Source organism: Kribbella jiaozuonensis (assembly GCF_005233875.1).
In the GTDB taxonomy this organism is placed as follows: domain Bacteria; phylum Actinomycetota; class Actinomycetes; order Propionibacteriales; family Kribbellaceae; genus Kribbella; species Kribbella jiaozuonensis.
In genome coordinates, this window is sequence record NZ_SZPZ01000002.1 from 56,476 (window position 1) to 112,207 (window position 55,732).

The window sequence follows — 55,732 nt, forward strand, 5'->3', positions numbered from 1 at the left end:
GGCGCGTCAGGCCATCCGCTCGCGGCTGGAGTCGACCGCCACCGCGGGCACGACGCTGCCCCGCTGAGTCGGGAGGTCGCGGCGCCGGCGGATCGGTGAGGCGAGCAGGACGAGACCGGCCAGCGGCACGCCGGCTGTCGTGATCCAGAGGGCTGGTGTGAGGCCGAGGGTCTGTCCGAGTACGCCGCCGAGCAGTGCGCCGAGCGGGATCGTGCCGTAGTTGACGAAGGCCGTCGTTGCGGTGAGGCGGCCGAAGAGGTCGAGCGGGCAGTAGGACTGGAGGAACGTTGCCTTCACGACGTTTCCGCCGACGACGCCGAGACTCACGCCGAACGCGCCGACCAGGTAGAACCACGGGCTCGCGCCGCTCAACGGGATCAGCAGTGCGAGCGTCGGCAATCCGAGTTCGCACAGCAGCAGCGCCCTCGCCGTACCAAACCGTATGGTATGCCGTCCAACGAAGGCGCCGAGGACTCCGCCGCTTGATGCTGCCGCGATCAGGGTGCCGACTGTGCCTGCGGTGAGGCCCGCTTCGCGGACGAGGAAGACGACGATGATCGCCTGGTATCCCATCAGTGCGAGGTTGGAGACGGCGCCGAAGAACGTGAGGGTGCGCAGCCAGACGTCCTGCGCGACCAGCCTGATGCCGGCCCGGATCGCGCCGGGCTGTCGCGGGATCGTCGTACGGCGTTCTCGATAGCGGATCGCGGCGAGACAAGCGAGGGCGACCAGGAAGCTGGCCGCGTCGACGAGGACAGCGTCGGCGGCACCAATCAGTTGCACCAGGAGCCCGCCGCAGCCCAGCCCGGCGATCTGCGCTGCCGAGGCGCTGCCATGCAGCTTCGCATTGCCCTCGGCGTGATCGGCCGAGGCCAGAAGCGTCGGCAGATATGCGGTGTATGCCGTTTGGAACACGACCGATGCCGCGCCGGCGAGCACCGCGACGACGAGCAGCAGTTGGATGGTCAGTCGGCTGCCGGACAACGGAACCAACGCGAAGAGGCCGGCAGAGACAACGCAGGAGATCAGCATGACCGGTCGACGGCGTACCCGATCGATCCAGGCGCCGGTCGGGAGTCCGATCAGCAACCACGGCGCCCAGGCGGCCGCGGTGAGCAGACCGACCTCGAAGGTTGTTGCATCGAGCATCGAAATGGCGACGAGGGGGAGTGCTACCGAGGAGGTCGCGCTGCCGAAGCGGTTGATCGTCTCGCCGGTCCAGAACAGGCGGAAGTCCCGATTGCTCAGCAGGAGGCTCATGAGCGGCGGGGGAACGACTGCAGTTGGACGATCACCCGCTCGGCGCCGTCCGCCGGTTCGGTGCCGGTATACCGATCTATGACAGCGGCGATCTCTTCGTTGAGGTTGTGCAGCTGATCCGGCGTGAGGTGCAGGTCGCGCCAATCGGACAGGCCCGCCGCGTGCTGCCACTCACCTGGCCAGTCCTCGTCGAGGTACGTGCGGACACGGTTGTAGTACCGCTCGACCAGATCGCGGAGATAGACGTCGAGTGCGCGCCGCGTCTCGGGATCGTCGAGGAACTCGGACGGGTCCAGAACGGTCTGCCGATCGGGGAGCCGCCACCAGCGCTCGCGCTTGGTGCCGCGATCGGGATCCTCCTCGAGGTACCCGTGCTCGGCGAGCAGTCGCAGGTGCCAGCTGATCGTCCCGGTGTTCTCGCCGAGTCGCGTCGCCAGCGTGCTCGACGTGGCCGGTCCGTCGAGCTCGATCGCCTCCAGGATGCGCATCCGGAGCGGGTGGGCGAGTCCGCGCAGACTCCGGGCATCGATCCGTCGCATTGTTGCAGAGTAATCTCTGCAGAGAAGTCTCTGCAACTAGGTTTGTCGGTGGGCGTCCCTAGGTTTGGCGGTATGCACGTGGTGGCTCAGCTGGCGGTCTCGCTGGACGGGGTGGCGTCGGGGTTCGACGTCGACCTCGCCCGGTTCTATGCGCTCGCCTCGCTCTGGCAGGAGGAGGTGACGCTGATCGGCGCGGACACGATCCTTGCCCAGGAGTCCGACGTACTCGCTGCTCCCCGGCGCGGCCCGCGACCGGAGGGCCCGCTGCTGGCGGTCGTCGACAGCCGAGCCCGCGTCCACAGCTGGACCTCACTCCGCGACCTCGGCTACTGGTCCGACGTCCTTGCTTTGTACGCCGACCAAACGCCCGCACGCCCACCCGACTCGACCACCCGCGAACTCGTCACCGGCTACGACCAGGTCGACCTCGCCGAAGTCCTCGACGTGCTTGACCGCAGAGGTGTGCACACCGTCCGAGTCGATTCGTCCGGTGCGCTGTTGCGAGCCTGCCTGGAGCTCGAGCTGATCGACGAGTTGGCCCTGCTCGTCCACCCGGTCCTGGTCGGCTCCGGCGAACGCTGGTACGACACCCGCCGGCTCAACCTGCACCACGTCGGCACCGAGGTCTTCAAGGACGGCGTGCTCTGGATGCGTTACTGCGTGGCCATCTGAACGTCGCGAAACTGTCGGTGCTCGCGGCTACTGTGTGCAGTAATGAGGAAGCAGCATGAGGGGTACGACGAGCACGACGCGGAGCGCTGGGTTGCCGAGCCGGTCAAGCGACCGGGCCGGACCGCGTTCGCGCGTGATCGCGCGCGCGTGCTGCACAGTGCGGCGTTGCGGCGGCTGGCGGCCAAGACGCAGGTCGTGACGGCCGGCAGCGACGACTTCACCCGGAACCGGCTGACCCACAGCCTCGAGGTCGCCCAGATCGGCCGCGAGCTGGCGGCGACGCTCGGCTGCGATCCGGACATCGTCGACGCGGCCTGTTTGTCGCATGATCTCGGGCATCCGCCGTTCGGCCACAACGGTGAGCGCGCGCTCGACCAGGTCGCGGCGGACATCGGCGGCTTCGAGGGCAACGCGCAGACGCTGCGACTGTTGACGCGGCTGGAGTCGAAGACCTTCGACGCCGAGGGACGCAGCGTCGGGCTGAATCTGAGTCGCGCCACGCTCGACGCCGCGACGAAGTACCCGTGGCCGCGCCGCCCCGGCGAGCGCAAGTTCGGGGTGTACGACGACGATCTCGCCGTTTTCACCTGGCTGCGTCCGGGCGTGGGGGAGCGCCGCTGCCTGGAGGCGCAGGTGATGGACTTCGCCGACGACGTCGCGTACTCCGTGCACGATGTCGAGGACGCGATCGTCGCGCATCATCTCGATCTCGCCGCGGTCGATGCGGACAGAGCGCCGTACTGGCAGACGGTCCGGCAGATGTATTTGCCCGAGGCAACCGACGCGGAGCTCGACGAGGGCTGGGCCCGGCTGACCTCGCTGATCTACTGGCCCGGCTCGACCTTCGACGACAGTCGACGTGCGCTCGGCGGCCTCAAGGACCTCACGAGTCAGCTGATCGGCCGGTTCGCCACCGCCGCCGAGCAGGCCACACATGCCGTCTTCGGCCGCTCCCGCTTGATCCGCTACGAGGCTGACCTCGTCGTCCCCGACGGCATCCGCACCGAGATCGGTCTGTTGAAGGGCGTGGGCATGTTCCACGTCCTCGACTCACGCGAGCGCCAGGCCCGCCGCGCCACTCAGCGCGAGCTCCTCACCGAACTGGTCGAGGCGCTGTGGAAGACAGCGCCACGCAACCTCGACCTCCCGTTCCAGTCCGACTTCGCGGACGCGGTCGACGACAACGCCCGCCTGCGCGTCGTCGTCGACCAGGTCGCGTCCCTCACCGACCCTTCAGCTCTGGCCTGGCATGCCCACCTGGTCGAGGGGAAGATCCAGCCCTAGCTGCGAGCGGATGGGGTTGTTGGTGTCGCGGATCTGCTGCAGTTCCGCATCCGACAGGGCACGCCGGTAAACGCGGACCTCATCGAGCGTCCCCACGAAACGGTTGGCGCCGTCGACCCGCTGGCCGACATGAATGCCCTGTACGCCGAACTCCTTGCCCGCCGTCACCGAACCAGCCGGCGCCGTCGCAGAGCCGACCTCAACACCATCGACCAGCAACCGCAGCTTCCCCTTCACCCGCTGGAGTACGACGTGATGCCACTGATCGTCGTTATACGCCGACGCAGACTGCACCGTCACGTTGTAGCGATCCACCGCCAGCAAGGCGCGGATCCGATTGCTCGCCGGCTCTGCCCGCAACCAGATCTGCGGCGTGGTGCCGGAGCCGGTGCGATAGGCCCACAGGATCGCGTGCGACCCCGTCGTCGCGCCGTACTTGATCCAGGTCATCAGCGTGAAGTCGTCCGCACCGAGGTCGATCGACCGGTCGAACGGCACCTCGACGTAGTCGTCCACGCCGTCCATTGCCAGCCCGTTCCCGAACTTGCCCGCGGCAACAGTCGCCCCGCCGCGGACGTACGCCGGATTGTGGGCGGGACCAACGTCAGCGGTGCGCGGCCCGGGCGCGGGCGGGCCGGGGATGCCGGGCGGCGTACCGTTCGGCGTCGACAGGTACGCCTCGTTGAACCGGGCCCACCGGATCGTCTCGTACGGGCTCGCGACGCCCGCCTCGTACAAAAGCCCGGCCTGATCCCCGTCCAGCCGCACCATGTCGGAGTACGCCGACGGTCCCCAGTAGAAGACCTTCCCCTGCTGCCACGTGCCGAACGACCGCGCCTCGTCGTACGACGATCGCACCGTCATCACCTCGCGCGCGGCCGGATGCGCCGGCGCCGAGAACAGGATCCGGTTCTGCCGATCGCCTTCGTTGCGCGCGCTGAACCGCAGCAGCGAGCCTTGTACGTCGGGCATCACCAGCTGCGGGATCGTCTTGAACGGCGCGTCGAACGTCGCCCCGCCGTCGCTGCTGATCGCGTACGCACGGTTGCCCGGATCGGTACCGCGTTCACGTGCCAGCGCGTAGATCCGCCCGTCGGTCAGCTCGACGACGGTGATCTCGCCTACGATCACCTTGCCGTCGTCGCGGGCCATGGTCGCGCCGATGTGCCAGGTCTCGCCGGAGTCGTCGCTGTAGATGAGATGGCCGCCGTACACGTGTGGGCCGACGCCGTCGTACGTCTCGTAGGTCGCGCCGACGATCAGCCGGCCGGCGTGCGGTCCGTGCTGGAGCTGGATCCCGTGCATCGGGCCGGTCGCGTACCAGAAGTTCCAGCTCGGCAGCTTGGCGTCGGTCAGCTCGCGAGGCGCGGTCCAGGTGGCGCCGAAGTCGTCGCTGGTCTGGACGTACGGATCGCGGTCACAGCCGTTCGTGCACGGCTGCGGACCGTTGTGCGTGGTGACGAGCACGATCCGGCCGGTCTTCTGGTCGACGATCGGTACGGGGTTGCCGTGCGTACTGCCGTTGCCGTCGGAGACGACCTGCAGCGGACCCCAGGTCTTGCCGCCGTCCGAGGACCGCTTGAGCACGATGTCGATGTCGCCGTCGTCGCCGCAGTCCGCGACCCGGCCTTCGGCGAACGCGAGCACTTCACCGTCGGTCGCGTGCACCACGGCGGGGATCCGGAAGCACGAATATCCCTCGGTTTTCTGCTGGAACAGCACACTGTCGTCGACGAACGGCGCTTCGGCGGTGGCGGGTGCTGGTGAGGTTATGAAGGTGCTGATCATCAGTAGGGCGGTGAGAACGCGCATGACTCTCCAGGGAGGACATAGGACGTCTGATGTCCTCGACAAATTAGTCATCGTTGTCGCGCGCGGCAAGGGTTCGCCGAGGACTAAGGTCCTCTTATGGCTGATGCAGAGCAGATCGTCATCGTCGGTGCGAGTCTCGCGGGAGCGACCGCCGCCGAGGCCCTTCGGACGGAAGGCTGGACCGGTGGTGTGGTCCTGATCGGCAGCGAGCAGTCCCTGCCGTACGAGCGACCTCCGCTGTCGAAGGACGTGCTGCTCGCCAAGAAGGGGACCGAATCCGCGCAGCTGCACGATCAGCAGTGGTACGACGACAACAAGATCGACCTGCGCCTGGGGACCACGGTCACCGCGATCGACCCGGCCGCGCACACCGTCACGCTCGACGACGGCTCACAGGTGTCGTACGGCAAGCTGCTCATCTCGACGGGCAGCCGGGTCCGGACTCTCGACGTACCGGGTGGCGATCTGCCGGGTGTGCACTACCTGCGGACGGCCGAGGAGTCGCAGGCGCTGACCGACGCGTACGCCGCGAAGCCGCGCGTTGTCGTCGTCGGCGCGGGCTGGATCGGGCTGGAGGCGGCGTCGGCCGCGCGCGAGCGGGGGAGTGAGGTGACGGTCGTCGAGCCGCAGTCCACTGCGCTGGCGTCCGTGATGGGCGAAGAGGTCGGCGAGGTGTTCGCCGACTTCCAACGGCAGCACGGCGTGCAGTTCCGGTTCGGGATCGGGGTCGAGGGCTTCGAGGGGACCGACAAGGTGACCGGTGTCCGTCTGGCCGGCGGCGAGGTGCTCCCGGCGGACCTGGTGGTCGTCGGCGTCGGCGTGCGCCCGAACACTGAGCTCGCCGAGGAGGCCGGCATCGAGGTCGCGACGCCGGACAACGGCTCCGGCATCGTGACCGGCGCAGACCTGCGGACGTCGGCGGCCGACGTGTACGCCGCCGGTGACGTGGCCCGCTGGGAGCACCCGCAGTACGGCCGCCCGGTCCGCGTCGAGCACTGGCAGAACGCGAAGGACAGCGGCAAGGCGGCGGCGAAGGCGATGCTCGGCGAGGACGTGGCGTACGACTCGATCCCGTACTTCTTCACCGACCAGTTCGACCTCGGCATGGAGTACGCCGGCGACATCCCGCGCGGCACGTCGTACCAGGTCGTGTTCCGTGGCGACCCGAAGTCCGGCGCCTACATGGTCTTCTGGCTCGACGACGACCACCACGTCCTGGCCGGCATGCACGTCAACCTGTGGGACACCGGACTCGACGCGGTCCGCGAGCTGATCCGCTCCGGCAAGGCGGTCGACCCGGCCCGCCTCGCCGACACCTCGATCGAGCTGTCCGACGTCTAGATCGGGTAGGTGACGTAGGCGAACTGCGTGCTGTTCGGCGACCAGCTCGGGACGTTCATCGTGCCCTGGCCGCCGAACAGCGTCGTCAGTTCGCGGACGCCGTCGTTGGTCAGCAGACGCAGTCTTACGTCGCCGATGTCGGCGGGATGCCCCTCGGTGCCGGGCGGGAAGCTCACGTACGCGATCGCCGAGCCGTCCGGCGCGGGGTGCGGGAACCAGTTGACGCGCTCGTCGTCTGTCAACTGCTCGACCTCACCGCTGCCGACCGCGATCCGGAACAGCTGCGCCTGGCCTGCCCGCTCCGAGTTGAAGTAGATCCACTTGCCGCCCGGGCTGTACTCCGAGCCGTCGTCGGCGAACTCGTCGTCCGTCACCTGGACGTCGGCGCCGCCGGCGCTAGGAATCGTCCAGACGTTGGTGATCCGCTGGCCGTCCCGGTTCTCGAGCCCGATGTACGCCAACGTCTTCCCGTCCGGCGAGACGCCGTGCAGGTAGTGGTGGAAGCCCGGGCCGCGATCGTTCGTCACCCGGCGTCCGGGCCCGCCCTCGATCGGTACGGCGTACAGGTGGCCGTCGTCCGCGGACACGTAGACCGTCTGCCCGTCCGGGCTGACCACGTGGTCGTTGTTGATGTCCGGCACTCCGCCGAGCTCGATCTCCTCGAGCCCGTCGTTCACCCGGAACAGGCGGCCGTTGCCGTTGACGATCAGAACGTCGTCCGGTGTCCAGTTCGGCGCCTCGAAGAGGATGTCCGACGAGCTGAACACCAGACGGTGCTCGCCGCTGGTGACATCGACGACGTACAACTCGGACCGCTGACCAGGGCGAAGAGTTCGTGGCATACCCGCAAACCTATGTGATCGGTCCAGCTAGACTCACGGGGTGGCTGGCCGGATCAAGGAAGAGGACATCGCGCTGGTGCGCGAGCGGGCCCGGATCGACGACGTTGTGGGTTCGTATGTGACCTTGAAGAACGCCGGCGGCGGCAACCTGAAAGGGCTGTGCCCGTTCCACGACGAGAAGTCGCCGTCGTTCAACGTCACCCCCTCCCGCGGCTTCTTCTACTGCTTCGGCTGCCAAGAGGGCGGCGACGTCATCGACTTCATCCAGAAGATCGACCAGATCACGTTCTCCGAGGCGGTCGAGACGCTGGCCTCGAAGGTCGGGATCCAGCTGCGGTACGAGGACTCCGGTGCGCCGGTGCCGCGCGGTCCGGGGAACCAGCGGCCGCGGTTGGTCGAGGCGCACAAGGTCGCGGCCGAGTTCTACGTCGACCAGCTGTTCGGTGCGGCCGAGGCGGCGCCGGGTCGGCAGTTCCTGGACAAGCGCGGGTTCGACAAGGATGCCGCTGTTCACTTCGGCGTGGGGTTCTCGCCGCGGGGTGGCGACGTACTGACGAACCACCTGCGCGGGCGGGGCTTCACGAACGCCGAGCTGGTCGCGTCGGGGCTGTCCGCTGATGGGCAGCGCGGGCTGTACGACCGGTTCCGCGGCCGGCTGATGTGGCCGATCCGGGACGCGTCGTCGGACGTGATCGGGTTCGGCGCGCGGCGGCTGTTCGACGACGACCGCATCGAAGCGAAGTATCTGAACACGCCTGAGACGCCTATCTACAAGAAGTCGAAGGTCCTGTACGGCGTGGATCTTGCGCGGCGGGAGATCGCCAAGGGTCGGCAGGCTGTCGTCGTCGAGGGTTATACCGACGTTATGGCTTGTCATCTGGCCGGGGTGCAGACCGCGGTCGCGACCTGCGGTACGGCGTTCGGCGACGATCACGCGCGCGTGCTGCGGCAGTTGCTGCTGGATCACGATCAGTTCCGTGGCGAGGTGATCTTCACCTTCGACGGGGACGAGGCGGGGCAGCGGGCGGCGTTGAAGGCGTTCGCGGGGGACCAGGCGTTTGCGGCGCAGACGTACGTCGCGGTCGAGCCGGACGGTCTCGATCCGTGCGATCTGCGGCTGGAGAAGGGCGATGCGGCGGTCCGCGAGCTGATCGGACGGCGGGTGCCGCTGTATCGGTTCGTGCTGGGGAACGTGTTGTCGAAGTACGACCTGGATCGGGCGGACACGCGGGTCGATGCGCTGCGGGATGCGGCGCGGCTGGTGATCAGCATTCGCGACCGGTCGAAGGTGGACGCCTTCACGCGGGAACTCGCCGGGCATCTGGGGATGGATGAGGACCAGGTGCGCTCGGAGGTTTATCGCGCTGCCGCTCGGCAGGGGGCAGCTCCTGGGCAGTCCGGGCGGCCGGGTTCTGGACAGCCTGGTTCCGGCCAGCCTGGTTCCGGCCAGCCTGGGCGGCCGGGCTCTGACCAGACTGGGGGCGCGGCTGCCGTCCAGCATGGGCAGCCGGTTGGTGCGCCGCAGCAGCCTCGCCGCGCAGACGTGCCCTCACCGCGTGACCAGCGGTACGTGATCGAGTGGGACGCCCTGAAGGTCGCGATGCAGCACCCCAACCTGGTCGGCGTCGCCTTCGACGAACTCGACGACCACGACTTCACCCACCCCTGGCTAGCGGCGATCCGCACCGCAATGGCAAAGGCAGGCGGCCCCGCCGCTGCACCCGCCGCCGAGGCCTGGGTGGTCGCCGTACGCGATGCCATCGGCAACGATCCGGCCGCCGCAGTCGTCGGCGCACTCGCCGTCGACCCGCTACGCCTCGGCCGCGAGCCCGACGAGCAGTACGCCCAAGCGTTGCTGGCCCGCTTGCAGGAACTGACCTGCGCCCGCCGCATCCAAGACCTGAAATCCAAGCTCCAACGCACGAACCCGATCGACCGCCCAGACGAGTACAACCGAATGTTCGGCGAACTCATCGCCCTAGAGGCCTACAAAGCCGAACTCCGCAACCGAGCAATCTCCGGCGCGATCTAGTCCTCCTTCAGGTGCTCCACGAGCCGCGCCGTCTCCTCGGCGTACTTCGCCGCGAACTCCTCACTGTCCGGATCAAGACCAAGCGCCCTCGCGATCTGCGGAAACACCACCGGCGCCGCAGCCAGCCCGAACAGCGCGAGCCCCGTGTACGCCGCATCGAGGTTGGCCGCCAGTTCGCCATCAGTCTGCCGCTGCCGGAAATCGTCGAGCATGCTCTGGAACCTGGCCCGCTGCCCCTCCGGATCCAGCGCGCTGGTGTCCCGATCGACAGCCTCACGCACGAGTAAGCGCAGCAAATCAGGCTGGGCGATCGACGTACGAGCGTAGGCCGCGACCACCTCACCAAGTGATTCCGCGTCCGCGGCAATATCCGGCTCGCCCGCCCGCCACCGGTCGGCGACTGCTTTATAGAGCCCTTCTTTGCCGCCGAAGTAGTACGAGATCAGCTGCTTGTTCACGCCTGCCCTAGCAGCGATCTCGCTCACCCGCGCACCACCGAACCCGTGCGCGCCGAACTCGATCACCGCCGCATCCAGCAACTGCTGCCTGGTGCGCTCGGCGTCCCGCTGCCGCTCGTCGGGTCCCGGTGATCTCCGCACGAAATCATCCTAGCGGACAGCCATCCGCCGTGCTAACTTAATCAACCACACGGATGATAGAGTTTGATGCACGGATGATTGGAGACGACGATGAAGGTAGCGATCGTGGGCGCCGGGATCGGCGGGCTGGCTCTGGCGCAAGGTCTGCAGAAGGCAGGCGTCGACGTAAAGGTCTTCGAGCGCGACCCCTCACCCCGCCACCGCAACCAGGGCTACCGCATCCACATCAGCCCGGTAGGGGAGGAGGCCCTAGCCGCAGTCCTCCCCGACTTTGTGCGCCGTCGAGTCATCGCGACCGCGACACAACCAGGCGATCTGGTCGCCGGCTTCGACTCCCAGCTCCAGGTGCAGTTCGAGCAGGAGTTCCCGGTAGCCGGTCCGGACGCGGTGACGTCAGTGGACCGCTACGCCTTCCGCCGCGCGCTGATGACCGGCCTGGACGACGTACTCGAATTCGGCAAACAGTTCGACTCGTACGCCGAGACCTCCGGAGGCGTGCAGCTCGCCTTCACAGACGGCACGTCCACGTTCGCCGACGTCCTCGTCGGCGCCGACGGCGTCGGCTCGCGGGTCCGCGCGCAGCTCCTACCAGAACAAGACGTACTCGACATCGGCGTCCGCTGCATCTACGGAAAGGTGCCCCTGACAACAAACGTCCGCGAGGTTGCACCACCGCCCTTCCTCCGCGGCTTCTGCTTCGCCAGCAACGGCGCCGGCACCGGCCTGGCCTTCGGCCCAGTAATCTTCCGCGAGCCCCCAGCCGAGTACGGCGACTACCTGATGGCAGTTCTAACCGGCACAAACGAAGTACTAGGCGCCTCCGACGACGAACTCTTCACCATGCCCGCCGCCGACCTCTGGTCAATCGTCACCCGCTCGGTGACCAACTGGCACCCATCAATCCGCACCCTGGTCGCCGCCGCCGACCCGACCGCCGCCTTCCCCATCACCCTGCGAACCTGCATCGAAGTCCCCTCCTGGTCCTCAAACCACCTAACCCTCCTAGGCGACGCCATCCACCCCATGACCCCTGCCGCCGGAGCCGGCGCCAACACCGCCCTCTGGGACGCCGCAAGACTGGCCCGCGCGCTGACCTCCGGCGAGGACCTCGCGTCCTACCAGCAGGACATGATCCCCAATGCCCAAGCCGTGGTCACCGAGTCGCTACACAACGCCGAGCGCCTCTTCCACATCTCAATCCCCGTTTAGCTCAGTGACTCGCGCAAGGTCTCCTGCACTTCGTCGAGCCGTTCGAGCATCATCAGCGCGGTCTCGTGCCGTGCGCGAGCGTAGAGCTCGAGCGACGGCGTGACCGCTTCCTGCGGCTCGGCCAACGGAAACGTCGAGCCCAGCGTGTAGGCACATCCGACGGCGACCGTGGACACCAGATCGTCAGGGCGCGCCGCTGGGTGCTCCTCGCGATAAGCAGCCAGCAGCTCACCCAATCCGTCAACCCACCCATCGCCGAGCATCAGCGTCCGCGGGTCGCACCCGATCCGCGCGATCTCCCACGCCATGAAGCGTGGACCTGGCGGCTGGAAGTCAATGACAGCTGCAACCTCGTCCCCGCACATCATCAAGTTCGGCGCCGCCAAATCCCCGTGCACCACCTGCACCGTCAGGTCGGGCAACTCATCCAGAACGGCCTGCGCCCTCCCCAGCAACGCACGCCGTTCCCTGGCGGCCTCCAACGCCCAACTCTCGAACGGGCTGCGCACCGCCCGACTCGCGTAGTCGTCAATCACCCGATCGAACTGCCGCCGCGACCGCACAACCCCCCGCACTCCAACGCCTGCACGCACCGTCGGAGCCGCCGCCGGATGCTCCGCCAACCGCCGATGCAGCCTCCCCAACACACCCCCGACCGCCGCCCACCTCGCCCCGACCAGCCCACCCTCCGCCGTCTCCCCATCGACGAACTCCCACAACGACATCGGCACCCGCTCGTCGATCACACGACCATCAAGCGTCCGCCGCACCTCAGCCACCGGCACGCCACCCTGCATCGCAAACTCAGCGAGCCCGATAGCCGCCCGCTCCCGCCCGACCTCCCCGCGATACACCTTCGCAAACCACCGCCGCCCACCCTCGTCGACGACGCGATAGTTGCTGGTCGCCGTACCCGCGAGGATCTCCGTCACCTCAACAGCACGCACGCCGTACGACGCCCCCAACGCCTCGACGACCCTCTCCACCTCAATCAGGATCGTTCCCCGTCACACCATCAACCGCCTCACGCAACACGTCCGCATGCCCGGTGTGCTTCAAATACTCCTCAAGCAGATCAACAAGAATCCGCCGCCGATTGCACGACCACCGAGGATCCGGATCTGCAATCACCACATCAAGCCCACCATCCGCAGATAGCTCCTGCCACGCAGCCCGCGACCGCGCAGCAGCCCCATACCAAAGCCCGTAAAGCTCCTCCGGCGAATCACTAACCGCCGACTCCCAACCCCACCGATCATTCTCAACCCACCCCCGCCCATCCCACGGCGCCCCCAACCCCCGCCCCGCCGCCCGAGCCGCAAACCCATCCTCCACAAACGCCATGTGCTTCGCGAGCCCCGCCAACGTCATCGCCGACGGCGCATGCCGCCGCCGCAACTCCTCCGCCCCAAGCCCACCCGTCTTCCAACCAAACTGCCTCCGCACCCGATCCAACGCAAACTGCAACATCTCCACCTCACCCCCACGCAAACACTCACCCACCGGCAACCCTCTCCAGTCCAAAACCCCTCCTCCACAAGCCACCCCCACCCTCCCGCACCACCCGTCCACACCACCCAACCAATCCGCCCCACCCACCCACCAACCCACGGCCCCAACGCCCGCCCCCGACCCATCGCAGGCCTCAAGTCCACACCAGCTCAGCTCCAGCCCACACCAGCTCGCGCGTCCGCCGACACCGCTCCGTGCCAGCTCCCGCGCAAGCCATCACGCACCACGTCAGCGCCTACGCACGCCAGCTCTCAGGCACGCCGGCTCTCAGGCACGCCGGCTCTCAGGCACGCCGGCACCGCACCACGCGAGCTCCTGCGCAGGCCAGCCCCGGCGCACGCCGACCCGCTCCGCGCCAGCTCCCGCGCACACCAGCTCCCAGACACGCCGACATCGCAACCACGTGAGCTCCTGCACATGCCAGGCCCGGCGCACGCCGACACCGCGCCGCGCCAGCTCCCGCGCACGCCAGCACCGCACCACGTGAGCTCTCGCGCACGCCAGGCCCGGCGCACGCCGACACCGCGCCGCGCCAGCTCCCGCGCACGCCAGCACCGCACCACGCGAGCTCCAGCCGACGCCAGCACCGCGTACGCCACGCCCACGTCGCCCACCTCGCGCAGAATCAGCACTGCCCGGGGACCATGGGTTCCCCGGGCAGTGCCTTCTGTGTGTTTAGGGTTCAGCTCTCGAGTGCTGCATCCAGCGTGATGTCGACGCCGGCCAGCGCCTTGCTGATCGGGCAGTTCGCCTTAGCCGCCTGCGCCGCCTCCGCGAACCCGGCCTCATCCAGACCATCGACCTCAGCACGAACCGTCAGCTTGATGCCGGTCAGCTTGAAGCCACCATTCGCCTGATCCGGTCCGAGCGTCACGTCAGCCTTCACCTCATGCGACAGCGGCTTCCCGCCCCGCCCAGCAATCTCCGCACTCAACGACATCGCATAGCAAGCGGTGTGGGCAGCTGCGATGAGTTCCTCCGGGCTGGTGGTACCGCCCGCATCATCAGCAGCGCGCTTCGGGAACGAAACGTCGTACGTCCCAACCTTCGAGCTGCTCAGCTCCACCTGCCCCGAGCCCTGCTCCAGAGTGCCGTTCCAAGCGGTCCGCGCAGTACGAGTAGGCATCGCAATCTCCTTCAGAAGTTATCTTGTGTACAAGATACTTGTGCACAAGATATGCTGCCGTCAAGTCCCCACCGGGTGAGACCCCGACCACAGGAGCGAGCCATGACCGAGACGAGGGTCCTCGACGACCTGCTCTGCTTCGACCTGTACTCGCTCTCCCGCACGGTCACCGCCCTGTACCGCCCGGTCCTAGAGCCGCACGGCCTGACCTACCCCCAGTACCTCGTCCTGGTCACCCTCACCCGCCTAGGCCCCAGCCCCATCGGCGCCATAGCCCGAGCCACCCGCCTGGACCACGGCACCCTCACCCCGCTACTACGCCGTCTAGCCGACCGCGGCCTAATGACCCTCGACCGCTCCCCAACCGACGCCCGCTCAGTAACCGTCGCCCTAACCCCCGCCGGCGAGGCTCTCAAGCCGGTCTTCCGCGAGGCCCAATGCCACCTAGGCGAGTCCCTAGGCCTAACCGAAGCCCAAGTCCGCCGCCTCCAATCCACCCTCCACCAACTAGCCGACCACCTCGACAACGACTGACCGAAGCGTCACTGCGTGGCAATCGCGTAGGCGGCGGCCGGCAGGAGAGGGAGTCCGTTCCGTACCTCGACCAGCTTCGGGAGCCTGTAGTCCTCAGAGCGACTGACCTCCATGCCGTGCGCTCCGAACGTCGCTTCGGCGTGGCATCCGGCCGGACTCAGTCCGATCAGGTACCCGCGCTGAACTGTCAGTAGGAGCGCCTCGAGCCGGAACAGCAGGTTCAGATCGAAAGTGATGGTCATCGCAGGCGTCTCATCGACGATCAGTTCGACTTGTGGATGGTGCACCGAGGTGATCTTGTGGCTGGCCAAGCTGACGTATTCGGGCGGCCCGGCTCCGGTCAGAGTGGCCTTCGCTGCAGTTGTCAGTGCCCGATGGGTCTGCCACGCCCAAAGGATAGGGTCGCCGAGATTCTGCTCGAGCGTATGCGCGATCGCCCCGGCCACAGGACCGCTCAGCAGGTGCGCTGACATGCTCAGCCGGGGTACCTCGTTGAGCACACCGCTGGTCTCGATCAGCTTGGTGAGCTCGTGCGTGGCGTCCTCGTTCGAACCACTCAGGTGCGAGACAACAGTGATGTGTCCGCCAGTGTCGCTCATCTGTCTCGTCCTCCTGGATGTACTGTCTGCCGCGGTCAAGGCCGGGTCTCAGGCGCACTCGGTGCGCTGGCCCGGTTTCCTCGATTCGCGCTTCTACCCGAGTCAGTGGCTGTCCACCGGCATGGATGCTTGGTTGCCGAGGGCCCCTGTCGCGGTGTCGTTGCTGAAGACGTCTGGCGGTCCAGGCCGCGAAGACGCCGGCCACAAGTAGCGGACCCAGCCACCAGGGCACCTGCGCCACGTCGTCGGCCGCCAGTTCTACCGTCACCGTGGTTCCTGCCGGCACCAGTTGCCCGGCCGGTGGCACCTGTCGCACAACATGCCGCGAGAGAGTTGCCGGACGGCTCTCGCCGACCAGATCGAAGATCAGTTCAAGCTGTTCGACCCTTGTCCGGGCCTCGTCCTCGCTACGGTCGACCAGGTCCGGGACCGCCACCAGTCGCGGCTCCACCTCACGGGTGAGGTCGACTGTGACCACACTCCCGACATCGACCTCGGTTCCCGCCAACGGACGCTGGTTGAGGACGGTGCCCGCGACGGCTGTTCCGGGTCGGACGATCCGGGACTGAAGCTTGAGCCGAGCCTGCACTATGGCGCTCCGCGCAGCAGGCTCAGGCTCACCGATGACGTCCGGTACGGTCGTGCGCGCGTGCACCGGCTCGCCGGAGCTGCGCTCGATGTCGACGGTGATCGCCGTACGGACGAGCACTCGGCGGCCGTTCGTCGGCGACTGCGAAACAACCTTTCCTGCCCCAGATCCGTCCTTGACGATCCTGGGGTCGAACACCAGCCCTACTGTCTCGATCGCCGCGCGAGCTGTCGTCTCGTCGAGACCGACGACAGCAGGTACCGCGACCAGTTGGACCTTGGGCTCACGCACGATGTCCGCCGTCACCGAAGTGCCTGCGGCGACGAGTTCACGAGCGCGGGGCTGCTGGCTGACAACTCGTCCGGGCCGTGCGCCGACTTTGATGATCCGCGGATCGTAGACGAGCTTTGCCGCCTCGACGAGATCCTTCGCCTCATCTTCGGTGTGCCCGACGAGGTCCGGGACCGGGATTGGTTGGACAGGCTCCTCGATGTTGAGCACGACCGCGTCCCCGAAGACGGCGTACGCATCAGCAGCCGGGTCTTGTTTGACCACCGCCCAACCCTCAGATGCCTTGGCCGGCGACGGCTGCGCGACGAGTCCGAGCTGGGATAGAGCCTTCCTAGCTGCGGCGAGCGTTTCGCCGGTCAGGTCAGGGAGGACGACACCGAGCCAGAGGCCGACGACTGGGACTGAGCCGTCTGGATCCGGCGAGCTGAGGAGGTCCTGCTTGGCAACCAGAACCGCCTTCGGATCGACCTCGCCAGGTGCGTGGTTCATGACCAAGCAGGGCAGGCCGGCGGTGTCGAGGCGCTGGGCGGCTGACCCGACCTGCTTTCCGAGTACGTCAGGAACGTCCATGGCGCGGCCGGTCCACGGAGCGGTCTGAGCCTTCGTCCAGCACTCGGCCCTGACTTGTGCGGTGCCTGCTGCAGGCGTCAGAAACGCGAGGACACACATGGCGGCACAAGCCCCCAACCAGGTGATCAAACGCAGTCTGCGACGAGTCATGGGAGACCTCCGCGGGTCTATATCAATCGGACCGCGCGCGAAAACAACGTGATACACCGCTGGCTCGTGACGTTCGCGAGTTGGGCTCGGCGGTGTAACTTTCCGGGCCTGGCGAGTATCAAAGTAGGAAGGGGTGCACTTCTTGCCGCGCCCCGAAGGGCAATGCCCGGGGAGTGAGGGCCAGCATGTCGAGACGACTCTGGACTGCAGGGCGGATAGCAGCTGCCGCTGCGCTGGTGACCGGGCTGCTGGCCGGGACTTCGGGCGGGTCGCTGGCCGCCGACACGACCGCCGCCGCGGCATGCAAGCTCGAGTCGGGGTCGGTGACCGCCGGTGGTGATCACACGCACAGGGTGATTACTGCCGGCTCACCGGCGACGGTGCAGGAGAAGCAGCGGTACACCGCCCTCTTTCCCGAAGGTCGCCCCAGGTTGAGCAGTCTGTTCTTCAACGATCCCGTCGTACCTGGTTTCGGCGGTGCGTACGCCGGCCACGTGGTGATCGGCTCGGGCCTCTACAGCAGCACCTACTTCCTCACGACAGCCGGCGAGGTCGACCGGACCCAGTCGCACAACTTCCGGATCGGTGGCGGCTGGGCTGACGCGACCTTCCTCGAGACGAGCTACCCGCACGACACGAACCCCTTCGCGTTGGCCAACCACTACGCGCTACGTGGAAACGGCACGCTGACCCGATGGGACTCTAAAGGCGGGTTCGGCTGGACCAACCCGCAGTCCGCGGGTGGCTTCGCGGCCGTCAAGACGATGGCGCTGATCAGCCAGGCCGCGACGTACGACACCTTCCTGGCCAACACTCACGGCGGCGCCCTGTACACGATCCGGCTTCCCCTGACGTCGCCGATGAAGCCGGTCGTGAAGAGAGTCAGGGCCTCCACCTGGCAGGCCTTCGACGCCCTGATCGCAGAGAAATGCGGCCAGTACGGCACGCTGTTGCTCGGCATCGACAAGGACACCCAGTCCGGCTACCTGTACGCCGTCGGCCACGCAAACGGCACCGCCACGGTCATCAAGGGCCTCGGCAAGGTACCTGCCACCTTTGCTGACCCGCTCTACTTCCGCTATGCCGGCGAGCCCGGCACCGCTCCACTGCTGTTCGGAGAGTGACGGTACGTCGTTATCAGCCGTCGCATGAGCTGTCTTATTTGTCAGGGTGGGGGTAGAGCAGATGGTGGACACGGACTTTGTGACGGCACCGGACGGAAGAACCATTGCGTACGCGGAGTGGGGTGTGCGTGACGGGCGGCCGTTGTTCCTGATGCACGGCTGCCCCGGTAGTCGCTACGTGCGGCACATCGGCGATCTCTACGAGCGGCATCAGGTCCGCGCGATCGCCTATGACGTGCCCGGCTACGGGCGATCGACGCGTCGTCCGGGCCATCGGGTCGTAGACGCCGCCGAGGACGTCGCGCTGATCGCGGACCAGCTCGGGATCGACGAGTTCGCCGTACTCGGAATCTCGGCGGGCGGTCCGCGGGCTCTCGCCGTGGCTGCCCGGTTGCCTGAGCGAGTCACGCGATGTGTAACCGAACTCAGCCCCGCCGAGTACGCCGCATCCGACCTGGACTTCTTCGCCGGTATGTCCGAGGCCGAGGTCGGCGAATGGGAGCGGCCCGCAGCCCACGACGCCGCCTGGCTCGCCGAACATGACTTTCGCGATCTGGTTGCCTGGCTCGACGCGGCTGACCCGTTGCCCGAGGTGTCCGGGGAACTGCACGACATGCTCCTGCAGGCGTTTCGGGAGGGCATCGTCAACGGGCCGGGTGGCTTCGTCGACGACCTGATCTCGCTATCCGCCCCCTGGGGCTTCACACTCGACGAGGTAAAAGCTCCGACCAAGGTCATGGCCGGAACCGAAGACGAAGGCATTCCCCGCCAGCACACCGAATGGCTCGTCGCGGGCATCCCTGACGCCGAGGCGGTCTGGTCCCCAGGCGGCCACATCGCGGACCACTCGGCGGCCGAAGAGCGCTTGATCAGTTGGCTCGCAGGTACCCGTTCTTGATCGCCTCACATCGGCCAGGGTTGGTGAAGCGCGTGGCAGTCATTCCGCAGGCCAGAGGCTCGAAAGCGCTCTGACCTGCGGTGATGCGGGGTAGGGCGGACGGGACTCGAACCCGTGACCCAGGGATTATGAGAGCCACGCCACTTGCCACACCGCTCCACTTCAGGCTCCCGGAGTTCGGGATCGAGCACCTCTAGCTGACTGAATCCACTCTGTTTGACGCGATTTCATGTCACGAGTCATGTCACGCGATCGCAGATCGGGCTGGACTCGGCCGTCCGCGCTTGTGATCCGCCAACAGATCCGCGACACTCGTCCGCCACCTGATGTGCGACGCGTGGTCTAGGAGATTGAGGTAGCGGTCCGTGGCCGGCTGCCGTTTCGGGCTCTTATGGATCAAGGGCGCGCCTTCGGCGCGCGGCAGCAGGACGCTTCCACGTCCACGCGATCCCAACTGCCACGAGTCGCGTGAAGCCGTCCCCCGCTTGTTGGCCCCGTCCCCTGGCCGCTCGATTGTCCGGCCATCACGACCCATGTCAAGAGCGCTACGCGCCCCTACGGATCGGCAAGCCGACTCTCGACATGCGCCGAGCTGGCCTGGGTTTGGCCGCTATCAGGGGGACGGGGCAGGTGTAGCACCAGGGGCATCGTCCGCATCAGCAGGTGTCTCAGCCTTCAAGGCCGCCAGCTCAGCCGGAAGTTCGAACAAATCCCGGAGCAGCGCCGCAGTGAACAGGAGCACCCGCTGCGCTGCATCGGTGTCTACTCGAACATCCGTGTGGTGAGCACCCAGATTCCCGACAACCCGGACGTGATGCAGTACATCGCCAAAGGACGTTGTGACGTGCCCGTCCGCGATCAGTTTCTTGATGCTGTTGACCAACGTCTTTTCGGCGGCACCGTAGTGCGCAGCGGCGGCCTCTAACGTCCTCCGGAGTTGTACCGCAGCGGCATCTGGGACACCCGCCCGCAGGACCTTGATGGCGTCGCTGTAGTACTGGGCGACGTCGGGCGGCAAGTGCTTGATTGCCTGGCCGAGATTGTCCCCTGCTGGCACGATCTGGAGCTCTTGATGGATGTGCTGGTCCGGCCCGTTGTGCTCTACAAGCATCGCCCCACCGCATGCCGGACAGGTCAACGGTGTCCAGTACCGAGCGCGTCCATCCCTGCCCGCGTACGAAGACAGCGGAGCCGCAATGCCCATCTGCGTATGCGTAAGCCCGCACCACGGGCAGTCGCGAAACGTCATGCTCTGGTCGAAACCCACAGTTCCCCCTCGTAGCGGTTCACTCACTAATCGAGCATCTGCGTCGGGCGTTACGGATGTTCACCCAGCCCGGCCGTCACTGCTTGCGCTTCCTCGGGGCGTCTGTCGCTCCCAAACAGATCGTCAGCCCCTAGTCTTCCGGGGTGAGGATCTGCGCAATTGTCGGCCTGGTGCTGACGTTGATCGGAACCGTTTTAGCGGTAGTCGCTCTGGTGCAGGACTGGAACGAACACGGTGGCGGCAAGCCGCTGATCCCGGTGGCTGCCCGCTTGTGGCGATGGCTGCGGCGCACGCCGCGAGTCCACAGCGTCTCGGCCGACACGACTGCCTCATGGAACGTCGCTGCGGCCACCGGCGAGGTTTATGTCAGCCCGCCGAGCGATGCAGGGGTCGATGTGCAGATGCGGTTCGTCCGTGAGCGCCTGATCGCGCTTGAGGCCCGGATCGCCAAAGAGCGCCGCGAAGTCGATCGGAGGATCAATGACGTCGAGACAGCAGGACGGGAGGCCGACGCCAGGTCGCAGACTGCACTCGCGGAGGTCAACGACAAGATCCGCGAGGTCGCCACGGGCAGCGTTCGGCTGGAGCTGTGGGGACTCGGGCTTGTCGGCGTCGGCTCGATCGTGTCGACGCTGCCCGCCGTGTTCGGCTGGCAGTGACGCAAGCGTGTCGCACCCGGCCCGCACCGTTGTGCGGGCTCTACCTTCTGTCCATGAGTGAGGGTCAGTGGAAGCACCAGGAGCACGACTTCATAGGTCCGGACGGCGAGTGGATCGCCGTCACGGTCGATGAGGACGGCTCGGTGGAGGTCTGGTACTACGACCACCGTTCGGTCGTCGTGCACCACGCTGTCGAGGACTGGACCGACGAGGGGCGGAAGAAGTGGATGACCAGAACCAGAATCGCGCCTGGTGAGCCGCAACCCAGCATCCCAGCCATAGAGTGACCGGTCATCGTCACCGTGCCTCGTTCGAGGGAGGCTCGTGGTCGGGGTCCTCGGCGCTCTCCCACCCCTCCAGTTCGGCCAGGGTGCAGAAGGCATGGCCGTAGCTGTCCTCCCAGCGGACCCTGTTGGTCAGGTCCCGCCCGTCGAGGGTGCAGACAATGGTTCGGCCGTCCATGTCTCCAGGGTCGGTCATCCTCACCAGACGGACCCAGCGTGGCGCTCGTCGTCTTTCGGGCTCGCTCGGTAAAGTCCCTTCTCCTGGCGGGTGAGAGGCGGGGATAGTGAGCGCGGACTGGGGGCAAGGGGTACCGCGTTTGCAAGTGCGGTGGTGGGAGCCGTGGCGCTTGGCTGGAATATGGTTGCCTGGCGCCGGCAGGGTCCAGTGTTGCGAGTTCGCGCGACATGCAATGGGCGGGGCAACGACATGCAGATCGCGGGCAGCGTGCGCAACACCGGGCGCTTCGACGCTCAGATCCAGCGTGCTGAGTTCCGCTGGAACACCTCCGGCGCGGGCGGATCGTCGAGCGTAGGGGCGATGGTGTCCTGTGATCTACCAGCCGACCACCCCGACCGCCTGGCCCTTGCGTCGCCTTTGGCCGCACAGGCGGGTCACGGGGGCTGACAGTCTGTAAGCGACCTTGTAGAGTGCTTCGCTCGAGGCATGCATGGGGAAATGACAGGGGGAACGCGTTGGCAAATATCGTTCAGTTTGAGGTCAACGGCCTTGGCGGTCGCAAGAAATCCATAAAGCGGAGCCTTCGTGAAACGACTGTCTTTTGGGGCGTAAACGGCTCTGGCAAGACGTCGCTACTCAAGATCTTGCATAGTGCATTACTCGACGACGCGACGCCGCTAATCCGAGTCCCATTCACGTCAGCCAGGGTCGTCATCGACGCCGGTGGTGACGTCTTCATGCGGGAGATTACGAAGCGGGAACTTAGATCACCAAGTGTAGTACGCCGGTTAGAGAGAGCCCGCGAGCTGGCTATGGCAAGAGGTCAGGTCTACTACGGCGACCTGGGTGAAGATATCAACGCAGCCCTCCCCTGGAACACAACTGGAAACGGCGAACCGGAGGAGCAGGAAGGCCCGATCCAACACGGATACCTGCCGATCTCAAGGGTGAGTGAAACGCGTCGGCGCGGCCCAAGGGGAAGTCGGCCCACGATGGAACTGGTCGACGAGGCCTCTTTTGACAAGCTGTTTGCAGGGGAGATTCAGCGCTTATGGTCTGACTATAATGCGCGGGCATTGGCCCAAATTTCAATAACCCAGGAACTTGGCCTGGCAAACGTATTCAATTCCGTCTTGGCCGAAGGGAGAGGGAAGCGCCATTTGCCCGAGGAGATGGACTTCAGTGAGGCGTTTCCCTTGATCAAGGCATTCTTCTCCGGCCAGCGGATGGGGAGAATGGTCAATATTCCGGAGTCGACCCTGCACAAGAATTATGCCGACAGTCAGTTGGTGCGGCAGGTGGTCACCGATATTGCAACCGTCCAACAGGGCATCGAGAAGGCACAAGAGCCGCAGAGAAAGATCGAACAACTCCTGTCCGATCTTTACAGCGGCGGCAAGGAGGTCACTCTCCAAGGGCGTGCGGTTTCCGTCTCTGCTAACGGCGAGGCCATCCCGCTCGAATCTCTCTCAAGCGGTGAGAAGCAGATGTTGCAGCTGCTTCTGGAGACTCTCGCCGCAGGGAATGCTCCGGTGATCATTGACGAGCCGGAGCTATCACTGCATGTGGATTGGCAACGCAGGCTTGTCGATTGCATGAGGATCGTAAATCCTGATGCCCAATTGATCATGGCAACGCATTCGCCTGAGGTGATGGCTTTTCTTCCAGATAGCATGATTTCTGAACTCTAAGTTTCCTGGTGGGGGGATTCTTTGCATGCCACGTCTGACTTATGGTCGCGCTGGGTTCTTGCGACGCATTAGGATGTCACACGACAACTCGCTCTTCGTCGTTGTCGAAGGTAAGGTCACGGACCGGTACTTCATTGAGAAGCTCTGTTCTGCAGAACAGACAGTCGGGCGAGCCGGTTACGAGATTTACATGGTCGAGCAAATCTCTGATGAAAATGGCCAGGTCTCCGGGGGAAAGGATGCGGTTCTCGCTCTCTTCGACTACTGCAAGGCCGAAGGCAAGTTGGCCCAGAAGAACAGTGGCGGAAGTCGATCGGTCGCTTTCGTGGTTGACCGCGACAGCGACAACATTACGGGCGGGAAGCGACGGTCTCCGCACGTTCTGTACACGTATTATGCTGACAGCGAGGCTCACGCTTTCGCGGATGGCGATCTCGTTAAGGCGTTGCAACCGGCTGCATCCTTAGATAAGGCAACAGCGGTCGAGGTCGTCAACAGTCTGGGAAATTGGTCTGAGAAACTCGCTGACGACTGGCGACCATGGATTGAACAGTGCTACCTGGCTAAGGCCTTGCGGTCAAGAACTTGGGTTGGTCTCGGGGCTGCTCACAGTCTTGTGCATAGTGGAGCCATGCGCAGGGAACTAGATTCACAGAAACTCGCCGCGGCGAAGGCGGCCGTTCGAGATACCTCGCTCTACAGTGGAGTGAAATACGACAGGATCGAAAAAATGGTTCTCGATAAGATCGACCGCGTTTATGCCGCTGGCCGAGGACGCGAACTGCTTAAAGGCAAATGGCTCGCCGCGCAGCTCACCGAATTAATTGAAAGCAGTTTCAATGATCCTAGGCAGAGAGTTGCTTGGGACAACGAGCACCTACGCAATATGATCGCCAAGTTTCTGATGAGCTTTCTGGATGTGGATGCACAGGGATCTATGTACATCAGGAAGAAGTTGGTCGGTCTCGCGGCCTGACAGTTCCTTGACCTCTTCCGATCAGCTTGAGTTAATCGCGCTGTCTCGGAGTCGGACGGCAGAGCGCTTCCCCTCGGGGACGCACCTAGGTCGATGGGATCCGGTCCGGCGCGGCTTGCGTCACGTCCTGGACTCCGGCGTGTTGTCAGGTTGACGTTTGGCGAGATCACGAGTCATTGCCTGACATGAGCTTGAGTTCGGTGAGTACCCAGTCCCACCGGAAGTCTCTTGCGACCTGGTCTCCGGTACCGGATTCGAGTGGCTTAAGTGATGTGGCTGAGCCGTTGTGCGGGTCGCGGATGCCGACTCCCGCATACCGGAGCACTGCGAGGGATGCGAGCCAGGCGGGGTGGCCGGCCAGGTCAGATTTGGCGAAGGGGGTCGCGACGGTTGGGGTGCGCGATCCGAGCGCGGCGCAGAGGACTGTCAGCGGGTAGGTGTTGGCGTTGCCGTTGGCCCATGCGTTGAGGGTGTTGAACGTCGTCGGCACGACCGCTACAGCGTCGGCCTTTGGCGCGCGCCTGGGTTCGCCCGGCCTCCGGTTACCAGTCAGGACGGGCGCGTCCGCCAGGTCTTGGCCTTCAAGCCACGGCAGCGCTGCGTCGGTGGGGATGACGTAGGGAGTCCAGCCGTGTTCGCGGGCCGTGCGTACACCGTCGCCAACGCGGGAGGCGAGGGGGGCGCCACAGGTGACGATGTAGAGAGTTCGACTGGTCACGCGAGGACTCCTGCGCGGGTTGCGATGGCGGTCAGGGCTGGGGTGGGTTTGCGGGCGCGCTTGAGTAGTTCGCGGACCAGCTCCCGGGCAATGGTGTGATAGCGGATCGACTCGGGGGCGACTCGTTCGGCCTGCTGTAGGTGGAGGATCGCTTCCATGTCGTTCTTGGCTTGAGCCTGTGCCCAAGCGAGGTCGAGATGCAGGCGCGAGCGGCGGCCTTGAAGACCAGCCGGCATGGCTTCGGTGTCGATTTCGGTTGCCACACGCAGTACACCAGACGGATCGCCGAACTCGGCCGCGACCGAGGCTCGATGGATCAGGACGTTCGTCGGGCCGAAGGCGGTCCACGAGTGGTTGCCGTCGTTTGCCAGGAGATCGGCGAGCTGCGTTGCCGTATTGAGTCGCTCGGTGGAGGTGGCGCGATCGGACCGGCGAGCGGCGATGACGGACGAGATGAGCCACAACGACCCGGCAAGCGATACGGCGTCCGGAGTGTCCGAGCCAGTGAGAGACATCAGACCTTCTGCCGACCGGACAGCGACGCGCTCAGCGTCATCGTTTTGCTGGCTGCGGAGAAGCGCGATGACCACCTGATAGGCGGCCATGCCTTGCGCAGCCTTCGACTCGGCGGCAAGGGCCGCGTGGGTGGCGCGGTCCGCGGCCAGCCAACCAAGGTGATGTTCGCCGACCTTGGTCAGGAGCTTGGAGGCCGCCGTGTAAACGGAGCATCGGGCGAGGTGTGTCTCCCGACCGTCGCGGCCTTGGTAGCCGTCGTACGCGTCTGCGGCCTGGATGAGGTCCGGCAGCATCGCGGTCGCCTTCTGGTACTGCGCTGCCTGATAGGCCTGGTTGACCTGCACAGCGCCGTTGCGGAGCTGCGGAAGAGGCCACGGTGACGTCGGCTCACCAAGCAGATGGTGGTAGCTCGCGAGTTGGCTGCGTACGGCGTCGACTGCCGTGACTTGCTCGGATGCGTCTGGCGCGAGGACCCAATCACGCCCGATCAGGTCAGCTACGTCGATACGCAAGACGGTCGCTAGGTCGTTGAGGGTGGACAGGCGATCGACGCCGCGAATGCCGCGCTCTACCTGTGAGAGCCAGGATCGCGACATTCCGATGAGGCCGGCGAGGGCGTCTTGCGACATTCCGCGCCGCTTGCGGTACGCCCCGATGCGCTCACCTACGTGCATCTGCACTCCTCCTCGTTGGTGTGGTCCCGTTCCTGTAGTGAACCGCCAGCTGGAGCGGACAATGCGCACAAAAGTGCGCAACCCGCGGAGTGCACATCAATCGATCGTTTCGCCGCCACGCTGCATGCATGAGCGAAGCCAAGTACACAGGAGAAGCCGCGAGTCGAGCGGAAGAACCTCAAGTCGAGGCACCATCGTCGGAGCGCAGGCGTGCTTCGACCACATCGAGTCTGCGCCGCAGTTCCTCCACGACCTCCCGTAGTGCAGATAGGTCATCGGTCGGAGGTACTCCATCCCGAGACGCGACGAACACGCCGCGGCCCCGCTGGGTGTACACGAGTCCCTCGAGACGCAGTTGTTCGATGGCCTTCTGCAGAGTCATCAGAGCAACTCCCCACTCGTTGGCGAGTTCGCGGCCGGACGGCAGCTTGGTGCCGGCCGCCAGTTCCCCGGCCTGGATTGCTCGGCGTAGTCCGTCAGCTACCTGGACATACGGCGGGCGTGGGTCGTTGGTCTCTACCTGCATACGTCAACCGTAGTCGGCCTAGGTAGCTAGGTCAGTCAGTCGGGCGCAAGTCTTGTTCATCCAAGTGACCTAGGTTAACCTAGGTCAACCTAGTTAACTCTTGATAAGGAGAGAGCGAGTGAGTGAAGACGCAACGGCCGCGGAGGCCGTACGGAAGTTCCTTAGCGTTGCCGCCGCCGCGAAGGTGCTCGGACTGTCTGAGATGACGCTCTATCGAGTGATCCAGGCGAACTCATTCCCGGCTGTCAAGGTCGGCCGAAGGCTGTTCATTCCGAGTCAGGCCCTCGATGACATGGCTGCCGCCGCGATCTCCAGCGGGGGAGTCGTGGACGCGGCCGAGTGGCGGCCGGCGCAGGTCGCCGGATGAGCCGCCAGTTGTCCTCACATCCCCAGACATCCAAGACCGGCCCTGCCGCAGGCGCCAACCAGAGCAGGGCCGGTTCTCCCGTCACTCAGCAGAGATTTCAGGAGGTGTCCAGCATGACTGATGCTGGTTCGCCGGGCACGGAATGGGTGCCTCGGTTTGGTGATCCGGAGGTGTCGCGCGATCGGGCGGACCTCATTCGCGGGCTGTTCGAGTTGGCGGGTTTTGTTGCCAACTACCCCGAGTTGCCGTTGCCGCAGGTCAACGCGGTGATGATCCCGGGCGGTTCGACAGATGCCGACGGCGTGTGGACGGTCGCTGCGGTGGCCGAGGCGCTCGGCGTCGCGACGGGGTTCGGCGGCGATGGTGCTTTCGTAGCGCAGTCCCGGTTTGGTCCGGTGTCGGTCCGGTGTGTCGCGCGGCTTGCCGCGCCGCCCGGCGGGGACCGTCGTGAGGCCGTGGCGGGGGAGGGTCGATGAACGAGTCGACTGCTGTGGATCTGGCGTGGCGGATGCACGACTCGGCTGCCGGCGCGATTGATCGAGCGGACACTAAGGCCGGGTTCGCGGCGACGGTGGAGACGGCTGCTGCGGCTGTGGTGTTGTCGCTGGTGTCGCAGGCGCACGGCTCCCCGCTGGTGGTTCGTGTGTTGTTCGGACTGTCGCTGATCGCCCTCGCGGTGGCGTTGGCCGCGGCGATGCTCGTGGTGACGCCGCGCCTTCACTACGCGGGTTACGAGTTGTCGCCGGGGGAGTTTCTGTATTTCGGCGCGGTGCGTCTTCGGTCGGTGAAGGAGTTGCGTTGCCACATCGATCCGACGGTGTACGGCGGCTTGGTCGCTGAGCCGTGGGAGGCGATCAGCCACCAGGCCAAGCGGCTGGCGGAGATCGCTTGGGCGAAGCACCGGCTGGCGCGGGTGTCGTTCCTGGCCGCTGCCGTCGGTGTGGCGATCTCTGCGGTCGCGGTGCTGGTGGGAGGTGCGCTGCGATGAACAGGCGTCCGACCGCCCGTGAGGGTGTGGTGTTGCCGAGGTTCGGTGCCGCGTCGGTCGCGGCGACTGTGCTGGGGCTGGTGTTGGTGTTTTGGGCGCCGAACGCGCTGGCGGTGCGGGCTGGTACGTGGACGGCGACGGTCGGCGGTGTGGGTGTCGTGACCGCTGCGCTGCTGTTCTGGCGGGTCGGTCCCGGCTTGCTGCTCGCGTTCCCGTTGTGGGTTGGGCTCGCTGGCGTCATTGCTTCTCGCACAGGAGCGCCAGGACACGCGGGTGCATGGTTGATCACCGGCGGCGTGCTCGCTGCACTTTCTGTCGTGCTTGTCTGGGTGAACCGCGCCGTCGGCAGCGGTGTCACCTTCGCTGCCTGGCTGCTCTACACAGGATCCCTGCTGCGGATCGTTCCGGCCCGCGCGAGTGCACACGCGTACTGGTGGCTCCTGATCGCCGCCGGCGTGCTGGCGCTGGTCGCAACAGTCGCGCGAGTGGTGCTGTCCCGCTCGAGTTCACGGGGCCTGCTGCGCAAGCTGCACCGCGCCGGTCGGGAGACTGACGGGCTGGCCTCGCAGGCCGACGTGTGGCGTGGCGCATCCGCCCGGGTAGTCCGATCGAAGGCGGCGCAGGTGCGTCCGAGCCTGGACGAGGTGTCTCGGTGGAAGCGGCGTCGGGTGCCGTTGTCTGAGCTGGGCGTGAAGGTGGCCCGGGTTGGCGCGGTCGGGATCTGGTCGTCGGCCGAGGATCACACGATCACCTTCGGTGGCCCGCGCAAAGGCAAGACGCAGCAGATCATGAACTACGCGGTCGAGGCACCGGGCGCACTGATCACGACGTCGACCAAGCTCGACCTGCTCGTCCACACCTATCCGCGCCGCGCGAAGCGTGGGCCGGTGTGGGTATTCGACCCGTCGGGCATCGTCCAGCCTGGCTCGCAGCTCGCCGGCCAGTTGGACGGCGACGAGTCGGTGACGTTTGTGCGGTTCAACCCGCTTGTTGGGTGCGAGCTGGCAGCGACGGCGATGGATCGCGCCGCGGATCTGATCGACGGTATCGGCCGGTCGAAGCATGACGGCCAGGGCGAGCGGTGGGACGGGTTCGCCAAGCAGACCCTGCAGTCGTTGCTGCACGCCGCGGCGATCGGCGGATATTCGATGTACGACGTGCAGCAGTGGGTCGCGCACCCGTCGGACCAGGCGAAGCGTGACGTGCTGTTCGAGCTGCGGATGGCCGGGCCCGAGGCCGCGGGCATGATGCAGGAGGCTACGCAGTTCTTCGAGAACAACCCCAACACCCAGAGCAGCATCAGTACGACGATCATGCCTGCGTTGAGCTGGCTGTCGGTTCCGTCCGCTGCCGCGTCGGCCGCGCCGGGCGGGCAGCAGTTCGACGTGCAGCAGCTGCTCGACGAGACCGGCACCGTGTACCTGCTCGGCGCGGAGGACGCGAAGACCTCACCATTGGTGACCGCGCTGACGGCGGATCTCGCGCGGCGCGCGAAGAGCATCGCGGCCGGTATGCCGGGGGAGCGGCTCGACCCGTTCCTGACGATGGTGCTCGACGAAGCCGCGCTGATCTGCCTGATCCCGTTGGACCGGTGGAGCGGTGACTTCGGGTCGCGCGGGATCTGCATGCACATCGCCGCGCAGTCCCGCGCGCAGATGCGGGAACGGTTCGGCGACGCCGCCACCGGTGCCCTGTTGACCAACACGAACACGAAGGTCGTGTTCGGCGGCACCGGTGACGACGACGACCTGCGCTACTGGTCGACGCTGGCCGGCGAGCGCGAAGAGCCCGCGATCACCCGGGACCGGGCCACCGGGTCGCGGTCGGAGACCACCCGACGCACTGCGGTGCTGAACCCGGGGCAGACCGGCGAGCTGCGCGCCGGCCAGATGCTTGTCATCAGCAACAACATGCCGCCCGCGATCGTCAAGGCCCGGATGTACTACCGGCGCTGGGACGTGCGCACCGAACGGTACGCCCACACAGCGCACCGGGTACGCGCCCAGCTCAACGCCGCCGGTGGCCGGGTCAAGGACCTGCACGCGGCCCGCGCATTCGCTCGTCAAGTGGATCGCTTCGGCGAGTGGATGCTCGACCGATTCGGATGGATGCTCGCACCCCTCACCGGAGACGACCAGATCGCCGCCGGCGGAACAGTCGTCAGCGCGAACACCCCGGTGAGCTCAACCCACCCGGGTCACGCCCGGGTGCGACTGGCCGCGGCTTTGACGTGGCTTGACGCTGCCGACCCGCTGCGAGAACTCGTCGCCCGGGTGCGACTCAACAGCTCAACCCGCAAGGCCCGCGCCGCACTCGCCGCGCGGACCGAGCGGCCAGTCGACCAGGAGGTGAAGTGATGGCTACGCGTCAGCTCACTGTTGCTCCGATCCCGCACGACTTCCCGTTCCCGATCTGCTCCCTGTGTCAGTTCCCGATCCCGGCCCACGACCTGGCCGGGCTCGAGTTCCAGCCTCGCCACGCCAGCACATGCCTGCCGGACGAACGACAGGACGCGACGCAGAGTGCCTGCTGTCCGTCCTCGGGAAGGCGGGTGCGGCATGAGCACGCCGTTTGAGGCCGCGCGCAACGAGGTGCGGGTGCGGTGGGACTGCCAGGAGGTCTCCGAGCGGCTGCGGATCGACGCGGCCGGGGCCTACGACGAGAACGGCACACTGACCGGCTGGATCGCCGTCGATCCCATCGCGCTGCAGGACGCCATCGACGCCTACATCCACTGCCACTGCGAGGAGGGAGAGGCGTGAAGCACACCGATCACGACGATCCCGAGCAGACCGCGCAGAAAGCCGTCGCGGCGCTCGCTCGGGAGCTCGAGAAGCTGAGCCGCGAGGTGCAGGCATTGAAAGGCGGAATGCGGCAGACCGCCTCTAAGGGCACCGTGACCGAGCTCGCGAAGGTCGTGGAGAACCTCAGCGAGACGGTCATGAAGGTCGCCGCCGGCGGCGGTAAGAAGGCCAGCGAGCAGGATCCGGTGCGGTCCTGGCTGCGGCTGCCCGAGGACGAGACCGCCGCACAAGAGGTGCTGTCCGAACTGGTGCCGTGGATGCAGACCGTGTACCTGCGCTACGGCGACGCCCGCGAGACGTTGCCGCCGTGCTGGCCGTGGCACCCCGAGATCGTCGAGGAACTGCTCTGGTTGATGGACGCCTGGTTCGCCGCCTTCTACGGCCCGGACGCGTCGCTTCGGCTGGTAGGCGACTGGCACGACCGGCAACGTCCCGGCGTGATGCGCCGCGTCGCCATCTACTCCACGGCCTGCGACCTGCCGACCCACCTCGACGAGGCCGGACAACCGGCAACCGCCTTGCCGCTCATCGACCAGCTCGACCCCTTCGTCACCTGGTGGGCAGGGGACCGCGACAACAACGGCCCCGCGCCCACCCGCGACCAGATCCACGCCGCCAGGCGCGGCGGACACGGCGCTGGGCAGGCCGGCGGGCTGACCGCCGTACCCCAGGACGGGAGCTACTGATGAACACCCTCACCAACATCCTCAACGACCTCGCCGCCGGCGACCCGTTGACGACGAAGGACGGCGTCGTGCTGCTCGTCACCGGTCTGCTCGCCGTCGCGGCTGTCGCCAGTGTCGGGTGGATGCTGCACCGCGCTGCCAGGTCGGTTGCTCGAAGCAACTTGTCCCGTGACTGGACCGGGCGGAAGGTGCTGATCGTCGTCGCGGTCGTGGTGGCTTTCGCGGTCGCCGGGATCGGCGGCACCCAATCGTTCCGGGCGGTCTCGGACAAGTTCGGCAGCGCGCTCGTGCCGTTGGTCGCCGACGGGATGGTCATCGCCTGCACCGCGCTGCGGCTAGCCGCTCTGACCCGCGGCTGGCGCATCCCGGGCGCCTTGTTCACGACCTATCTGTTCATCGGCGGCACGGTCGTACTGAACATCGACGCCGCGAACGGCGCGGTCGACGTTGCGATCGCGCACGCCCTCGCGCCACTGGCCTACGCCGTACTCGTCGAGATGCTCGCGCACATGCTGCGCCTCCACCTGAAATTGTCGCAGCCCGCGCGCCCGAAGCTGTCCGCGCTGACCTGGATCACCTCACCGGTGATCACGACCCGCGTGTGGCTTCACCTGGCCCGCACCGGCAACGACGACCCGATCCAGGCACGGGCACTCGTGCAGCAGGTCGTGCGCATGTCGTCCCGCCTCAACACCGTCTGCCCCAGCCGCCGCACCCTGCCGCTGGACTCCGCACGCGCTGCCCGGACGGCCGCGTTGCAGACGATCCGCGACGGCCTCCTGACCGCAGGACAGCTCGCCGCACTGCTACCGACCACCGAGCGGATCAGCGCGGGGGAGCTGCTCGCGCTCGTCGACTCCGCCGCACTCGGTCTCCCGGTCGCCGACAACGGTGCTGCCGGGCATGAGTCGCCGGCCGAGGTTCCGGCCTGGCTCGTTCTCTACCTGCTCGCAGTTGCTCGCCGTGACCAGATCCGTCCGGCCAAGACGGCGCACAGCGACATGGGGCTGGCCGACACTGGCGAGATCGACGAGGAGCCCGACGAGGAGCCCGACGAGGCGTCCACGGTGCTGCCTCTGATCGTCGGCTACGTCTTCGGCGCACTGCACCACCAGAACACGCAGCGCACCGACCGGAGCGCCGAGGTCGGACAGTTCGGCAGTGCAGGTGCTCCACCACTGCCGAACGGAGCACCTGCGCTGCACCACGGAATCCGCACCGGTGCAGCCGCATCAGAGCGCTCCCATTCTGCGAGCAGTGCAGCCGCGCCGGTGCACCACCCTGCGCCTGCACCGGCGGCCGCCCGCAACGGCGGTGCATCGGTGATCAGTGCATCGTTCGCCGAGCCTGCCCAGAGCAGTCCCGCGAACGGTGCGGGGAGTGGCGAGACCAGCCGGGCAAAGCAGTCCGACAAGCGTGACCTGGCAGAGCTGTTCGAGGTCTCGGCCCGCGAGCACGGCGGCGCGCCGTTGAGTCAGCGCGAGATCACCCGAGTTCTGGACTGCGGTTTCTCCAAGGCCCGTCGGCTCGCCGAGCTCGCCGGATGGGTCGAGCCCAAACACGACGACACATCCGACGTAGCCAACCCCGCGGCCTACGACCAGGCCGAGACGGCAACAACCGATGCCAACAGCAACAACCCAGACACCCAGCAGGCGAACGAAGCTGACGAACTCGAAATGAGCAACCACTGATGAAGGACACCGATCAGCGCGACTCGATCCAGGGATCAGCCATCGCGAAAAGCACCATCCGGCAGCGCCCCGAGGGCAGCCACAGGATGAAGAACCTGGATACACACCATTGCATCACGATCAAGTGGAGCCCTCACTCCGTCTGTCGAGTCGGGCTGGAGGCCGCCGTCGCGGCCTCTGGCATGGCCGCCTGCGCGGTCCTGGCCGCTGCCCAGGACGGCGCCCAGGCCGCCGTTTGTGGGCCGTGGACGGCAGGTGACCGCTGATGATGAGCGTTCACGCCGGACACAGCGCGGAGTATCTGACCGGCGCGGTGGCGGCCGGGCGGGAGAACTACTACACCGGCGCGACGGCCGCCGGCGAGCCGCCGGGCCGCTGGTACGGCCGGGGTGCTGCCGCGCTCGGTCTGCACGGCGAGGTCGACGCCCAGGACATGAACGCGCTGTACGAGCGGTACCTCGATCCGCGCGACGAGCGGTTCAAGGACCCGGCGTTGTGGGACGAGGCCGAAACGCTCGGCCACGCCGGGCGGGCGTACAAGACCGAGGCCGAGTGGTATGCCGCTGCTCTGGCCGCCGAGCCTGGAGCGGATGCGGAGCGGCGCGAGCTGCTCCACATCGAGGCGGGCAAGAAGGCGCAGAAGAACGTGTCGTTCCACGACGCGACGTTTTCGGTGCAGAAGTCGGTGACGGTGCTCCACACCGCCTTCGAGGCCCAGGAAGTCCGGGCCGCCGGCGCACTGGAGCGCGCCCGCAGCGCACTGGCCCAGGCGCACCAGAGCGGCTCGGGAGCGCTCCGGCTGCACCGTTTGGAGCAGGCGGTGCAGGCCTCAGCTACCGAGGCCGCGACCTGGCGGCAGCACCGCGAAGCGGTCGAGGCCGCGATCTGGGCGGGCAACAACGCCGCCCTGGACTACCTGTCCGACAAGGCCGGATACGTCCGGGTCGGGCATCACGGCGGCGCCGCCGGGAGGTGGGCCGACGCACACGACCTGACGGTCGCGTCGTTCTTCCAGCACGACTCCCGCGACCACGATCCGCAGCTGCACATCCACAACGCGATCCTGAACCGGGTTCAGGGAACGGACGGGAAGTGGCGCACGCTCGACGGCCAGGGCCTGTACAAGTACAAGGCCGCGGCCGGCGCGGTCGGCGAGCAGGTCATGGAGCAGCACCTCACGAAGTCGCTCGGTGTGCAGTTCAAGCTCCGCCCGGACGGAGAGGCCCGCGAGATCGTCGGGATCGACCAGTCCGTGATGGACCTGTTCAGCTCGCGACGGGTCGCGATCACGAAGAAGACCGCGACGATCGTCGCCGAGTTCCGGCAGCGGTTCGGCCGCGAGCCCAACGCGCTGGAACTCGAGCGGATCCAGGAACGCGCCACCAAGGCGACCCGCCGCGCGAAGTCCCACGACGGCGAGACTGCGGCGGAGCGGCTCGACCGGTGGGACCGCGAGCTGCGCGCCGAGGTCGCCGGCGGACTCGCGACGGTCGCCGACACCGTGCTGTCGAACCGACAGCACCAGATGACCCCGGCACCGCTGGACGAGGACGCCGTCCTGGAGACCGCGCTGGCCACGGTGCAGGAGAAACAGGCCGAGTGGCGCGAAGGCGACCTGACCCGCGCGATCAGCCTCGCCCTGCCCGACGCGCTCGGCGGACTCGACGCCGCGCAGGTCACCGAACTGCTCGAACGGCTCACCCGCAAGGGCCTGGACCGAGCCGTGAACCTCGGCACCGCCAAGCCTGGCAGCCAGGAGCTGCCCGCCGAGTTGCGCCTGGCCAACGGCCGGTCGTCGTACGAGGCGCCCGGCCGTTCGACCTACGCGACCCCGGGGCATCTGAACGCCGAACGCAAGCTCGCCCGCGCTACCTACCCGGCCGGGGCTCCGGCTACCACGTCGCAGCAGGCCGGAGCGTTCGTGAAGCAGCTGGCCAAGACCGGGCTTGAGCTCGGCGACGACCAGGCCGCGGCCGTCCGCGGCATCCTCATGTCCGGGGCGATGACCGAGGTACTGGTCGGCCCGGCGGGCACGGGGAAGTCCCGCGTCGTCGGCGCCCTGGCCAAGGCGTGGACCGACCCGACGCTGTGGCCTTCACTGGGGCACGGCGAACGGCGCCGGGTGATCGGCCTGGCCTCGTCGCAGATCGCGACCGAGGTCCTGGCCGCCGACGGCGTACCCGCGGTCAACGTCGCCCGCTGGCTCCGCGCCCAGCGGCAGCTGGTCACCACCCACTTCGTCGACGGCGACTGGCTGGTGCGAGAAGGCGATCTCGTCGTGCTGGACGAGTCGGGCATGACCAGCACCCAGGATCTTGCCCAGATCCAGGAACTGTGCGACCAGTTCAAGGCCAAGCTGGTCCTCGTCGGCGATCAGCGCCAGCTCGCCGCGGTCGGCGCCGGCGGCGGCATGGACCTGATCGCGTCCCGGGCGCTGACCCACGAGCTGACCGAGACCCGCCGGTTCGCCGAGCCATGGGAAGGCCCGGCGTCGCTGCGGCTTCGGGCCGGGGACGAAACGGTGCTGGCCGTGTACCACCGCCGCGGACGGATCATCGACGGCGGCAACGTCGAGCGCGCCGAGACCCTCGCCGGGGACGCGTGGCTGTCCGACCGGCTCAACGGGAAGCACTCGCTGTTGCTGGTCGATACCAACGACCAGGCCGCCCGCGTCGCAGCTCAGCTGCGGTCCCGGCTGGTCGGGCTCGGCCTGGTCGACGACACCAGCACCGTCAAGCTCGGCCTGCAAGGCACCCGCGCCGGTGCCGGTGACATCATCCAGGCCCGCCGCAACGACTGGACCATCGCCGGGCACCTCGGCAACAAACGCGCGGCCATCAACCGCGCCCAGTACCGGATCCGGGAGGTGCTGGCCGACGGCAGCCTGCGGGTCGAGGCGCTCGGCCACGGCGGCACCGACCCCGCGACGCCTGGCGAAACGATGGTCCTGCCCGCGCAGTACGTCGCCGAGCATGTCGCGCTCGGCTACGCCTCCACCGTCCATGCCGCCCAGGGCCTCACGGTCGACGGCTGCTACGGCGTCGTCACCTCGGCGACGTCGCTGAACTCGCTCTACGTCCAGGCCAGCCGCGGACGGTCCACCAACATGCTGTACGTCGTCACCCGGGCCGCACCGAACGGCGCCGAGACCGGCGACACCGCACGGTCGCTGCACCGCTCGCCGCGCGCAGTGCTCTCGGCGATCCTGGACGCCGCCGACGAACGCCGACAACGGTCAGCGACCGAGGCCCGCGACGAGTCCGCGACCGACGCCGCCCGGCACCGCACACCCGCCGAACTGCTCACCGACGCCATCAGCCTGGCCACCACCAGCCGCGCCGCGCGGTGGCTCGACACCGCCGCCGCCAACGGACTGCTCACGATCAAGCAGCGCAGCAAACTCGCCGCAGAAGCCGGCGCAGCAACCCTGACCGCCCTGCTGCGCCGGGTCGAACTCGCCGGCCACGACCCCGAGGCCGTGCTGACCGAGGCAATCGCTCGCCGCGATCTCGGCAACGCCCGCGAACTGTCCAACGTGATCCACGACCGGATCACCAAAACAACCCGGCTCGACCCCGAGGGCGCCACCTACAGCGAACGCCTCCCTGCAGTCGACGAGCCGGAATGGGCCGACTACCTCCAGCGCCTCGCCTTGGACGCCGACAACTCCGCGAGAGACCTCGCGTTCGACCTCGCCGAGCAACAACCCGCTTGGCTTGTCGAACAGATCGGCCGCTGCCCAACCGAGGATACGGACGCCCGCGAGACCTGGATCACGCGCGCCGCCACGATCGGCGGCTACCGCGACCTGACCGGTCACGACTCCGACACCGACGCCATCGGTGCCGCGCCCCCTGCCGGACAGACCGAGGCGCATGCCGCATGGCGTGCCGCGTGGGACGCACTCGGCCGCCCCGACGACCAACGCGCAGAAGCCGAGATGACCGTCGGCCAGCTCCGCGTCCGGGTCGCCGCCTACCAACGCGAACAGAACTGGGCACCGCCCTACGTCGGCGAAGAACTCGCCGCCACCCGACAGGCCGCGGACAAGGCCCGCCAGCAAGCAGCCCTGCGCGACGCCGAAGCCGACGCGACCACCGAACGCGAGGCCCGCGAGCGGCTGCGCGCCGAGGCAGACGACGCACGAGCGCTGGCCAAGGCTCATGACGCGATCGTTGCCGACCTCGTCGAGGTCGACGAAGCCCGTGCGCGATGGCTCGCCCACACGGCAGCCACCAAGCAGGCCGCGAGCCGGGCAAAGGACGAGCTGAAAACCCGCGGCATCGAACTGGCCGACGAGGCCGCGTCGACCGAGGGAACCACGGCAGCCGAATGGCTCGCCGCGGAGCGCGAGCACGACGACTGGACCGTGGTCGACGAGCGCGACCTGGCCGAGGTCGCGGACGCAAGAGAACGCGACCTCGCCATCGCCCAGCCCGCGGACGAGTTCGTCGAGGCCGAGCTGGTCCACGACCAGCTCCCGACACCCGACGAGCACGGCGCGACCACAGCGGCGGACGCGATCCCGGACGCCGACGTCGTCGAAACCGCGACGGCGGACGAGGCCGCAGCCCCGGACGAGACGGGCGAGGGTTCGTTTGCTGCTGGCAACGAATCCTGGCAGCGGCTCGACGCCGACCAGGTCAGCGCCGAGCCGCGAACCGACTTGCGGGAGGCCACAGCCGGCGAGGAGCGCGTCCTCGAAGCCGACGACCTGCGCGTACCGACCGCCGAGGAGACAGCCGAGGCAGTACGGCGAGCGCAACGCGCGCTGATCGAAGTCCGGCAACGCGACAGCGCAGACGCCCAACGCGAGGCCGACGAGGACGCCTTGCGGGACGAGGAGCTCGCCCGCTGGCACGACCACGACCAGCACCACCTAGAGCAGTACGAGCAACAGCCCGAAACCATCGGGCTCGACTGAATCCTCGCCGAGGAGCGGAGGTGCTCTCCCGCCCGGCGGGCAGGAGAGCACCCCGGCCTCCGGCCGGGACGAAAGACCTTCTGTGGCTGGGTTTGGCGGGCGGCTAGCGGACCAGGTCCCCTCCAACCAAGTCGGTTCCGGCAGTTCTCACCTGGAGGACAAAGAGCGTCCACCAGCTGACAACGACCGGAACCGACTTGGTCGGAGCCTCTGACCCGGCCCGCTAGGCGGCAGTAGCCGGCAGGCCCCAAAGGACGGGGCTGCCGCTACACAAGCCCACCAGCGGGCAACGGACCAGTCGCAAGGAGACAACCGTGCAGAACCCGACCAACACCCAACCGCTCACCGAGCAAGAGGCCGAAGGCAACAACATTGCCTGGCCCCAGCACCGCGACGTCACCCCCGCACCGCAGCCGATCCGCAACGGCCAGCTCCTGAGCGTGTGCTCGTGCGGCCAGACGTTCATCGGCATCGACGCCGACCACGCCGACTGGCAGCTCAACGACCACATCGACGACACCGAGAAGCCCGAGAAGGCCACGCAGGCCCAGAAGGCCGCCAACTAACCCACCGGCTCGGGGAGCGTCGTGGTGAAGGACCACGCACCCACGGCGCTCCCCGCACCACCTCTGAAAGGAGCTGAACGATGACGTTGACCTTGACCGATCTGTTCTGCGGTGCCGGTGGCTCGAGCACGGGCGCCGTTCAGGCCCCGGGCGTCACGGTACGGATCGCCGCGAACCACTGGCAGCTGGCCGTCGACGTACACAACCTGAACCACCCCTACGCCGACCACTCCACCGCCGATCTGCACAAGGAGAACCCGGGCTACTTCCCGCGCACGGACCTGCTGTGGGCGTCGCCGGAGTGCACGAAGTGGACCCAAGCCAACAGCAACCCGCTGCCCGCGATCGAGGAAGGACTGTTCGAGGACCCGCTGTCCAGCGAGGCCGCGCAACGGTCGCGGCTGCTGATGTTCGACGTGTTGAAGTTCGCCGAGTACCACCGCTACCAGGTGATGATCATTGAGAACGTCGTGGACATTGCGCTGCGACCGAAGTACCGGGTGGCGTGGCAGCTGTGGCGGCAAGACCTGATGAAGCTGGGTTACCAGTTCCGCGTGATCTCGCTGAACTCGATGCACGCGCAGGCGTACGGGATGCCCGCACCGCAGTCCAGGGACCGGATCTACATCGCCTGCTGGCGGAAGGGCTCGCCGGCGCCGGACTTCGAGCAGATCCTCAGACCGCGCGCGTACTGCACCAAGTGTGACGAGGTCGTGGAATCGCGGCAGGCGTGGAAGCCGGGCCGGACGGTCGGCCGCTACCGCGACCAGTACGTGTACGTGCACGCCGCCTGCGGAACGATCGTCGAACCGGCCTACCTGCCCGCCGCAGCTGCGATCGACTGGACGATCCCCGGTCAGCTCATCGGCGACCGGCTCCAGCCCAAGACACGAGCCAGGATCGCGGCCGGGATCGCGCGGTACTGGGGGCAGGCGTTCCACCTCGAAGCAGCCGGGAACCAGTACGACGCCGCCGACCCGAACCACCCGCGCCACGGCGACCCGGACGCCTACTACCGCGCCTGGGCGATGAACGACGTACTCCGGACACTGCACACCACCGCTTCCAAAGCGCTCGCGGTGCCGGTCGAGGGGCGCGAGGGCAAGCAGGCGCAGACCGTGGACCTGCCGTTCAGGACGCAGACGACCCGCGCCGAGACGGCACTCGTGACGCCGTTCGTTGCCGAGCTGCGCGGCGGCGGTTCAGATGCACGATCGATCCTGGAACCGGCCGCGACGTTCTGTGCAAGCGGCAACCATCACGCACTGGTCACCCCGGCCGGCGGATCGTGGAACGACGACGCCCGACCGGTCACCGCCCCACTGCGCACCCTCATGACCCGTGATGCCTACGCGCTGGTGTCGCCCTACTACGGCAACTCCCACACTGCCCGGCCCGCTACGGATCCGCTCGGTGCTCTGACCACTGTCGACCGGTACGCGCTGGTGCACCGCAACAACACCGGCGGCGCGGAAATGACCACCTCCGTCAACGACTACCTGCGCACCTTCACAACCGCCGGGCACCAATCGCTCATCCAGACCGGCCCCCGCGGCGGTCGACCCAAGAGCACCCCGGAAGACCTCAAAGCCGCCGAGCAGATGGTCCCCGAATGCCTGTTCCGCATGTTCACGCCCGGCGAGGTAGCCGCCGGAATGGCATTCCCCACCGACTACTCCTTCTCCGTTATCAACCCCAAGACCGGCAGGCCGCCCGCGAACAGGGACCTGGTGAAGATGTGCGGCAACGCCGTCACCCCGCCCGCCGCGCGTGACCTGATCACCGCCGTCGTCACGTGCCTCGGGCACGAACCCGCTGCCTGACGAGGCCAGGGGAGGGGCGGCGATCGCGCCGCTCCTCCCGGCCCCTTACCAGCTAGGAGAACAACAATGAGCACCACAGCACGTGCGGTGAACAGCCCGGAACGCGTGAGTGCTGGAAGAGGTGGTCGATTGGCTCGGTCAGCGCTCTGGCACGCTGCCCGCGGTCTGGTCGTGTTTCCGCTCCGACCGGGATCGAAGAGGCCGGCGGTCGACGACTGGCCACACGCAGCCACCACCGACCCCGGCCAGATCGCTCAGTGGTGGAGCGATGCTCCGTACAACATCGGTGTCGCCACCGGCCCCTCGAACCTGCTGGTGATCGACCTGGACCGACCCAGGCATCTAGGCGAGAGCCCACCTGAACCCTGGAACACCCGTGGTGTCACTTGTGGCCGCGACGTCCTCGAGCACCTGGCCAGCATCGCCGGTCAGCGGCTTCCCCGTACCTGGACTGTCACCACTGGCTCCGGTGGACAGCACCTGTACTTCCGGCAGCCCGGTGAGATCGTCCTCGGCAATACCGCTGGGAAGCTTGGATGGAAGATCGATACCCGCGGCAATGGTGGCTATGTGGTCGCAGCGGGGTCGGTGACCCGAGGCCAGCGGTATCGAGCCGACCTCATCCGACGTCCCCAGATCCTGCCGGCATGGATCATCGCAGGCCTCACCGCACATGCTCTGCCGGCACCGTGCCCGGGACCGTCTTCAGGTGTGCGTGTACTCGGTCCGGCCTACGGGTTGAAGGCTCTGGAGGGGCAACTCGACAAGCTCCTCACGTCGACGCCCGGGTATCGCAACGACCAGCTGAACGCGTCCGCATACGCCTTGGGACGCGTCGCGGCGTCCGGCGCGCTCGATGCGCAAATGGTGAGTGATGAACTGCTGTCCGCCGCGCTGCGGGTCGGGCTCGGCCGGCGCGAAGCCGAACGCACAATCGAATCCGGGCTCACCGCCGGTCTCAGCAACCCACGCCGCATTGTCTCCTGACCGCGCCGCCGACAAGCACTACGGAGAACGCGACACCAGCTGAACACGCGACGGCGAACGTCGCACCGACAAGAAGCCCAGTCACACCACGCCGAGGTTCTGTAACGATTCGCCGACCTGGGGCCCGGTCGCGCCGAGCCCCCGCGCGCGGCCGGACTCTCTGGTTCCTCCGGGACGCGCTGACGCCCCCGCCACCCGGGTGGCCTGACCAGCAGAAGCTCAAATTCAGCAGTGGTCGCGACGTTCCCCTCCTCGCGCTCGTGTCGCGGGCGTCCGGCACTCAACTGGTGCGAACCACCGCCCGCGGTACTTCCCCAGCGGTCACAATCGACCAGCACGGCTCCGCGCGCCAGGCTCCGATAATCGGTCGGCAGGGGTGGAGATCCGATGTGCTGGTAACGTCGAGTGCAGTGCGGGCGGTCATTGCGACTGCGTGACTCGGTGAAGGCTGTACCCCCGTGTCACCAAGCCCCCACGCCTCGGGCGGGCCCTCGCCGGCGAGCTGAGGGGCCCGGCCCGATGGCCCGGTCCAGCGGCCCCGTCCTGAACTCCGTGAGGCATGGATCTCCAGCACGAGCCGACGGTCACGCTACCAACTGAATGGCAGGGCTTGTTCACCGAACGTGTCAGCCTGATCAGCTGAGTGTCGTTCGGCTGGAGTTGGGTGTGTTTAGGCGTCGGTTTGGGAAGATCTTGGGTATGGATCGCGACGGCCAGGCCATGGCTTCCGGGTTCACAAGCCCGGAGGAGCCCGAGGTGTCCGCGATCGATCTGGCTGGAGGTGACGCCGCCGAGCGGTTCGCCCGGCTGGCGATCGAACTCCATGATTCCGATGGTGTCGAGGAGACCGTCCAGGCGGTGGTGGACTTCGCGCTGCAGGCGCTGGACTGTTCGCATGCCGGCGTCGCCTTGAGTGTCGCGCGGGGCGATCTGGAGATCCCGGCCGTCACCGATCCGGTCGTCGCCGAGATCTACCAGCATCAGGTCGACGGCGGAAAAGGCCCGCTGGCCGAGTCGATGCGTGACCACTCGATTGTGCTGGTCCGCGACACGACCACCGACGATCGCTGGCCGCAATGGGCCGCCAAAGTCGTCGGGCTCGGCGTGCGCAGCGTCCTCGACGTACCGCTCACCACCGCAGCGGGAACGGTTGGCGTGCTGGGCCTGTACTCGGTCCACCCGGACGCGTTCGGACCCGACGAGGAGGCAGTCGCGCAGATCCTCGCCCGGCACGCCTCCGTCGCCGTCGCCAGCGCCCGGCACGAGGTCAACCTCGCGAACGCTGTCGACGCCCGCAAACTGGTTGGGCAGGCGATGGGCATCCTCATGGAGCGCTACGACGTCGACGGCGATCGCGCCTTCGCGATCCTGCGCCGCTACTCCCAAGACACCAACACCAAGCTCCGCGACGTCGCGGCCCAGCTGATCGAGACCCGCAAGCTGCCCCGCTGAGCCTGTCGGTGTAACGCCGACGCCTAGAGCGCGATGTGGCTAGTGAGGCGCCGGTGTGACTTTGGTGGGCGCCGGCGGTGTCAGGGGACCCGGATCGCGCGCGAGGTCAGGGTCTCCAGGATCCGGGAGTTCAGACCAGCAGCCCCGGAACCGACCACCGCCCGCACGGAGCGGTCACGCGCGCTGATTGGCGCAACGCGCGTGACCTGAGCAGCCAGCTCTCCCGCGCGGGCTTCCGGCCACCTGAGTGCCCGGTTCTCAGCATCGAGTCCTGTATTCAGCCGGCATTCAGCGTCCCAGCGGAGAGACGATCGAACGGCGATACGCTCTGCCCGCCTGCTGCCCCTGTCGTCGGTCCGCAACTGAGCAACTGCGCACACGCCAGGTTGTCTGCTGTGCTGAAGGCGTGCTCATGGACCGCTCGCAGAGCGCCATGGTCAACAGTTGCAAGCGCGGCTCGCGGCGGCTCACCCCCGCCAAATGACGGTTGTTGCCTGGGTACAGGGCGTTCAAGAACTGCGACGGAAGGAGCAGATGATGCCGGAGGCAACATCGAACCGCAACGGTGGCAAGGATTGGACCGGCGAGCAGGTGCAGCAGTTGCGGGAGCTTGCCGAGGGCAACACACCAGTGGGGGTGATGAGCGCGAAACTCGGGAGGACCGAGGATGCGATCCGGTCCAAGGCACAGTCGGAGGGCATCACACTGGCGCCGCCGAACCGGTCGCCGTACGGTGACATGAGCTGAGCACGGGCGCATGCTGGTGACGTGGCCGGCGGGTGGCGGTGCGGGAAGTGCGACGGGGCCGAGGTCCCAGAGCACCATCGGTGCTGCCCGTTGCGCAGCGCGTCGCTGCCCGTGACGAGCCCGCGGATGGTCGTGTGGCCACGTTGGACGGAGTGGCGCGGTTGGAGCAGCGATGAGTCCCGCGCGTCGGCCAACTGACACCGACCAGGTACGGATCCCGGCCGACCTGGCTGGGCCGGTCGAGGTCGCGCTGGCGAAATCGGTCGACCAGATCCCCGGCCCGCGGGCGATGCCGGGCGGTTCACGATATGAAGTGAAGTGGGACGGCTACCGTGTCGCGATCGTCCGCCGCGGGCAGGCAGCGCGGCTGTGGACACGCAACCGCAGCGACATCACCGACCGGTTCCCTGACATCGCTGCCGCCGCGATCCTCCAGGTCCCCGATGGCGTGGTGCTCGACGGTGAGCTGGTGATCCTCGGCGCCGATGGTCGCCTCAGCTTCGATGCGCTTCAGCAGCGCCTCGTCACCAGCCCCGCGAAGGCCCGGGCCAAGGCGGCCGAGCTTCCGGCCTCCTACGCCGCGTTCGACGTGCTCGCCACCGGCGGTGTCGACCTGCGTACGCAGCGCTGGACCGTCCGCCGGCAACGTCTCGAGCAGCTGTCCAAGGGCTGGGTCCCGCCCTTGCAGCTCACACCTGTCACCGATGACGTCGACGAGGCCACCGAGTGGTTCGAGGTGCTGCCCGCTGCGATGGGAGTCGAGGGACTCGTCGTCAAAGGCGCGGCCTCGCGCTACACGCCAGGCCGCCGCGACGCCTGGGTCAAGCTCAATTCTGCTGGGGTGCACCGTGTTCGGTCTGAGCTCGCTCGGGTGTTGATCGAGGTCAGCGCGCTGAGCGGTGTTCCTGGACGGTGCGCGACGGGTGTCGCGGACGGGGGTGAGCAGCGAGGTCCTGGGCAATCAGCTCCACCGGTAGCGAGTCTGGGACGACTCGCTACCGGTGCTGAAGGCGAATGCCTTGTCGGGCTGAACCCTGTAGAGCTGAGCACTCCCGGTCCGAACGGCGTTGCCCAGTTGATGCCAGGTTCCGTCCTCGCGGGTTAGCTGCCAGCCGTAGGCCTGTTCGAACGCGGTCGCCACGGCTTCCCTGGTGGCCTGGTCGGTGACGAGGCTCGCAGTGCCTTCGATGACGTAGTCGTTGCCGGTCAGGGTGGCGGTTCCGGCGGTGAGCGCGCAGTGCGGGTTGGCGCTGACATTCTTGGCTTTCTGCTCGTTCTCGCCGGTGGTGAACCACATTGCGTCGAGCGCCCAGATTGCCAGCAACGGGGTCACATGGGGCCGGCCGTCCCGGCGTACCGTGCACAACTGAAATTTCTGGATCCGCTGCAGTGCCCACTCCGTCACCTCCCACGGTGTCGGGCCGGCGCCTGGCGTGGAGAAGGGACCGACGCTGGTCTGCGGCGCGGCCGAGTCGTGGGCCGTCGGAGTAGTCATGGTTTCCTCCTGATGATCGTCGCGGATTCCGCCCCGGCACAGCCGTGGGCGCAGCTCAGTGGGTCTCGGCGAGATGGTCGGCCAGCATCGTGCTGACCGACAGCGTCGGCCTCCGCGCCCGTACCGACCAGCGGATCGATATGACGCTGAATCTGATCCTGGATCTCATCCATGGCTCTCCACGTCACTTCCCGACCGCGCCTCGCCGCAGAAACTGGTGTCGCACACCTACTGAATGACCATCTCAACGTGACAGTGCACGACACCGAACTCAACCCTCTAGAAGGTCAAGCACCGAGAAACCCGCGAGATCATCGTCGGCGGAGTTCTCGGACCGATCAGCCGCCCCGACGTCGTGATCGCCGGCCTCTACAACGGCCAGGGAGAACTGGTCGTCATCGGCCGCACTGTGCCGCTCAAACCCGACCAGTCCGCCCAGCTCGCCGCCGTACTCCAGCCCGCCGCCGACGACCACCCATGGCCCGACGAGATCACCTCATACCGCTGGGGAGGCCCCGACTCCAAGAAGCCACTGACCAAGGTTCAACCCACCGTCGTGGCCGAAGTCGCCGCCGACGCCTCCACGCAGGCCGGCCAAGCCCGCCACGGTATGCGCTACCTCCGACACCGCCCCGACCTCCGGCCCGACGACCTTCCGACACTGCCACAAGACGGCGAAGACAGCTGACCCGATCACCACCACGGCTGCGTGATTCTGTTGCACAGACGGCCAGTAGTCGCCACCTCGAGCCACGATGAATCAAGGTCGCTAGACGCAACTCCGCGAGAGTCGGTGGGAGAAGTCGCTGGTCTTGCCCCTTAGACAGCAGGAACCTCTCAGCGCGGGGACATGCTGGGCCGGATCACACGGTTTTGTTGCCCCACCTCTACGGGGTCGGGTTTCATGGAGCGAAGGCCCCGGCCGGAGGAGGGGTGGGGGGCCCGGCCGGGACCTTCAGTTTTGCGCGGGCGGCTTACACGGGGTCGGCCACGACGCCGACATTCCGGAACTCCGCCTGCAGTGCGTTGACCCGCGCCGCCGGCTCGCCGGTGAGAGCCAAAAGCTGGATCCTTATCGCCGGCATTGATATCCCAGCGCGGACACGCCCGATTCGCGGCACCTCGATGACCACGGTCCGAGTGAGCCTCGAGCGTTTCGTCGACATGGATCTGGTACCGCGGCAAGGCCGCGACCCGGTCGGTCCCGGCAATGAACTCCGGGCATTCCACAACCTCGGTTCCGATCCCGGTATGGACCTCATGAGGGAGAACCGAAGACGCTCAGCGCCCTGCTGAGGCGAGAAATCACCGGCAACACCACGGTAACCCCGCGTGGCCGGGCAGGGAACCACCACCCCGCGACTACTCGCCGACCTTGGCCGGCGGGAGGCCGAACCCACAGTCCATCCCGGTCTGCGCGCAGGTCTTCTGCGACCGCGCGGCATGGCCTAGCAACCTAAGTCCGCGGGCCCTCAAGCAGGCGGGATCCCCAGGGCTCGGAGAGCCTCGGCCGGCGCGCCCAGGAGCAGTTCGCGCAGATCGATCTCGAGCGCAGCGCAAAGGGCCACCGCATCAGCCAGCGTCACCCGACGCGTACCGGCTTCAACCGTGGACACCGTCTGCCGGGACCAGCCCATCTCGTCCGCCAGATCCTCTTGACGGAGCCGCCGCCGGGCGCGAGCGGCGCGCACGTTCGCGGCCACCAAGGCGTCCAGCTCTTCTGGCTCCATGCCCGGCATGTTGCCAAGTAACGCGGACCGGCGTCATGTCGCGAATCCGGGCCCGTGTCACGCTGTAAATGCGCACAGACCGAGAGTAGAGAATTACGCTAGAATTCCTTGCATGACGCCAGAGAATCGGTCGGAAGGTGAGCGAGATTACAGCTGGGCCTGCATGGCCACCTACCGGCACAACTCATGGGCGGTCTCGTACTGCACGAAGCCAAAGGACCCGCAACACAAGCACCATGTCGCCCACGACGCGGGGCGCCACTACCTGTTCGGCTGGACGGAAGAGTCGAACTCCGCTGCGACGACGCAGGAGGCCGGCCGCCGCATGTAGGGGGACACTTAGCCGATAGCGGCCTATCGAACATATGCTCTAATACTGTCATGACGAGCAAGGGGATCGGAGACGTGCGGCGGGTGCTCGGTCAGCCCCAGAGCTGGATTGACCAGCACTTCGCGCGGCCAGCGCCTGACCTGCCCGATTCCGGCGGTGACCCGCTGGTCGACTTCCTCAGTTACCAGATCCGGCGGTGGGAGAGCGAGGTCGCGACCGAGTCTCGCGAATACAGCCAAGGTCCCGGTGGTGCCGCGTTCCTCCGTTGGGCGCTCAACATCCGCCGGCAGTGCAACGCGCTCAGGCTCGTCCTCGCGCAGTACGCCGAAGCTCGGGCCGCCGATGCTCCCGAAACGCTCGTGCTGCGGGAGCAGCTCGACCACCTCGCAACTGCCTTCAACAGCCATCCTGACTGGCGTGCGACCTGGGATTGATCAAGCGACCCGCAGCGGAACCAAGGGGAGAGTTAGGCCCTAGCCAGCGAGTCGGCCCGGTACCTCGAGCGGCGGCTGGCCCGAACGCCGCCACGTCCAGCCGAACGTTGCATGCACGCCCGCGACATAACCGGGTGGATCGATCGACTCCCGCCGGAGGGCATGCAGCCGCTCTGCTTCTAGGGCTTCTGCCTCGATCGACTCCTCGATCGCCAGCTCACGCTTGCGCGAGATCGGCGACCGTGCCAGCTCGCCGCGCCGACCGTTAATGGGCTGTGCGTATCGGACGCCGGCGTTCGCGATCCAGCGGCAAGCCGAAACAACGCCCGCGAGGTAGCCGTCTTCACGACCTTGCGCCGCGAGAGCGTCGGCGCGCTCCTCGGCGGCCAGCCACACCAGCGCGAAATCGTGACGCCGCACGCCGCGTAGATGCTCGCGCCGGATCTCGTCGAAGTCGCTGCCCGTCAGCTCCATACCAGATACGGTCCCATGCCCCACCGACACTCGCCAGATGTTCGCCGCGGGAGCGGCGGCAGATACCACATCATTTGCGCGTGAACGACACACCGACGCCGCCACCCACGCAGCGCGGCTCGGCAGACCCCCCATTCGCGGCGGGACCTTCGGGCGGCCTTCCAGCGTGCTTGCCCCGGAACCGATCATGTGCGGTGGCATGACGGGTGCTGCGCTGGTGGCCACGTCCCGAAGGTCTGCAATCAAGAGTGCCCTATCGGCGGGAGACCTGTCGGCGGTTATCCACAGGCCTCGGATGGAATCGGTGGTGCTCAGTAACGAGGCTGGTGGCTGGCTTGAGGCGCCGACGCGAGAAGGCGCTCCAGCGCCCGTAGACGGGCAGAATCGAGCGGTTGAGAGTCCTTCAGCCCTTGCTGCGGCGCCGCAGACCAGGATTGCGCTCGCTGGTACTCGCGGCCAGTGAAGACCTCCGCCAGGGCAGGACCGTAGCCGAGGTCAAGCGCGATCCGATCGACATACATCTCCGAAGCACGTGCGGCGGCCGGCACGACAAACGGCGCGGCCAACGGCGACAGCAGGAACACGATCACGTAGGAGAAGCCCCACCAAGCCCAAATGCCGATGATGCCGAGGGCGTAGATCACGAAGAACACCTTCAGCAGGAACCCGACAACCGGCTGTCTCCAAGTCGCACGGAGCGCCTTTCCCATCAGCCGGGCAGGGATCGACAGGCAGCACACGATGAGCGAAACCGGCCGGGGGAGCGCCAGGCGATGCGCGAGTTCGTGCGCCAGCACTGCTTCGAGGTTGCGTGCCGGAAGGACCAGGGCGGCCCAGCTCGTCACGGCGATCGTCGAACCCGCGACGGGTGGTGCAGTAGCTTCCGGGCCTTCATGAATCCATATCCGGTACAGGGTTCGGGTCTACATCGGCCGCTGCGCAAACTGCGAACCAGGCGGGTCCGAGACGCTGACTTTCCAGGCCGTTCGGGGGACGCAGTCGCCACACCCTCCATGCGAGGAACGCCTCGCCGGTCGGGTGCAACGATGCCAGCGCGAACGCCCCCCACGCGACCATGGCGATCACGTAGACGGTCGTGCTTGGAGTACCGATGAGCTGGATCGACAGCCACGACCACCACAGCCACGGCAAAGCCATGATCAGCTCGGTCAGGCCGGACAGCTCCCACCGCCGGCCTTCTCTGGCTGGTGGTCGTCGGAGCTGATTCGGCAGGATCGACGCGGCCCGACGAGACGGCGGCGCGGGTGACGTGCCGCGCTCCCTGTCGGGGCCTCCCGACTGCGGAGACAGGCGTGCCTGTGGCCGGACCTCGAGCTGTGCCTGCGGATGCGGCACCGGGGAGTGTGGAGCAGAAACCCCGGTGACGGGTGGTGGAGTCGGCCGAGCTGGCTGGTGTGGGCGATTTACCGGTTTGTTGCTATGAGCCCCATTCATCTTTCGCAGCGTAGTCAGGTCTCTGTGGGTCGAACAGTCGTTTGCACGTTGTTGCAGCGGAGCACGAGCCAAGTACCAGGAGGCGCGGGTGCGAGCGCAGTAGCTCCTTGGGCTATCGCAATCGGCGGACCATTGAGACCGGAGCTGACCTTGCAACTCGCGTTATGTCCGGGCGGATCTCGACTGGTAACTGCTCGCCATACTGACTGCGCTGGCACCTACTGCACGGCCCCGACGACCCAGCGCGGTCCGGCAGTCCTCCGTGACTCTTATCGCAAGGCTCCGTCGGGAGAGGATCCTGCTGCAAGATAGCCTGCGAACTGGCTGCGGATCTCTTGGGGGACGGATGCGATTCAAACGACGGACGATGATGCAATTGGCCGATATGATTTGCGGGAACGTGGGTCCATTCCCGTACCGCAGCAGCTCGTACATCACCGAGTTCTTCAGTGACATCGAGACCGACTACACACACGACGGGACGACTCGCCAGCGCTGGGTGGCCGAGACGCTCGAGAAGATTCTTGAGGAACCGCACGCAGGCACCGGGAAGGTTCCGCCGACGTTCGCCAGGGTGATTCAACGACTCATGGACCCGACGGATGCCACCGATGAAGACGACCAACGCCCTGCCGCGTTGGCGATGCTCAACGCCTCGCTGGCCAGGGAGGGTTTCGAGGCGTACTACGCCCCAGACAGGCAGTGTTACCTGCGGCATGTCGCAACGAATACCATCACAGCTCCTGAACACAACCCGCACAGGCCGTTCTCAGCAACCGAACTCGAACGTCGCCAGCAGCTGCGTACCTACTTGGACGGTGCGTCAGAGGATGACCTGATCGAGGACGTTCTGCTGCCACTGTTTCGGCAGATGGGGTTTCACCGAGTTACTGCCACCGGGCACAAGGACAAGGCGCTGGAGTATGGCAAGGACGTCTGGATGAAGTTCACCCTCCCGACGCAGCACGTCCTTTACTTCGGCCTCCAGGCGAAGAAGGGCAAGCTCGACGCGGCCGGCGTGAGCCGCGCGGGGAACGCGAACGTCGCGGAGATCCACAACCAAGCACTGATGATGCTGGGACACGAGATTTTCGACCCAGAGATTGGGAAGCGCGTGCTGGTCGACCATGCGTTCATCGTGGCCGGCGGAGAGATCACCAAACAGGCTCGGGCATGGATCGGAAACGCACTAGATGCCTCACAGCGGCGGTCGATCATTTTCATGGACCGCAACGACATCCTCGACCTCTATGTCGTGAACAACCTGCCCCTGCCCACAGCCGCACTGTCGGGCTGGGGAGTTCAGGTCGCGTGGCCAGACGAGCCACCATTCTGAGAGTTCGCGACTTTCCAGAAGCTACAGTCGCGGCTGTGCTTGTGCGCGTGGTAACGCACGTGACAAAAACGTAGGCCCGTCGGCGGCCGGCGTGCCAGAATTTCGCCCATGCTCGTCACTCTGACCCCCGGAGTCAACCGGGATCACGTCCTCGAAATGCTCCGCAAAGCATCAGTCGAGATCACCAACAACTACGGCAATCAGGACGGCTACGTCCGATGGGTGATGAACACCGCCCGGACGCTGCGCGGCCAGATCGCCCAGACCGACATAGACCAACTCCTGCTCACCCCGGCCTTCTACCGCCTAATCGACCCGGTACTGATGGGCACGCCACAAGGCCTCTGGTTGCTTGAAGCCGAGATGTCCGAGCGGCAGGCCATGCTCACAGCCGCATTCGAGGCGCTCCAAGAGCAGATCGCCGCGTGGACCGCCGCGGCCGGCAAGGCTCTGGCGGTGGTGGATAGCAGCGTCTTCTTGCACCACCCGGCATGGACTCAGGACGACGACCCGACCGCGGTCATCGCGAGCATCCCCTGGCCCGAGGAACTCGGTATCGCCTTCGACGACGTCTTGCTTGTGCTCCCCGAGGTGGTCATCCGCGAACTCGACCGGCTCAAGGAGTCGGGCAACCAGAACACGCGCTATCGAGCCTCGGTGACTCTGGCCGTCATTGACAAGCTGCTGGACGACCCAGACAGCACGGTGCCGATCCGGTCCAAGGACGCCGACTGGCATGCGGTGGCTTCGCTCGGGGGGACACCTCGAGGCCGGGTCGACTTACGGGTCTTCTACGACGATCCGGCGCACCGACCCCTTGCGGATGAGGATGCGGAGATCATCGACCGGGCGCTCGCGGTACAGACCTTGGCCGGCACTCCAGTCCGGCTAGTGACCATGGATACCGGGATGGGACTCAACGCGCGGCGAGCCAAGCTGCTAGTGAGGAAGCCCGCCAGGGAGATCGAGACACCACGGAGTGACGGCCAGTCGGCACGAGCTCGCAGGCGTGCTCGGGCCGAGGCCTCTGAGACAGCAATGCCGAAGTAGATGCGCAGCCGATCTGCCAGCCTTGGCGCGATCGTTGCCTGCCATTCGCAAGTGCGCCACGACTGATCAGCCTTGTGAAGTTTCGGGGAGCAATGACGGCCCGCTGTTCCGTGGAAACGGCGCGCCGTTCCGGATCGTCGGTCGTTGGCCCCGACCTCCACCGCCCGGCGGTGGATCCGGTGCGTTACGAAACTCTGCTCGGAGGTCCTGCCGTGGCCTGACCTGCGCAAACTCGTGTTTGGCGTGGAATCACAGACGTGTTATTCTGGTCGAGTTCGGGCGGCAGTCTGCCCGCAGTGCCCTCAGTCGATCTGACTGGGGGCTTTTTTGTTGCCCTCAACCGTACCCCCGATCGCGACCCTGCTCGGGGGTACTCGGTCATGCCCGGAGGCCTAGCCGTGTCCACGTCCGTCACGCTGTTGTTGCTCTCACTGATGCCGTTCGCTCTTCTCGTGGTTGTTTTTGGCACGATTGTCGTCGTGGCCCTGTGTCAGGCGAAGCCGGAAGACGTCCCTGCGGTCTTCCGTGAGTCAGGAGCCGTCTTCAAGCGCTTGGCCGATCGTCTGCCCCGGACCGAAGTGTTGCGTGGACCGCTCCGCGGCGATGTCATCGGCATGCAGAATGATGGCGTGGACGATGACCACGGCGGTCCGGACGGACACCCTGGGGACGTAGCGGCGAAGGAGTCCTGATGCCGATGCGACGAGTGGCTTTCAAGGACCCGACGGCCCAGCGGGCTGTGCCCGAAGAGCTCCTGGAGGGGCTGCTGGAGGCACTTTTTGCGCTCTCAGCGGGGGAGACTCACATCCTGGTTCTTCGATTTGGGCTACTCGATGGCATGCCGTGGACCCTCGCTGAGATTGCCGAACCCTATGGGGTGACGGAAGAACGCGTTCGGCAGATCGAGGGCAAGGCGATGAGCAAGCTCCGCCATCCAGCACACTCACAAAAGCTTCGAGATGCGTTGCTCGACGATGGGTTCCGGCTGCCCGAACCCCTGCGCCGACGCGTTCTCGAACGCTTTTACCAGAAGGCCGGCCAGGGCATCCCTGGAGACGGTCGATTGCCTCTGATCTTTTGTGATCGCCACGGGTGGAGGGAAGCGCCGCGAGCGACCGCCAGGATCTGCGAGGCCTGCATATGCCCGCTGCCGCGCAGTTGGACAGGCCGTCCGCCGCAGTATTGCTCTGGCGGTTGCCGCCAGGCTGCTTATCGACGACGCCTGAAGACATCGAAGAATCCGAGGGGTGGACGCTAGATGAGTCGGTTCGCACCAAGCGCCCGTCAAGCCTACGAGCCTTCCAGGCGGAGTTCTGTGACAGTGGCAATAGGGGCCTTGTCGTTCGCGAGCACCGTCGCACGCTTTCCCCTTGATGCTGCGACGAGGCCTCCTGCCACGAGCAGTGCGACCGCACGGTGAGCCGTGCTCGGGGAGACACCGTAGCGGCTGGCCAACATCTTTTCTGGCGGCAACGGGTCACCGTGCCCCAGGATGCCGGCGTCAATCGCGCCGCGTAGGTCGGCTGCGATCCGTTCGTATAGCTTGAGGTCTTCATCCATGACGTCCGGCACGGCAGGCTTGGAGGCATCGGATTCACGTGCCGTCGGCCTGGCGGGCAGACGCACGGGCGTTGCTCCTGCCGCGCGCTGATCGGCCTCCGACCACCAGGCTGTGTAGACGCGGAGCGTCGTGGTGCCACCCCCCGAGTGACCCAAGCGTCCAGCGGCGGAACGCACGTTGTAGCCCGCCATGATCAGCTCGGTTGCGTTGTAGTGGCGGTGGTTCTTGAGCTCGGTTTCGATTCCGAGTCGCTTTGCCATCCTCGCGTAGCGTTTGCTGACGGAGTCCGGATGAAGCGGCCGGCTTCCGTCCGGCGCTGAAGAGAAGATGTACCCGTCCGGGTCGAATGGGAGTCCGAGCTCGGCGGCGCGCTGGCGGCAGCGTGATTCGTGTTCGTCGAGGACGGCGTCGGGCTCGGGGTCCATGACGATCCGTCGGTGTTGATGTGTCTTGGTGTCCTTCTCCTCGAGTTGGCCGGCGTCGTTCACGAAGATCGAGCGTCGGACGTTGAGGACCGACGTGGCGCCGTCTTCCCGGCGCGTGCGATCGCTCCAGCGCAGCGCGCACATCTCCCCGCGGCGATTGCCGGTCGTGGTCTTCGTGGATAGGAAGGCGCCCCAGTCCTCGTCCTCTTTCCAGGCTTCTGTGAGCAGGCGACCGACTTCGTCGACAGTCGGCGGGTGTGGATCTGGCGTGGGCAATCCGGGCTTGCTCGCATGCTCGGCGGGATTCACCGCGATCCATCCCCACACCACTGCCCGATCGAGGGCACCGCTGAGGATCCAGTGGATCTGGCGAATGGTTGAGTCGCCGAGGCCTTTGCACACGTGCGGTTTGCACATGCGGCGGCAGCGGCGGCATCCCTGAGGGTTGTTGCGAGGGCAGCGGTTGCCCTCGTGCTCGTCGCACTGATGAGCACCCGCCGTACGGTGGTCGATGAACTCTTTGCCGTCGCAGTGAAGGCGGCAGCGGCGGAGTTCGGCGTAGAACGAATCGAGGATCTCGACGCCGGTGCCGATCTGGCCGAGTTTCGCCAGCGGTGTTGTGTCGAGGAGTGGCTTGATGTGGTTCTTGTACTTCGAGCGGTACCCCCGCAAGGTCAGCACGTCGACGTCGACAATCTCGAAGTACTTGGCGATGAGCTGGCCGACGTTGGCGCGGGTCTTTGGGTTCCGCCCTTCGTCGACCTGGTTGAGGAAACGGGTCTTGAGCTTCTCCGCCTCCTGAGCTTGCCGCGGGCCGGGTGGCACGGTTTCTTGCAGGTAGAAGGGCCTCTTCGTAACGGGATCCTGACCGGCGTACACCCGCACTCGCAGCGCCCCCGAGGGGAGCGCAGTGATATTGCCGCGCTGACGCTCCCGCGGCTTCCCCGATGCGGCCATGCTGCGACGTTAACACGAGTTCATGTCACGGGACATGTCACGAATGGTTCTGGATCAGTCGCAGGTCACGGCCAAATGTGGCCGTGACCTGCGGTTTTGCGGAGTAGGGCGGACGGGACTCGAACCCGTGACCCAGGGATTATGAGTCCCCTGCTCTAACCAGCTGAGCTACCGCCCCGTGTGCGGGTGATCGTATCGGGTTGGTGGGGGTGGGGTGTGAAACCAGGGTGGGGTCAGGGGTTCGACGGAGTGCTGGTGACCAGCTAGCGGGCATGATGGAGGCAGTCCGGATGAGAGGAACTCCCATGGGCTGGTTCATTTTTCTGGTGATCGTGGTAGGCGCGATCGCGGCGTACAAGTATCGCGTGCCGCTGCTGGCGAAGATTCTCGGGCAGCCGCAGGATCGGATTCAGCGGGCGATCGATCGGAAGAAGGGCAAGTAGGCGAGCGCCGACGGCCCCGGAGACGTGGAGAGGCCCCGACCGCTGGGTGCGGTCAGGGCCTCGTTTGCTCACGCGGTGACGGTCAGCCGACGCGTACGGCGGCGACCGAGGCGGAGGCGGTGATCTCGCCGCCGCCGGCGGCGCTGCCGTCGTCGTTGTAGCCGAAGGCGAAGACCTCGACGGTGGTTGCCTTGGCGACTGTCACGATCTTGACGGTTGCGCCGGTCAGCTCGCGGTCCTTCGCGGGCGAGATCTCGGCGCCGAGGATGGTGCCGTAGTCGGTGCCGAACGCCGTGTCGGAGGCGCCGACTCGGAGCGCGAGTTGCGGGCGCGTGCCCGGTGCGCCCGCGGTGGTGCGGGCGAAGAAAGCGGTCGAGTTCAGCAGCCAGGTGCCCGGCTGCAGGCTGAACTCGCCCACCTTGGTCTTGTTGGTCTTGAACGACCCGCCGATCTTCGCGATCGCCACCGGATCGAAGTCCTTCGCGACACCCGACTTGCCATAGACGTCGGTGTCCTTCAGGAACGCGTTCC

55 protein-coding genes, 1 tRNA gene and 3 pseudogenes (2 of these 59 running past the window's edge) are annotated in these 55,732 nt (G+C 66.7%); 36 read left to right on the plus strand and 23 right to left on the minus strand.

What is annotated here, in order from left to right:
* Positions 1-67, plus strand: partial view of a TetR/AcrR family transcriptional regulator gene (locus FDA38_RS11920; RefSeq protein ID WP_137253887.1) — the end only. It extends 563 nt beyond the left edge of the window; 67 of the gene's 630 nt are visible here — the last part of the coding sequence; its start codon lies beyond the left edge, outside the window; its stop codon occupies positions 65-67.
* Here FDA38_RS11920 and FDA38_RS11925 read toward each other — a convergent pair.
* Both FDA38_RS11925 and FDA38_RS11930 read right to left on the minus strand, forming a co-directional pair.
* On the minus strand, positions 7-1,260 hold the full coding sequence (locus FDA38_RS11925) for an MFS transporter (RefSeq protein WP_137253888.1): 1,254 nt from the start codon (positions 1,258-1,260) through the stop codon (positions 7-9). The two genes, FDA38_RS11920 and FDA38_RS11925, sit on opposite strands and share 61 nt — an antisense overlap.
* On the minus strand, positions 1,257-1,799 hold the full coding sequence (locus FDA38_RS11930) for a winged helix-turn-helix domain-containing protein (protein WP_137253889.1): 543 nt from the start codon (positions 1,797-1,799) through the stop codon (positions 1,257-1,259). The genes FDA38_RS11925 and FDA38_RS11930 overlap by 4 nt, the downstream gene beginning before the upstream one ends.
* Positions 1,800-1,871: 72 nt before the next feature.
* Between FDA38_RS11930 and FDA38_RS11935 the strand changes: the two genes are divergently transcribed.
* Together FDA38_RS11935 and FDA38_RS11940 are read left to right on the plus strand one after the other, a co-directional pair.
* On the plus strand, positions 1,872-2,471 hold the full coding sequence (locus FDA38_RS11935; RefSeq protein WP_137253890.1) for a dihydrofolate reductase family protein: 600 nt from the start codon (positions 1,872-1,874) through the stop codon (positions 2,469-2,471).
* A gap of 42 nt (positions 2,472-2,513) precedes the next feature.
* Positions 2,514-3,755 carry a deoxyguanosinetriphosphate triphosphohydrolase gene (locus FDA38_RS11940; protein ID WP_137253891.1) on the plus strand — a complete coding sequence of 414 codons (1,242 nt, stop codon included), beginning with the start codon at positions 2,514-2,516 and terminating at the stop codon, positions 3,753-3,755.
* Here the strand turns inward: FDA38_RS11940 and FDA38_RS11945 are convergent.
* Positions 3,705-5,567 carry a sialidase family protein gene (locus FDA38_RS11945; RefSeq protein ID WP_137253892.1) on the minus strand — a complete coding sequence of 621 codons (1,863 nt, stop codon included), beginning with the start codon at positions 5,565-5,567 and terminating at the stop codon, positions 3,705-3,707. The two genes, FDA38_RS11940 and FDA38_RS11945, sit on opposite strands and share 51 nt — an antisense overlap.
* A 96-nt stretch (positions 5,568-5,663) precedes the next feature.
* On the opposite strand from FDA38_RS11945, the gene FDA38_RS11950 reads away from it, so the two are divergent.
* On the plus strand, positions 5,664-6,908 hold the full coding sequence (locus FDA38_RS11950) for an NAD(P)/FAD-dependent oxidoreductase (protein WP_137253893.1): 1,245 nt from the start codon (positions 5,664-5,666) through the stop codon (positions 6,906-6,908).
* Here the strand turns inward: FDA38_RS11950 and FDA38_RS11955 are convergent.
* On the minus strand, positions 6,905-7,750 hold the full coding sequence (locus FDA38_RS11955; protein ID WP_137253894.1) for a TolB family protein: 846 nt from the start codon (positions 7,748-7,750) through the stop codon (positions 6,905-6,907). The genes FDA38_RS11950 and FDA38_RS11955 overlap by 4 nt on opposite strands.
* A 40-nt stretch (positions 7,751-7,790) precedes the next feature.
* On the opposite strand from FDA38_RS11955, the gene dnaG reads away from it, so the two are divergent.
* Positions 7,791-9,782, plus strand: a complete 1,992-nt coding sequence (gene dnaG / locus FDA38_RS11960; RefSeq protein WP_137253895.1) for a DNA primase — start codon at positions 7,791-7,793, stop codon at positions 9,780-9,782.
* On the opposite strand, the gene FDA38_RS11965 is transcribed toward dnaG, so the two are convergent.
* Positions 9,779-10,381 (minus strand): TetR/AcrR family transcriptional regulator, encoded by a 603-nt coding sequence (locus tag FDA38_RS11965; RefSeq protein WP_137253896.1) that lies wholly within the window; start codon positions 10,379-10,381, stop codon positions 9,779-9,781. The two genes, dnaG and FDA38_RS11965, sit on opposite strands and share 4 nt — an antisense overlap.
* A gap of 90 nt (positions 10,382-10,471) precedes the next feature.
* On the opposite strand from FDA38_RS11965, the gene FDA38_RS11970 reads away from it, so the two are divergent.
* Positions 10,472-11,590, plus strand: coding sequence for an FAD-dependent oxidoreductase (locus tag FDA38_RS11970; RefSeq protein WP_137253897.1), 1,119 nt, complete (start codon positions 10,472-10,474; stop codon positions 11,588-11,590).
* Here the strand turns inward: FDA38_RS11970 and FDA38_RS11975 are convergent.
* From FDA38_RS11975 to FDA38_RS11990, 3 genes are all read right to left on the minus strand, one after another.
* Positions 11,587-12,576 carry a phosphotransferase enzyme family protein gene (locus FDA38_RS11975; protein WP_137253898.1) on the minus strand — a complete coding sequence of 330 codons (990 nt, stop codon included), beginning with the start codon at positions 12,574-12,576 and terminating at the stop codon, positions 11,587-11,589. The two genes, FDA38_RS11970 and FDA38_RS11975, sit on opposite strands and share 4 nt — an antisense overlap.
* A 1-nt stretch (position 12,577) precedes the next feature.
* Positions 12,578-13,060, minus strand: a complete 483-nt coding sequence (locus tag FDA38_RS43650; RefSeq protein WP_137253899.1) for a mycothiol transferase — start codon at positions 13,058-13,060, stop codon at positions 12,578-12,580.
* A 724-nt stretch (positions 13,061-13,784) separates the two neighbouring features.
* The gene (locus FDA38_RS11990; protein ID WP_137253901.1) at positions 13,785-14,228 is read right to left on the minus strand and encodes an OsmC family peroxiredoxin; all 444 of its coding nucleotides are present in this window, start codon (positions 14,226-14,228) and stop codon (positions 13,785-13,787) included.
* 102 nt (positions 14,229-14,330) lie between these two features.
* Between FDA38_RS11990 and FDA38_RS11995 the strand changes: the two genes are divergently transcribed.
* Complete coding sequence (locus FDA38_RS11995) at positions 14,331-14,762, plus strand: MarR family winged helix-turn-helix transcriptional regulator (protein ID WP_170989658.1); 432 nt, start codon at positions 14,331-14,333, stop codon at positions 14,760-14,762.
* Between the two features lie 8 nt (positions 14,763-14,770).
* On the opposite strand, the gene FDA38_RS43015 is transcribed toward FDA38_RS11995, so the two are convergent.
* Together FDA38_RS43015 and FDA38_RS43655 are read right to left on the minus strand one after the other, a co-directional pair.
* Positions 14,771-15,361 (minus strand): hypothetical protein, encoded by a 591-nt coding sequence (locus FDA38_RS43015; protein ID WP_233714635.1) that lies wholly within the window; start codon positions 15,359-15,361, stop codon positions 14,771-14,773.
* Between the two features lie 313 nt (positions 15,362-15,674).
* A pseudogene (locus tag FDA38_RS43655) lies at positions 15,675-17,264 on the minus strand (PASTA domain-containing protein); the annotation flags it as partial.
* On the opposite strand from FDA38_RS43655, the gene FDA38_RS12010 reads away from it, so the two are divergent.
* Together FDA38_RS12010 and FDA38_RS12015 are read left to right on the plus strand one after the other, a co-directional pair.
* Positions 17,147-18,085, plus strand: a complete 939-nt coding sequence (locus FDA38_RS12010; protein ID WP_233714637.1) for a hypothetical protein — start codon at positions 17,147-17,149, stop codon at positions 18,083-18,085. The pseudogene FDA38_RS43655 and the gene FDA38_RS12010 overlap by 118 nt on opposite strands.
* Positions 18,086-18,146: 61 nt before the next feature.
* Positions 18,147-18,983: an alpha/beta fold hydrolase gene (locus tag FDA38_RS12015; protein ID WP_137253905.1), complete on the plus strand. Its 837-nt coding sequence runs from the start codon at positions 18,147-18,149 to the stop codon at positions 18,981-18,983.
* Positions 18,984-19,596: 613 nt separating this feature from the next.
* Here the strand turns inward: FDA38_RS12015 and FDA38_RS12020 are convergent.
* Positions 19,597-20,094 carry a DUF4145 domain-containing protein gene (locus FDA38_RS12020; RefSeq protein WP_170989660.1) on the minus strand — a complete coding sequence of 166 codons (498 nt, stop codon included), beginning with the start codon at positions 20,092-20,094 and terminating at the stop codon, positions 19,597-19,599.
* Positions 20,095-20,393: 299 nt separating this feature from the next.
* Here FDA38_RS12020 and FDA38_RS12025 point away from each other — a divergent pair, with 299 nt between their 5' ends.
* Positions 20,394-20,909: a hypothetical protein gene (locus FDA38_RS12025; protein ID WP_137253907.1), complete on the plus strand. Its 516-nt coding sequence runs from the start codon at positions 20,394-20,396 to the stop codon at positions 20,907-20,909.
* A gap of 53 nt (positions 20,910-20,962) precedes the next feature.
* The gene (locus FDA38_RS12030; RefSeq protein ID WP_137253908.1) at positions 20,963-21,196 is read left to right on the plus strand and encodes a hypothetical protein; all 234 of its coding nucleotides are present in this window, start codon (positions 20,963-20,965) and stop codon (positions 21,194-21,196) included.
* A gap of 10 nt (positions 21,197-21,206) precedes the next feature.
* On the opposite strand, the gene FDA38_RS42175 is transcribed toward FDA38_RS12030, so the two are convergent.
* A complete protein-coding gene (locus tag FDA38_RS42175) occupies positions 21,207-21,371 on the minus strand; it encodes a hypothetical protein (RefSeq protein ID WP_170989661.1) in 165 nt (54 codons plus the stop codon).
* Between the two features lie 515 nt (positions 21,372-21,886).
* Here FDA38_RS42175 and FDA38_RS12035 point away from each other — a divergent pair.
* Together FDA38_RS12035 and FDA38_RS12040 are read left to right on the plus strand one after the other, a co-directional pair.
* The gene (locus FDA38_RS12035; protein ID WP_137253909.1) at positions 21,887-23,062 is read left to right on the plus strand and encodes an AAA family ATPase; all 1,176 of its coding nucleotides are present in this window, start codon (positions 21,887-21,889) and stop codon (positions 23,060-23,062) included.
* A 25-nt stretch (positions 23,063-23,087) separates the two neighbouring features.
* Entirely contained in the window at positions 23,088-24,038 is a 951-nt protein-coding gene (locus tag FDA38_RS12040) for a hypothetical protein (protein WP_137253910.1), read from the plus strand.
* 166 nt (positions 24,039-24,204) lie between these two features.
* Here the strand turns inward: FDA38_RS12040 and FDA38_RS42180 are convergent, their stop codons facing one another.
* The 3 genes from FDA38_RS42180 to FDA38_RS12055 form a co-directional block, all read right to left on the minus strand.
* A complete protein-coding gene (locus FDA38_RS42180; protein WP_170989662.1) occupies positions 24,205-24,756 on the minus strand; it encodes a flavoprotein in 552 nt (183 codons plus the stop codon).
* Positions 24,753-25,946 carry a helix-turn-helix domain-containing protein gene (locus tag FDA38_RS12050; protein ID WP_137253912.1) on the minus strand — a complete coding sequence of 398 codons (1,194 nt, stop codon included), beginning with the start codon at positions 25,944-25,946 and terminating at the stop codon, positions 24,753-24,755. The genes FDA38_RS42180 and FDA38_RS12050 overlap by 4 nt, the downstream gene beginning before the upstream one ends.
* Positions 25,947-26,124: 178 nt before the next feature.
* On the minus strand, positions 26,125-26,472 hold the full coding sequence (locus tag FDA38_RS12055) for a GntR family transcriptional regulator (protein WP_137253913.1): 348 nt from the start codon (positions 26,470-26,472) through the stop codon (positions 26,125-26,127).
* Between the two features lie 118 nt (positions 26,473-26,590).
* On the opposite strand from FDA38_RS12055, the gene FDA38_RS12060 reads away from it, so the two are divergent.
* From FDA38_RS12060 to FDA38_RS12130, 15 genes are all read left to right on the plus strand, one after another.
* Complete coding sequence (locus FDA38_RS12060; protein ID WP_137253914.1) at positions 26,591-26,839, plus strand: helix-turn-helix domain-containing protein; 249 nt, start codon at positions 26,591-26,593, stop codon at positions 26,837-26,839.
* 113 nt (positions 26,840-26,952) lie between these two features.
* Positions 26,953-27,315, plus strand: coding sequence for a hypothetical protein (locus FDA38_RS12065; protein WP_137253915.1), 363 nt, complete (start codon positions 26,953-26,955; stop codon positions 27,313-27,315).
* On the plus strand, positions 27,312-27,827 hold the full coding sequence (locus FDA38_RS12070; protein ID WP_137253916.1) for a Pycsar system effector family protein: 516 nt from the start codon (positions 27,312-27,314) through the stop codon (positions 27,825-27,827). Before FDA38_RS12065 ends, FDA38_RS12070 begins: the two co-directional genes overlap by 4 nt.
* Positions 27,824-30,184, plus strand: a complete 2,361-nt coding sequence (locus tag FDA38_RS12075; protein ID WP_137253917.1) for a TraM recognition domain-containing protein — start codon at positions 27,824-27,826, stop codon at positions 30,182-30,184. The genes FDA38_RS12070 and FDA38_RS12075 overlap by 4 nt, the downstream gene beginning before the upstream one ends.
* Positions 30,185-30,385: 201 nt before the next feature.
* Entirely contained in the window at positions 30,386-30,589 is a 204-nt protein-coding gene (locus tag FDA38_RS12080) for a hypothetical protein (protein ID WP_137253918.1), read from the plus strand.
* Positions 30,586-31,317, plus strand: coding sequence for a hypothetical protein (locus FDA38_RS12085; protein ID WP_137253919.1), 732 nt, complete (start codon positions 30,586-30,588; stop codon positions 31,315-31,317). The genes FDA38_RS12080 and FDA38_RS12085 overlap by 4 nt, the downstream gene beginning before the upstream one ends.
* Positions 31,317-33,011, plus strand: coding sequence for a DUF2637 domain-containing protein (locus FDA38_RS12090; RefSeq protein WP_137253920.1), 1,695 nt, complete (start codon positions 31,317-31,319; stop codon positions 33,009-33,011). Before FDA38_RS12085 ends, FDA38_RS12090 begins: the two co-directional genes overlap by 1 nt.
* Positions 33,011-33,277 carry a hypothetical protein gene (locus FDA38_RS12095; RefSeq protein WP_137253921.1) on the plus strand — a complete coding sequence of 89 codons (267 nt, stop codon included), beginning with the start codon at positions 33,011-33,013 and terminating at the stop codon, positions 33,275-33,277. The genes FDA38_RS12090 and FDA38_RS12095 overlap by 1 nt, the downstream gene beginning before the upstream one ends.
* Positions 33,277-37,935, plus strand: coding sequence for a MobF family relaxase (gene mobF / locus FDA38_RS12100; protein WP_137253922.1), 4,659 nt, complete (start codon positions 33,277-33,279; stop codon positions 37,933-37,935). Before FDA38_RS12095 ends, mobF begins: the two co-directional genes overlap by 1 nt.
* A 314-nt stretch (positions 37,936-38,249) precedes the next feature.
* Positions 38,250-38,501, plus strand: coding sequence for a hypothetical protein (locus FDA38_RS12105; RefSeq protein WP_137253923.1), 252 nt, complete (start codon positions 38,250-38,252; stop codon positions 38,499-38,501).
* Between the two features lie 80 nt (positions 38,502-38,581).
* Positions 38,582-40,324: a DNA cytosine methyltransferase gene (locus FDA38_RS12110; RefSeq protein ID WP_137253924.1), complete on the plus strand. Its 1,743-nt coding sequence runs from the start codon at positions 38,582-38,584 to the stop codon at positions 40,322-40,324.
* Positions 40,325-40,390: 66 nt separating this feature from the next.
* Positions 40,391-41,311, plus strand: a complete 921-nt coding sequence (locus FDA38_RS12115; protein WP_137253925.1) for a bifunctional DNA primase/polymerase — start codon at positions 40,391-40,393, stop codon at positions 41,309-41,311.
* Positions 41,312-42,067: 756 nt separating this feature from the next.
* The gene (locus FDA38_RS12120) at positions 42,068-42,763 is read left to right on the plus strand and encodes a GAF and ANTAR domain-containing protein (protein ID WP_233714638.1); all 696 of its coding nucleotides are present in this window, start codon (positions 42,068-42,070) and stop codon (positions 42,761-42,763) included.
* 537 nt (positions 42,764-43,300) lie between these two features.
* Positions 43,301-43,510 (plus strand): hypothetical protein, encoded by a 210-nt coding sequence (locus tag FDA38_RS12125; protein WP_137253927.1) that lies wholly within the window; start codon positions 43,301-43,303, stop codon positions 43,508-43,510.
* Between the two features lie 172 nt (positions 43,511-43,682).
* On the plus strand, positions 43,683-44,615 hold the full coding sequence (locus tag FDA38_RS12130; protein ID WP_233714639.1) for an ATP-dependent DNA ligase: 933 nt from the start codon (positions 43,683-43,685) through the stop codon (positions 44,613-44,615).
* A gap of 48 nt (positions 44,616-44,663) precedes the next feature.
* Here the strand turns inward: FDA38_RS12130 and FDA38_RS43025 are convergent.
* Positions 44,664-45,005, minus strand: a pseudogene (locus FDA38_RS43025) (pyridoxamine 5'-phosphate oxidase family protein); the annotation flags it as partial.
* A gap of 355 nt (positions 45,006-45,360) precedes the next feature.
* Between FDA38_RS43025 and FDA38_RS12140 the strand changes: the two are divergent.
* Positions 45,361-45,693 (plus strand): hypothetical protein, encoded by a 333-nt coding sequence (locus tag FDA38_RS12140; RefSeq protein WP_137253929.1) that lies wholly within the window; start codon positions 45,361-45,363, stop codon positions 45,691-45,693.
* A gap of 784 nt (positions 45,694-46,477) precedes the next feature.
* On the opposite strand, the gene FDA38_RS12145 is transcribed toward FDA38_RS12140, so the two are convergent.
* A complete protein-coding gene (locus tag FDA38_RS12145) occupies positions 46,478-46,735 on the minus strand; it encodes a helix-turn-helix transcriptional regulator (RefSeq protein WP_137253930.1) in 258 nt (85 codons plus the stop codon).
* A 112-nt stretch (positions 46,736-46,847) separates the two neighbouring features.
* On the opposite strand from FDA38_RS12145, the gene FDA38_RS12150 reads away from it, so the two are divergent.
* Both FDA38_RS12150 and FDA38_RS12155 read left to right on the plus strand, forming a co-directional pair.
* On the plus strand, positions 46,848-47,066 hold the full coding sequence (locus FDA38_RS12150; RefSeq protein WP_137253931.1) for a hypothetical protein: 219 nt from the start codon (positions 46,848-46,850) through the stop codon (positions 47,064-47,066).
* 50 nt (positions 47,067-47,116) lie between these two features.
* Positions 47,117-47,500 carry a hypothetical protein gene (locus FDA38_RS12155; protein WP_137253932.1) on the plus strand — a complete coding sequence of 128 codons (384 nt, stop codon included), beginning with the start codon at positions 47,117-47,119 and terminating at the stop codon, positions 47,498-47,500.
* A gap of 39 nt (positions 47,501-47,539) precedes the next feature.
* On the opposite strand, the gene FDA38_RS12160 is transcribed toward FDA38_RS12155, so the two are convergent.
* Both FDA38_RS12160 and FDA38_RS12165 read right to left on the minus strand, forming a co-directional pair.
* Entirely contained in the window at positions 47,540-47,974 is a 435-nt protein-coding gene (locus FDA38_RS12160) for a hypothetical protein (protein ID WP_137253933.1), read from the minus strand.
* Between the two features lie 311 nt (positions 47,975-48,285).
* Complete coding sequence (locus FDA38_RS12165; RefSeq protein WP_137253934.1) at positions 48,286-48,888, minus strand: M48 family metalloprotease; 603 nt, start codon at positions 48,886-48,888, stop codon at positions 48,286-48,288.
* A gap of 908 nt (positions 48,889-49,796) precedes the next feature.
* Between FDA38_RS12165 and FDA38_RS12170 the strand changes: the two genes are divergently transcribed.
* The 4 genes and pseudogenes from FDA38_RS12170 to FDA38_RS43400 all read left to right on the plus strand — a co-directional run.
* Positions 49,797-50,765, plus strand: coding sequence for a restriction endonuclease (locus FDA38_RS12170; RefSeq protein WP_233714640.1), 969 nt, complete (start codon positions 49,797-49,799; stop codon positions 50,763-50,765).
* Between the two features lie 108 nt (positions 50,766-50,873).
* Positions 50,874-51,815: a PIN domain-containing protein gene (locus FDA38_RS12175; RefSeq protein ID WP_137253936.1), complete on the plus strand. Its 942-nt coding sequence runs from the start codon at positions 50,874-50,876 to the stop codon at positions 51,813-51,815.
* A 398-nt stretch (positions 51,816-52,213) separates the two neighbouring features.
* Positions 52,214-52,507 (plus strand): hypothetical protein, encoded by a 294-nt coding sequence (locus FDA38_RS12180; protein WP_137253937.1) that lies wholly within the window; start codon positions 52,214-52,216, stop codon positions 52,505-52,507.
* Between the two features lie 5 nt (positions 52,508-52,512).
* Positions 52,513-52,782: pseudogene (locus tag FDA38_RS43400) on the plus strand (sigma factor-like helix-turn-helix DNA-binding protein); the annotation flags it as partial.
* On the opposite strand, the gene FDA38_RS43035 reads toward FDA38_RS43400, so the two are convergent.
* The 3 genes from FDA38_RS43035 to FDA38_RS12195 form a co-directional block, all read right to left on the minus strand.
* Positions 52,759-52,905 carry a hypothetical protein gene (locus FDA38_RS43035; protein WP_233714676.1) on the minus strand — a complete coding sequence of 49 codons (147 nt, stop codon included), beginning with the start codon at positions 52,903-52,905 and terminating at the stop codon, positions 52,759-52,761. The pseudogene FDA38_RS43400 and the gene FDA38_RS43035 sit on opposite strands and share 24 nt — an antisense overlap.
* 200 nt (positions 52,906-53,105) lie before the next feature.
* A complete protein-coding gene (locus tag FDA38_RS12190; protein ID WP_137253939.1) occupies positions 53,106-54,758 on the minus strand; it encodes a GntR family transcriptional regulator in 1,653 nt (550 codons plus the stop codon).
* A gap of 104 nt (positions 54,759-54,862) precedes the next feature.
* Positions 54,863-54,936, minus strand: a tRNA-Ile gene (locus tag FDA38_RS12195).
* 112 nt (positions 54,937-55,048) lie between these two features.
* Between FDA38_RS12195 and FDA38_RS42185 the strand changes: the two genes are divergently transcribed.
* Positions 55,049-55,201 (plus strand): hypothetical protein, encoded by a 153-nt coding sequence (locus FDA38_RS42185; RefSeq protein ID WP_170989529.1) that lies wholly within the window; start codon positions 55,049-55,051, stop codon positions 55,199-55,201.
* Between the two features lie 82 nt (positions 55,202-55,283).
* Here FDA38_RS42185 and FDA38_RS12200 read toward each other — a convergent pair whose 3' ends face one another.
* On the minus strand, positions 55,284-55,732 hold the 3' portion of the coding sequence (locus tag FDA38_RS12200; protein ID WP_137253940.1) for a hypothetical protein. The gene runs 214 nt beyond the window's last position; 449 of the gene's 663 nt are visible here — the last part of the coding sequence; its start codon lies off the right edge, out of view; it ends in the stop codon at positions 55,284-55,286.

Coding starts and splice junctions, on each gene's coding strand:
- FDA38_RS11925 (WP_137253888.1), bottom strand. CDS start 1,260: ATGAGCCTCCTGCTGAGCAATCGGGACTTCCGCCTGTTCTGGACCGGC.
- FDA38_RS11930 (WP_137253889.1), bottom strand. CDS start 1,799: ATGCGACGGATCGATGCCCGGAGTCTGCGCGGACTCGCCCACCCGCTC.
- FDA38_RS11935 (WP_137253890.1), top strand. CDS start 1,872: ATGCACGTGGTGGCTCAGCTGGCGGTCTCGCTGGACGGGGTGGCGTCG.
- FDA38_RS11940 (WP_137253891.1), top strand. CDS start 2,514: ATGAGGAAGCAGCATGAGGGGTACGACGAGCACGACGCGGAGCGCTGG.
- FDA38_RS11945 (WP_137253892.1), bottom strand. CDS start 5,567: ATGCGCGTTCTCACCGCCCTACTGATGATCAGCACCTTCATAACCTCA.
- FDA38_RS11950 (WP_137253893.1), top strand. CDS start 5,664: ATGGCTGATGCAGAGCAGATCGTCATCGTCGGTGCGAGTCTCGCGGGA.
- FDA38_RS11955 (WP_137253894.1), bottom strand. CDS start 7,750: ATGCCACGAACTCTTCGCCCTGGTCAGCGGTCCGAGTTGTACGTCGTC.
- FDA38_RS11970 (WP_137253897.1), top strand. CDS start 10,472: ATGAAGGTAGCGATCGTGGGCGCCGGGATCGGCGGGCTGGCTCTGGCG.
- FDA38_RS43650 (WP_137253899.1), bottom strand. CDS start 13,060: ATGTTGCAGTTTGCGTTGGATCGGGTGCGGAGGCAGTTTGGTTGGAAG.
- FDA38_RS11990 (WP_137253901.1), bottom strand. CDS start 14,228: ATGCCTACTCGTACTGCGCGGACCGCTTGGAACGGCACTCTGGAGCAG.
- FDA38_RS11995 (WP_170989658.1), top strand. CDS start 14,331: ATGACCGAGACGAGGGTCCTCGACGACCTGCTCTGCTTCGACCTGTAC.
- FDA38_RS43015 (WP_233714635.1), bottom strand. CDS start 15,361: ATGAGCGACACTGGCGGACACATCACTGTTGTCTCGCACCTGAGTGGT.
- FDA38_RS12010 (WP_233714637.1), top strand. CDS start 17,147: ATGTCGAGACGACTCTGGACTGCAGGGCGGATAGCAGCTGCCGCTGCG.
- FDA38_RS12015 (WP_137253905.1), top strand. CDS start 18,147: ATGGTGGACACGGACTTTGTGACGGCACCGGACGGAAGAACCATTGCG.
- FDA38_RS12020 (WP_170989660.1), bottom strand. CDS start 20,094: ATGCTTGTAGAGCACAACGGGCCGGACCAGCACATCCATCAAGAGCTC.
- FDA38_RS12030 (WP_137253908.1), top strand. CDS start 20,963: ATGAGTGAGGGTCAGTGGAAGCACCAGGAGCACGACTTCATAGGTCCG.
- FDA38_RS42175 (WP_170989661.1), bottom strand. CDS start 21,371: ATGGACGGCCGAACCATTGTCTGCACCCTCGACGGGCGGGACCTGACC.
- FDA38_RS12040 (WP_137253910.1), top strand. CDS start 23,088: ATGCCACGTCTGACTTATGGTCGCGCTGGGTTCTTGCGACGCATTAGG.
- FDA38_RS12050 (WP_137253912.1), bottom strand. CDS start 25,946: ATGCACGTAGGTGAGCGCATCGGGGCGTACCGCAAGCGGCGCGGAATG.
- FDA38_RS12055 (WP_137253913.1), bottom strand. CDS start 26,472: ATGCAGGTAGAGACCAACGACCCACGCCCGCCGTATGTCCAGGTAGCT.
- FDA38_RS12065 (WP_137253915.1), top strand. CDS start 26,953: ATGACTGATGCTGGTTCGCCGGGCACGGAATGGGTGCCTCGGTTTGGT.
- FDA38_RS12070 (WP_137253916.1), top strand. CDS start 27,312: ATGAACGAGTCGACTGCTGTGGATCTGGCGTGGCGGATGCACGACTCG.
- FDA38_RS12075 (WP_137253917.1), top strand. CDS start 27,824: ATGAACAGGCGTCCGACCGCCCGTGAGGGTGTGGTGTTGCCGAGGTTC.
- FDA38_RS12080 (WP_137253918.1), top strand. CDS start 30,386: ATGAGCACGCCGTTTGAGGCCGCGCGCAACGAGGTGCGGGTGCGGTGG.
- FDA38_RS12090 (WP_137253920.1), top strand. CDS start 31,317: ATGAACACCCTCACCAACATCCTCAACGACCTCGCCGCCGGCGACCCG.
- FDA38_RS12095 (WP_137253921.1), top strand. CDS start 33,011: ATGAAGGACACCGATCAGCGCGACTCGATCCAGGGATCAGCCATCGCG.
- mobF (WP_137253922.1), top strand. CDS start 33,277: ATGATGAGCGTTCACGCCGGACACAGCGCGGAGTATCTGACCGGCGCG.
- FDA38_RS12110 (WP_137253924.1), top strand. CDS start 38,582: ATGACGTTGACCTTGACCGATCTGTTCTGCGGTGCCGGTGGCTCGAGC.
- FDA38_RS12115 (WP_137253925.1), top strand. CDS start 40,391: ATGAGCACCACAGCACGTGCGGTGAACAGCCCGGAACGCGTGAGTGCT.
- FDA38_RS12125 (WP_137253927.1), top strand. CDS start 43,301: ATGCCGGAGGCAACATCGAACCGCAACGGTGGCAAGGATTGGACCGGC.
- FDA38_RS12130 (WP_233714639.1), top strand. CDS start 43,683: ATGAGTCCCGCGCGTCGGCCAACTGACACCGACCAGGTACGGATCCCG.
- FDA38_RS12145 (WP_137253930.1), bottom strand. CDS start 46,735: ATGGAGCCAGAAGAGCTGGACGCCTTGGTGGCCGCGAACGTGCGCGCC.
- FDA38_RS12150 (WP_137253931.1), top strand. CDS start 46,848: ATGACGCCAGAGAATCGGTCGGAAGGTGAGCGAGATTACAGCTGGGCC.
- FDA38_RS12155 (WP_137253932.1), top strand. CDS start 47,117: ATGACGAGCAAGGGGATCGGAGACGTGCGGCGGGTGCTCGGTCAGCCC.
- FDA38_RS12160 (WP_137253933.1), bottom strand. CDS start 47,974: ATGGAGCTGACGGGCAGCGACTTCGACGAGATCCGGCGCGAGCATCTA.
- FDA38_RS12170 (WP_233714640.1), top strand. CDS start 49,797: ATGATGCAATTGGCCGATATGATTTGCGGGAACGTGGGTCCATTCCCG.
- FDA38_RS12175 (WP_137253936.1), top strand. CDS start 50,874: ATGCTCGTCACTCTGACCCCCGGAGTCAACCGGGATCACGTCCTCGAA.
- FDA38_RS12190 (WP_137253939.1), bottom strand. CDS start 54,758: ATGGCCGCATCGGGGAAGCCGCGGGAGCGTCAGCGCGGCAATATCACT.
- FDA38_RS42185 (WP_170989529.1), top strand. CDS start 55,049: ATGAGAGGAACTCCCATGGGCTGGTTCATTTTTCTGGTGATCGTGGTA.